General features: G+C 73.0%; 59 protein-coding genes, 1 tRNA gene and 3 pseudogenes (2 of these 63 cut by a window edge). 24 read left to right on the top strand and 39 right to left on the bottom strand.

Going from position 1 to position 55,237, the window contains the following annotated elements:
- From trpE to P0R35_RS14705, 3 genes and pseudogenes are all read left to right on the top strand, one after another.
- Positions 1-338 (top strand): annotated as a pseudogene (trpE, locus tag P0R35_RS14715) (anthranilate synthase component I) (it extends 1,340 nt beyond the left edge of the window).
- Positions 335-928 (top strand): anthranilate synthase component II, encoded by a 594-nt coding sequence (gene trpG, locus P0R35_RS14710; RefSeq protein WP_284013162.1) that lies wholly within the window; start codon positions 335-337, stop codon positions 926-928. The pseudogene trpE and the gene trpG overlap by 4 nt, the downstream one beginning before the upstream one ends.
- Before the next feature lie 48 nt (positions 929-976).
- Positions 977-2,269 (top strand): hypothetical protein, encoded by a 1,293-nt coding sequence (locus P0R35_RS14705; protein WP_284013161.1) that lies wholly within the window; start codon positions 977-979, stop codon positions 2,267-2,269.
- Positions 2,270-2,308: 39 nt separating this feature from the next.
- On the opposite strand, the gene P0R35_RS14700 is transcribed toward P0R35_RS14705, so the two are convergent.
- A complete protein-coding gene (locus tag P0R35_RS14700; RefSeq protein WP_284013160.1) occupies positions 2,309-2,860 on the bottom strand; it encodes a peptidylprolyl isomerase in 552 nt (183 codons plus the stop codon).
- Between the two features lie 117 nt (positions 2,861-2,977).
- On the opposite strand from P0R35_RS14700, the gene P0R35_RS14695 reads away from it, so the two are divergent.
- Entirely contained in the window at positions 2,978-4,033 is a 1,056-nt protein-coding gene (locus P0R35_RS14695) for a succinylglutamate desuccinylase/aspartoacylase family protein (protein WP_284013159.1), read from the top strand.
- Between the two features lie 49 nt (positions 4,034-4,082).
- Entirely contained in the window at positions 4,083-4,340 is a 258-nt protein-coding gene (locus P0R35_RS14690) for a hypothetical protein (RefSeq protein ID WP_284013158.1), read from the top strand.
- A 357-nt stretch (positions 4,341-4,697) separates the two neighbouring features.
- Here the strand turns inward: P0R35_RS14690 and P0R35_RS14685 are convergent, their stop codons facing one another.
- The 3 genes from P0R35_RS14685 to P0R35_RS14675 form a co-directional block, all read right to left on the bottom strand.
- Complete coding sequence (locus tag P0R35_RS14685; RefSeq protein WP_284013157.1) at positions 4,698-5,792, bottom strand: anthranilate phosphoribosyltransferase; 1,095 nt, start codon at positions 5,790-5,792, stop codon at positions 4,698-4,700.
- Between the two features lie 109 nt (positions 5,793-5,901).
- Complete coding sequence (locus tag P0R35_RS14680) at positions 5,902-6,993, bottom strand: DUF4350 domain-containing protein (protein ID WP_284013156.1); 1,092 nt, start codon at positions 6,991-6,993, stop codon at positions 5,902-5,904.
- The gene (locus tag P0R35_RS14675; protein WP_284013155.1) at positions 6,980-8,032 is read right to left on the bottom strand and encodes a S49 family peptidase; all 1,053 of its coding nucleotides are present in this window, start codon (positions 8,030-8,032) and stop codon (positions 6,980-6,982) included. Before P0R35_RS14675 ends, P0R35_RS14680 begins: the two co-directional genes overlap by 14 nt.
- 128 nt (positions 8,033-8,160) lie before the next feature.
- On the opposite strand from P0R35_RS14675, the gene ahbB reads away from it, so the two are divergent.
- On the top strand, positions 8,161-9,279 hold the full coding sequence (gene ahbB / locus P0R35_RS14670) for a siroheme decarboxylase subunit beta (RefSeq protein WP_284013154.1): 1,119 nt from the start codon (positions 8,161-8,163) through the stop codon (positions 9,277-9,279).
- Between the two features lie 191 nt (positions 9,280-9,470).
- Here ahbB and P0R35_RS14665 read toward each other — a convergent pair whose 3' ends face one another.
- Both P0R35_RS14665 and P0R35_RS14660 read right to left on the bottom strand, forming a co-directional pair.
- Entirely contained in the window at positions 9,471-10,520 is a 1,050-nt protein-coding gene (locus tag P0R35_RS14665; protein ID WP_284013153.1) for a dipeptide epimerase, read from the bottom strand.
- Positions 10,520-11,542, bottom strand: coding sequence for an N-acetyltransferase DgcN family protein (locus P0R35_RS14660; protein WP_284013152.1), 1,023 nt, complete (start codon positions 11,540-11,542; stop codon positions 10,520-10,522). The genes P0R35_RS14665 and P0R35_RS14660 overlap by 1 nt, the downstream gene beginning before the upstream one ends.
- Positions 11,543-11,738: 196 nt before the next feature.
- Here P0R35_RS14660 and P0R35_RS14655 point away from each other — a divergent pair, with 196 nt between their 5' ends.
- Positions 11,739-13,091, top strand: coding sequence for an LLM class flavin-dependent oxidoreductase (locus tag P0R35_RS14655; RefSeq protein WP_284013151.1), 1,353 nt, complete (start codon positions 11,739-11,741; stop codon positions 13,089-13,091).
- Between the two features lie 345 nt (positions 13,092-13,436).
- On the opposite strand, the gene P0R35_RS14650 is transcribed toward P0R35_RS14655, so the two are convergent.
- From P0R35_RS14650 to P0R35_RS16860, 5 genes and pseudogenes are all read right to left on the bottom strand, one after another.
- Complete coding sequence (locus P0R35_RS14650) at positions 13,437-13,625, bottom strand: DUF8015 family protein (RefSeq protein WP_284013150.1); 189 nt, start codon at positions 13,623-13,625, stop codon at positions 13,437-13,439.
- 107 nt (positions 13,626-13,732) lie between these two features.
- Positions 13,733-13,817, bottom strand: a tRNA-Leu gene (locus P0R35_RS14645).
- Between the two features lie 44 nt (positions 13,818-13,861).
- Positions 13,862-14,203, bottom strand: a complete 342-nt coding sequence (locus P0R35_RS14640) for a ferredoxin (protein ID WP_284013149.1) — start codon at positions 14,201-14,203, stop codon at positions 13,862-13,864.
- Positions 14,204-14,258: 55 nt separating this feature from the next.
- Positions 14,259-14,933 carry a hypothetical protein gene (locus P0R35_RS14635; RefSeq protein WP_284013148.1) on the bottom strand — a complete coding sequence of 225 codons (675 nt, stop codon included), beginning with the start codon at positions 14,931-14,933 and terminating at the stop codon, positions 14,259-14,261.
- Between the two features lie 134 nt (positions 14,934-15,067).
- Positions 15,068-15,358 (bottom strand): annotated as a pseudogene (locus P0R35_RS16860) (glutamate-cysteine ligase family protein); the annotation flags it as partial.
- Positions 15,359-16,002: 644 nt separating this feature from the next.
- Between P0R35_RS16860 and P0R35_RS14630 the strand changes: the two are divergent.
- A complete protein-coding gene (locus P0R35_RS14630) occupies positions 16,003-17,007 on the top strand; it encodes a DUF7972 family membrane protein (protein WP_345782751.1) in 1,005 nt (334 codons plus the stop codon).
- A 102-nt stretch (positions 17,008-17,109) separates the two neighbouring features.
- Here the strand turns inward: P0R35_RS14630 and P0R35_RS14625 are convergent, their stop codons facing one another.
- Complete coding sequence (locus tag P0R35_RS14625) at positions 17,110-17,940, bottom strand: PspA/IM30 family protein (protein WP_284013147.1); 831 nt, start codon at positions 17,938-17,940, stop codon at positions 17,110-17,112.
- A gap of 91 nt (positions 17,941-18,031) precedes the next feature.
- Between P0R35_RS14625 and P0R35_RS14620 the strand changes: the two genes are divergently transcribed.
- Complete coding sequence (locus P0R35_RS14620) at positions 18,032-18,640, top strand: dienelactone hydrolase family protein (protein ID WP_284013146.1); 609 nt, start codon at positions 18,032-18,034, stop codon at positions 18,638-18,640.
- 3 nt (positions 18,641-18,643) lie between these two features.
- Here P0R35_RS14620 and P0R35_RS14615 read toward each other — a convergent pair whose 3' ends face one another.
- The 6 genes and pseudogenes from P0R35_RS14615 to P0R35_RS14590 form a co-directional block, all read right to left on the bottom strand.
- Positions 18,644-18,967, bottom strand: a complete 324-nt coding sequence (locus P0R35_RS14615; RefSeq protein WP_284013145.1) for a transcription factor S — start codon at positions 18,965-18,967, stop codon at positions 18,644-18,646.
- A gap of 33 nt (positions 18,968-19,000) precedes the next feature.
- Positions 19,001-19,774: a DUF8135 domain-containing protein gene (locus P0R35_RS14610; RefSeq protein ID WP_284013144.1), complete on the bottom strand. Its 774-nt coding sequence runs from the start codon at positions 19,772-19,774 to the stop codon at positions 19,001-19,003.
- Positions 19,775-20,608, bottom strand: coding sequence for a CopG family transcriptional regulator (locus P0R35_RS14605; RefSeq protein ID WP_284013143.1), 834 nt, complete (start codon positions 20,606-20,608; stop codon positions 19,775-19,777). It lies immediately after the preceding gene.
- 125 nt (positions 20,609-20,733) lie between these two features.
- Positions 20,734-21,573: pseudogene (locus tag P0R35_RS14600) on the bottom strand (RAD55 family ATPase).
- Positions 21,574-21,771: 198 nt separating this feature from the next.
- The gene (locus P0R35_RS14595; RefSeq protein ID WP_284013142.1) at positions 21,772-22,785 is read right to left on the bottom strand and encodes a beta-ribofuranosylaminobenzene 5'-phosphate synthase family protein; all 1,014 of its coding nucleotides are present in this window, start codon (positions 22,783-22,785) and stop codon (positions 21,772-21,774) included.
- 120 nt (positions 22,786-22,905) lie between these two features.
- Positions 22,906-23,949: an NAD(P)/FAD-dependent oxidoreductase gene (locus tag P0R35_RS14590; RefSeq protein ID WP_284013141.1), complete on the bottom strand. Its 1,044-nt coding sequence runs from the start codon at positions 23,947-23,949 to the stop codon at positions 22,906-22,908.
- 126 nt (positions 23,950-24,075) lie between these two features.
- Here P0R35_RS14590 and P0R35_RS14585 point away from each other — a divergent pair, with 126 nt between their 5' ends.
- From P0R35_RS14585 to P0R35_RS14560, 6 genes are all read left to right on the top strand, one after another.
- On the top strand, positions 24,076-24,729 hold the full coding sequence (locus P0R35_RS14585) for an HAD family hydrolase (RefSeq protein ID WP_284013140.1): 654 nt from the start codon (positions 24,076-24,078) through the stop codon (positions 24,727-24,729).
- Between the two features lie 92 nt (positions 24,730-24,821).
- Positions 24,822-25,469, top strand: a complete 648-nt coding sequence (locus P0R35_RS14580) for a helix-turn-helix domain-containing protein (RefSeq protein ID WP_284013139.1) — start codon at positions 24,822-24,824, stop codon at positions 25,467-25,469.
- A 336-nt stretch (positions 25,470-25,805) separates the two neighbouring features.
- Entirely contained in the window at positions 25,806-26,585 is a 780-nt protein-coding gene (locus tag P0R35_RS14575; protein WP_284013138.1) for an aldo/keto reductase, read from the top strand.
- An 83-nt stretch (positions 26,586-26,668) separates the two neighbouring features.
- On the top strand, positions 26,669-27,085 hold the full coding sequence (msrB, locus tag P0R35_RS14570) for a peptide-methionine (R)-S-oxide reductase MsrB (RefSeq protein ID WP_284013137.1): 417 nt from the start codon (positions 26,669-26,671) through the stop codon (positions 27,083-27,085).
- A gap of 51 nt (positions 27,086-27,136) precedes the next feature.
- Positions 27,137-27,775 carry an NAD(P)-dependent oxidoreductase gene (locus tag P0R35_RS14565; protein ID WP_284013136.1) on the top strand — a complete coding sequence of 213 codons (639 nt, stop codon included), beginning with the start codon at positions 27,137-27,139 and terminating at the stop codon, positions 27,773-27,775.
- Positions 27,733-28,110 carry an NAD(P)-dependent oxidoreductase gene (locus P0R35_RS14560; protein WP_284013135.1) on the top strand — a complete coding sequence of 126 codons (378 nt, stop codon included), beginning with the start codon at positions 27,733-27,735 and terminating at the stop codon, positions 28,108-28,110. Before P0R35_RS14565 ends, P0R35_RS14560 begins: the two co-directional genes overlap by 43 nt.
- 37 nt (positions 28,111-28,147) lie before the next feature.
- Here P0R35_RS14560 and P0R35_RS14555 read toward each other — a convergent pair whose 3' ends face one another.
- A complete protein-coding gene (locus P0R35_RS14555) occupies positions 28,148-28,393 on the bottom strand; it encodes a DUF7385 family protein (protein ID WP_284013134.1) in 246 nt (81 codons plus the stop codon).
- A 116-nt stretch (positions 28,394-28,509) separates the two neighbouring features.
- Positions 28,510-29,124 (bottom strand): translation initiation factor IF-2 subunit beta, encoded by a 615-nt coding sequence (locus P0R35_RS14550; RefSeq protein ID WP_284013133.1) that lies wholly within the window; start codon positions 29,122-29,124, stop codon positions 28,510-28,512.
- Between the two features lie 376 nt (positions 29,125-29,500).
- Between P0R35_RS14550 and P0R35_RS14545 the strand changes: the two genes are divergently transcribed.
- The 6 genes from P0R35_RS14545 (at position 29,501) to P0R35_RS14520 (ending at position 37,528) form a co-directional block, all read left to right on the top strand.
- On the top strand, positions 29,501-30,511 hold the full coding sequence (locus tag P0R35_RS14545; protein WP_284013132.1) for a hypothetical protein: 1,011 nt from the start codon (positions 29,501-29,503) through the stop codon (positions 30,509-30,511).
- A 166-nt stretch (positions 30,512-30,677) separates the two neighbouring features.
- Positions 30,678-33,164 (top strand): bacterio-opsin activator domain-containing protein, encoded by a 2,487-nt coding sequence (locus tag P0R35_RS14540; RefSeq protein ID WP_284013131.1) that lies wholly within the window; start codon positions 30,678-30,680, stop codon positions 33,162-33,164.
- 74 nt (positions 33,165-33,238) lie between these two features.
- Entirely contained in the window at positions 33,239-33,517 is a 279-nt protein-coding gene (locus P0R35_RS14535; protein ID WP_284013130.1) for a HalOD1 output domain-containing protein, read from the top strand.
- Between the two features lie 127 nt (positions 33,518-33,644).
- Positions 33,645-34,844 carry a redox-regulated ATPase YchF gene (locus P0R35_RS14530; RefSeq protein ID WP_284013129.1) on the top strand — a complete coding sequence of 400 codons (1,200 nt, stop codon included), beginning with the start codon at positions 33,645-33,647 and terminating at the stop codon, positions 34,842-34,844.
- A gap of 343 nt (positions 34,845-35,187) precedes the next feature.
- Positions 35,188-36,210, top strand: a complete 1,023-nt coding sequence (locus P0R35_RS14525) for a DUF4397 domain-containing protein (protein WP_284013128.1) — start codon at positions 35,188-35,190, stop codon at positions 36,208-36,210.
- A 244-nt stretch (positions 36,211-36,454) separates the two neighbouring features.
- Positions 36,455-37,528, top strand: coding sequence for a DUF4397 domain-containing protein (locus P0R35_RS14520; RefSeq protein ID WP_284013127.1), 1,074 nt, complete (start codon positions 36,455-36,457; stop codon positions 37,526-37,528).
- Positions 37,529-37,653: 125 nt separating this feature from the next.
- Here the strand turns inward: P0R35_RS14520 and P0R35_RS14515 are convergent, their stop codons facing one another.
- From P0R35_RS14515 to P0R35_RS14495, 5 genes are all read right to left on the bottom strand, one after another.
- Positions 37,654-37,848 carry a cold-shock protein gene (locus tag P0R35_RS14515; protein WP_284013126.1) on the bottom strand — a complete coding sequence of 65 codons (195 nt, stop codon included), beginning with the start codon at positions 37,846-37,848 and terminating at the stop codon, positions 37,654-37,656.
- 245 nt (positions 37,849-38,093) lie between these two features.
- The gene (locus P0R35_RS14510; protein ID WP_284013125.1) at positions 38,094-38,942 is read right to left on the bottom strand and encodes a potassium channel family protein; all 849 of its coding nucleotides are present in this window, start codon (positions 38,940-38,942) and stop codon (positions 38,094-38,096) included.
- Between the two features lie 57 nt (positions 38,943-38,999).
- Positions 39,000-39,665 carry an AI-2E family transporter gene (locus P0R35_RS14505; protein WP_284013124.1) on the bottom strand — a complete coding sequence of 222 codons (666 nt, stop codon included), beginning with the start codon at positions 39,663-39,665 and terminating at the stop codon, positions 39,000-39,002.
- Entirely contained in the window at positions 39,584-40,006 is a 423-nt protein-coding gene (locus P0R35_RS14500; RefSeq protein ID WP_284013123.1) for a hypothetical protein, read from the bottom strand. Before P0R35_RS14500 ends, P0R35_RS14505 begins: the two co-directional genes overlap by 82 nt.
- 58 nt (positions 40,007-40,064) lie before the next feature.
- Positions 40,065-40,544 carry a hypothetical protein gene (locus tag P0R35_RS14495; protein WP_284013122.1) on the bottom strand — a complete coding sequence of 160 codons (480 nt, stop codon included), beginning with the start codon at positions 40,542-40,544 and terminating at the stop codon, positions 40,065-40,067.
- A gap of 183 nt (positions 40,545-40,727) precedes the next feature.
- Between P0R35_RS14495 and P0R35_RS14490 the strand changes: the two genes are divergently transcribed.
- The 3 genes from P0R35_RS14490 to P0R35_RS14480 all read left to right on the top strand — a co-directional run bounded on the left by P0R35_RS14490 (position 40,728) and on the right by P0R35_RS14480 (position 44,980).
- Positions 40,728-41,651 (top strand): CPBP family intramembrane glutamic endopeptidase, encoded by a 924-nt coding sequence (locus P0R35_RS14490; protein WP_284013121.1) that lies wholly within the window; start codon positions 40,728-40,730, stop codon positions 41,649-41,651.
- Between the two features lie 306 nt (positions 41,652-41,957).
- Entirely contained in the window at positions 41,958-43,565 is a 1,608-nt protein-coding gene (locus P0R35_RS14485) for a spermidine synthase (protein ID WP_284013120.1), read from the top strand.
- A 161-nt stretch (positions 43,566-43,726) separates the two neighbouring features.
- Complete coding sequence (locus P0R35_RS14480; protein ID WP_284013119.1) at positions 43,727-44,980, top strand: carboxylate--amine ligase; 1,254 nt, start codon at positions 43,727-43,729, stop codon at positions 44,978-44,980.
- A gap of 232 nt (positions 44,981-45,212) precedes the next feature.
- Here P0R35_RS14480 and P0R35_RS14475 read toward each other — a convergent pair whose 3' ends face one another.
- The 14 genes from P0R35_RS14475 to P0R35_RS14410 form a co-directional block, all read right to left on the bottom strand.
- A complete protein-coding gene (locus P0R35_RS14475) occupies positions 45,213-46,289 on the bottom strand; it encodes a deoxyhypusine synthase (protein ID WP_284013118.1) in 1,077 nt (358 codons plus the stop codon).
- 77 nt (positions 46,290-46,366) lie between these two features.
- Positions 46,367-47,092: a bacteriorhodopsin gene (locus P0R35_RS14470; RefSeq protein ID WP_284013117.1), complete on the bottom strand. Its 726-nt coding sequence runs from the start codon at positions 47,090-47,092 to the stop codon at positions 46,367-46,369.
- Positions 47,092-49,353, bottom strand: coding sequence for a methyl-accepting chemotaxis protein (locus P0R35_RS14465; RefSeq protein ID WP_284013116.1), 2,262 nt, complete (start codon positions 49,351-49,353; stop codon positions 47,092-47,094). The genes P0R35_RS14470 and P0R35_RS14465 overlap by 1 nt, the downstream gene beginning before the upstream one ends.
- An 81-nt stretch (positions 49,354-49,434) precedes the next feature.
- Positions 49,435-50,202 (bottom strand): Nif3-like dinuclear metal center hexameric protein, encoded by a 768-nt coding sequence (locus P0R35_RS14460; RefSeq protein WP_284013115.1) that lies wholly within the window; start codon positions 50,200-50,202, stop codon positions 49,435-49,437.
- Positions 50,203-50,282: 80 nt separating this feature from the next.
- A complete protein-coding gene (locus P0R35_RS14455) occupies positions 50,283-51,140 on the bottom strand; it encodes an arginase family protein (RefSeq protein ID WP_284013114.1) in 858 nt (285 codons plus the stop codon).
- 4 nt (positions 51,141-51,144) lie between these two features.
- Positions 51,145-51,522, bottom strand: coding sequence for a translation initiation factor IF-5A (locus P0R35_RS14450; RefSeq protein ID WP_284013113.1), 378 nt, complete (start codon positions 51,520-51,522; stop codon positions 51,145-51,147).
- A gap of 93 nt (positions 51,523-51,615) precedes the next feature.
- The gene (locus P0R35_RS14445; protein WP_284013112.1) at positions 51,616-52,008 is read right to left on the bottom strand and encodes a hypothetical protein; all 393 of its coding nucleotides are present in this window, start codon (positions 52,006-52,008) and stop codon (positions 51,616-51,618) included.
- Positions 52,009-52,066: 58 nt separating this feature from the next.
- A complete protein-coding gene (gene ddfA, locus P0R35_RS14440) occupies positions 52,067-52,372 on the bottom strand; it encodes a DdfA family disk-determining factor (RefSeq protein ID WP_284013111.1) in 306 nt (101 codons plus the stop codon).
- A 4-nt stretch (positions 52,373-52,376) separates the two neighbouring features.
- Positions 52,377-52,721 carry a DUF7344 domain-containing protein gene (locus P0R35_RS14435; protein WP_284013110.1) on the bottom strand — a complete coding sequence of 115 codons (345 nt, stop codon included), beginning with the start codon at positions 52,719-52,721 and terminating at the stop codon, positions 52,377-52,379.
- 55 nt (positions 52,722-52,776) lie between these two features.
- Positions 52,777-53,463: a helix-turn-helix domain-containing protein gene (locus P0R35_RS14430; protein ID WP_284013109.1), complete on the bottom strand. Its 687-nt coding sequence runs from the start codon at positions 53,461-53,463 to the stop codon at positions 52,777-52,779.
- Between the two features lie 67 nt (positions 53,464-53,530).
- Positions 53,531-53,887 carry a DUF7344 domain-containing protein gene (locus P0R35_RS14425; RefSeq protein ID WP_284013108.1) on the bottom strand — a complete coding sequence of 119 codons (357 nt, stop codon included), beginning with the start codon at positions 53,885-53,887 and terminating at the stop codon, positions 53,531-53,533.
- A gap of 127 nt (positions 53,888-54,014) precedes the next feature.
- Positions 54,015-54,734, bottom strand: a complete 720-nt coding sequence (locus tag P0R35_RS14420) for an SDR family NAD(P)-dependent oxidoreductase (RefSeq protein ID WP_284013107.1) — start codon at positions 54,732-54,734, stop codon at positions 54,015-54,017.
- Between the two features lie 23 nt (positions 54,735-54,757).
- Positions 54,758-55,219, bottom strand: a complete 462-nt coding sequence (locus tag P0R35_RS14415) for a desampylase (protein ID WP_284013106.1) — start codon at positions 55,217-55,219, stop codon at positions 54,758-54,760.
- 6 nt (positions 55,220-55,225) lie between these two features.
- On the bottom strand, positions 55,226-55,237 hold the 3' portion of the coding sequence (locus tag P0R35_RS14410; RefSeq protein WP_284013105.1) for an NUDIX hydrolase. It continues 576 nt past the right edge of the window; the window shows 12 of its 588 coding nt (coding positions 577-588); its start codon lies off the right edge, out of view; the stop codon is at positions 55,226-55,228.

The raw sequence follows: 55,237 nt of genomic DNA, 5'->3' as shown, positions 1-55,237 counted from the left end.
CGGGGACGCTGACGGGCGCGCCGAAGGTGCGCGCGATGGAGCTGATCGACGAGCTGGAGCTGGAGCCCCGCGGCGTGTACGGCGGCGGCGTCGGCTACTACTCGTGGACCGGCGACGCCGACTTCGCCATCGTGATCCGGACCGCGACCGTGGAGCACGGCGACGCGGACAGCCTGACCGTCCGCGCGGGCGCCGGCATCGTCGCCGACTCCGACCCCGCCAGCGAGTACGCCGAGACCGAACAGAAGATGGCGGGCGTGCTCGACGCCGTCGAGCGCATCCGCGAGGGCGACGGCGACGCCCCCGACCCGGTCGGGGCGCCGGAGGTGGGCGAATGAGGGTGACGGTCGTCGACAACTACGACTCGTTCACGTACAACCTCGTGGAGTACGTCTCGGACCTCCGGATCGACGGCGCGGCGCCCGAGATCACGGTGCTGAAGAACGCCGCGAGCCTCGCCGACGTGCGCGACACCGACCCGGACGCGATCGTCATCTCGCCGGGCCCGGGCCACCCGAAGAACGAGCGCGACGTGGGCGTCACGATGGCCGTCCTCCGCGAACTGTCGCCCGAGGTCCCGACGCTGGGCGTCTGTCTCGGCCTCGAGGCCGCCGTGTACGAGTACGGCGGCACCGTCGGCCACGCGCCGGAACCGATCCACGGGAAGGCGTTCCCCGTCGACCACGACGGCGAGGGCGTGTTCGCGGGGCTGGAGCAGGGGTTCCGGGCGGGTCGCTACCACTCGCTGGTCGCCACCGAGGTGCCCGACTGCTTCGTCGTCTCGGCGACGACCGACCACGACGGCGAGGAACTGGTGATGGGCGTGCGCCACCGCGAACACCCCATCGAGGCGGTGCAGTTCCACCCCGAGTCGGTGCTGACGGCGGCGGGCCACGACGTCATCGAGAACTTCCTCCGGGGCGTCTGAGGAGAAGGAGGAGAAGACCTATCAGCGACACGCGAGGATCGCTCGCGTATGGTCCCCGACCCGGATCCTCCCACCGTCGGCAGACGCGCGCTCCTCGCGGGCGCCGGCGCGGCGCTCGTCGCCGCGACGGGCGTCGTCGGCGCGGTACAGCCGACCGCCCTGCCCGACACGCTCACCGACCAGGCGTCGAAGTACCTCCCCGAGCCGACCGACCACCGCTGGCACCCGCCGGTGAGCGAGGCGCACGCTCGCGACACCGTCGGCGAACTGGCGAAGGAGGTGGAGCGCGGCCGCGAGTTGTGGGCGGAACTCGACACCGACGAGCGGTTCGGCGGCGCCGGCGGGTGGCTGGAGAGCGCCCGCGAGGAACTCCGCGCCGGCAACTACCACGAGGCGACGTTCTACGCGACCGGCGGGATGCAGTTCGCCGCCGAGGACGTCGGGATCGCGCTCGCTCGCCTCGGTCGTCCCGCGGCCGACCCGGACCGCCTCGCGGAGCGCGGGGAGGCGATCCGCGACCGCGCGGACGACCTCGTCGCGGACATCGGCGACTACCCCGTCGTCGACGCCGGGCGCGACCTCGGCTGGTACCACGACATCGAGCGGTGGGTGGTGATCGTTCGGCTGGACGCCCACGAGCGCGACCCCGACAGCGACCGCGAGTACGACGAGCCCGACGACGTCGGGGCGCTCCACGCAGGTAACCGCCAAGCGGAACTGCGCCTCGCGACCGCCGAGCACTACCGCGAGCAGCTACGCGACCGGATCGGCGACGGCGGCGAGCCGACGGTGGACCGGATCGCACGACTGAACGACCGCTTCCGCGACGGGATCGAGGAGTACCCCGACAGCGTCGAGATCCGCGAGCGGCTGGAAGCCGTCCGCGAGGAACACGGGGACGGCCCGTACACCCTCGCACGCCGGAAGCTCGCGACGTGGTGTTTCGACAACGACCACGTCGTCACCGACTGGAAGTCGGACCTCACGCTGGTACAGACCGTCGAGGCCGCACAGATGCTCACGAACCGGCGCGCCCACGACCGCGCGCTCGAGGCGCTCGTCGTCGACCCCGCGGACGACGGCTTCGACTCGGGTCACGTCGTCCGCGAGAAGCGGGCGGCGATGCGGGAGTTCCGCCGGGTCGTCGGGAACGACCCCGCGCCGCTGTTGTCGATCCTCACCGAACGTGCCGGCGAGGACATCGACGTCGCCGAGGTCGGCTTCGCGGGGAGCTACGAGCGGCCGCTGTGGCGCGACCGCGTCGAGGCGTACTGCTACGCGCTGATCGGTCGGACGAAACTGCAGGCGTACCCGCGGGTGTACGAGCGGGTCGTCGAGTAACACGGGGACGGTGCGGCGCGGAGCGGCGGCGGGTCCGGCTTACCGCTCGACGGTGACGCGCTCGATCTTCACGTCCTCGCGCGGCTGGTCGTTGCGGCCGGTCGGCACGGCGCCGATCTCCTCGACGACGTCCATCCCGGCGACGACCTTGCCGAAGACGGCGTGGCGCCCGTCGAGGTGCGGCTGGGGCGCCAGCGTGATGAAGAACTGCGAGCCGTTCGTGTTCGGGCCGGAGTTGGCCATCGACAGCACGCCCGCGTCGTCGTGCTTGAGGTCGTCGTGGAACTCGTCGTCGAACTCGTAGCCGGGGCCGCCGCGGCCGGTGCCGGTCGGGTCCCCGCCCTGGATCATGAACTCGTCGATGATCCGGTGGAACGTGATCCCCTGGTACAGCGAGTCGCCGCGGATCTCGCCGCTCTCGGGGTCCTCCCACGTCGTCGTCTCGACGCCGGGGTCCTCGCTGGCGGCGGGGTCGTGCTCCGCGAGGTTGAGGAAGTTCTCGACCGTCTTCGGGGCGCGGTCGGCGTACAGTTCGATCTCGATGTCGCCGTGGGTCGTGTGGAACGTGACGTGCGGCAGGTCGTCGCTCATACCCGCACACTGGCCGCCGAGGGGGATAGTCGTTCGGCTTCGGGGGCGGGACGGGTCCTCCCGTCGGCGCGGGGCGACGGGCCACAGCTACAAGCCGCCGCGCGGGGAGGGTGAACCATGGCCGACCACGAAGCCGAGCGCGTCACGCTCGCGCGGCTCCCCTCCGGCGTCGCGATCGAGACGACCGTCCACACGTACACGCCGGACGGCACCGACGCGGACGCCGCCGAGGGGCCGACCGTCTACGTCCAAGCGGCCCAACACGGCCGCGAGATCAACGGCGCGGCGGTGTGTCGGCGCCTCCACGACGACCTCCGCGAGGCGTCGTTCGCGGGGACGGCGCACGTCGTCCCGGTCGCCGACCCGCTCACCTTCGACACGGTGTCGTACACGACGCCGGAGGCGTACGACTCCGTCAACCCCAACATGAACCGCTGTTGGCCGGGCGACCCCGACGGCACCCTCCACGAGCGCATGGCCGCGACGCTGTGGGCGTACGCCGGGAGCGCGGACTACATCGTCGACCTCCACACCGGGAGCCGGGACATGCTCACCCACACCGTCTACCTCCGCGGTGACGACGAGTGTCGCGCGCTGGCGGAGGCGTTCGGCACGGCGCTCCTGCTGGCCGAGACGGCCGGCGAGGACGCCGACGACGAGTGGGCAGACCGCGGCTTCGGCGGGAAACTCCGCGTCGCCGCGACGATGGAGGGTATCCCGAGTATCACGCCCGAACTCGCGCACAACAAGGAACTCGTCGACGACGCCATCGAGGTCGGCGTCGCGGGGACGAAACGCGCGCTCCGCCACGCCGGCGTGGTCGAGGACGACGACCCCGTCGACGGGAGCAGCGACTCCTCGGACTCCGCGGACGTCGGGAGCGAGCCGACCGCGTGGGACGGCACCCGCGCGCGCAACCACCTCGGGCGCGTGACCGCCGAGGACTCGGGGCTGTTCCGCGCGGCCGCGGATCTGGCCATCGGCGACGAGGTGGTGGAGGGGAAGTACGTCGGCGAGGTGTACGACCCGACCACCTACGAGGTGGTGCAGGAGGCGACCGCCGACCGCTCGGGGATCGTCTACTCGGTCGCCCGCGAGGCGACGGTGACGGCGGGCCAGACGCTCGTCGGCATCGCGATCCGGCTCGACGACGACGAGAACGAGATCGAGTAGCGTCCGGTCAGCCGCCGGCGGCGACGGGCCCTCCGCGCCGTCGCCGCGTTTGAGCAACACGAGCGTGAAGCCGCCGGCGGCGACGCCGAGGACGGTCGTGTACGCGAGGAAGCCGACGTACCACTCGACGCCGAACAGCCCGGGGGCCCAGCCGATGAGCCTCGGCAGCGACGCGCCGGCGGCCTGTGTGACGAGGGCGACGACGAGCGCGGCCATCCACCCGCCCAGCAACAGCCGGCACACCTCCCGCCACGGCGCCGACGACACGCCCTTCGCGACGAGGCCGCCGACGCCGACGGGGACGTAGAGGAACGCGAACCCGAGCGCGAGCGGCAGCGCCGCCGCCGACGGCGGCAGTCCGAACCCCGCGCCGGTGCCGGTGAACACGCCGACGAGCGCGAGCATCGTCCCGAGCGCGCGGTCGTGCCCGATCAGCCGGCCGAGGACGTACGTGGAGAGGGCCAGCAGGACGACGACGGCGCTGGCCGCGAGGAAGAACAGTTGGTACAGGCTCCCCGGTCCCACGACCATGCGTGCCCGGCCGTCCCGACCGCTGATAAACCTCCGCCGCCGCGTCTCAACGGTGAGAACCGTGGACGAGCCGGACGGCTCACTGGTCGCTCCGCTCCCCGTTCGCGTCAGGAGCCGCCCCGCTCGCGCTCGCTCAGAACGCGCGCAGGTCCTCGAGGACGGCGGCCGCGGCGCCGTCGTCGATGGCCGCGCGCGCCTGCTCGAGCCCCTCGTCGAGGCTGTCGGCGTCGTCGCGGGCGTAGATCCGGAAGGCGGCGTTGAGCGCGACCGCGTCGCGCCAGTGGTCGTCGCGCTCGCCCGAGACGACCGCCTCGGTGAGCGCCGCGGAGTCGACGGCCACGTCGTCCACCTCGAGGTCGGCCTCCTCGAAGTCCATCCCGTACTCGGGCGTCTCGATCTCGAAGTCGGTGAACGAGTCGCCCTCGCTGCCGCCGTCGCCGGCGGTCCACTCCGCGACTTTGGTGTAGCCGGGGCGGATGTCGTCGTACCCCTCCATCCCCTGGAACATGATGACGCGGTCGAGGTCGTGGAACTCGCTGGCGACGAACGTGTCGACGACCTTCTTGGCGAACGCGAGGTGGTAGAACGACCCGAGGTGGGTGGACGCCCCGGCGGGGTTCGCGAGCGTCTCGATGGTGTTGACGAACGTCCGCACGCCCATCATGTCGCGGCGCTCCCACAGGTCGTGGACCGCGGGGTTGAACGCCGGCTGGTAGTAGAAGCCGAAGCCCGTCTCGTCGACCATCGCCGCGGAGTCGCGCGGCGTCAACTCCGTCGCGATGCCCAACTCGTCGAGGACGTGCTTGTACGCGTCCTGCTGCTGGGTGGGGACGCGGTCGCCCGAGTGGACGACGACGGGGGTGCCGGCGCCGGCGGCGACGATGCCCGCGGCGGCGCCGAGGATGGCGGTCTCCCCTTTCCCGTCGTAGTTGGCGCCGCAGTCGACGGGGTCGCAGTCGGGCTCGGCGTACTCCACGCGACTGCACATCTCGTCGACGTACGCCGCCAGCTCGTCGGGGGTGTTGCGCTTCCAGCGGTTCGCCAGCCAGAAGGCGCCCAGCGTCGTCTCGTCGGGCTCGCCCGCGAAGATGCGGCGCATGGCCTCGGTCGCCTGCGCGGGGGTCATGTCGTCCGCGGACTTCGGCCCGGAGCCACACACCTCCGTCATGAGCCGCTTGAGCGGCCACTCGCCGAACTCGGACGTCTCCTCGGTGGTCGCCTTCGTCATGTGTGCGGCGTGGGGCGCTCGGCGCAAAAACGGCGCGGTTGCGGGGACGGTGCCCGGTCGCCGCGGGCGGGCGCCCCGACCGCGAGGGACGACGGACGCGGCCGCCGCCTCACGTCCCCGGCGTCCCGGGCCCGGGCGGGGTGCCCGTCGGCGGCGGCGTCCCCACGGGCGTCCCGCTCGGCGTCGGGGTGCCCGCGGGCGTCCCCGTCGGCGGGGCGGGACCGGTCGGGGTCGGCTCGTCCCCGCCGGCTCCCGCGCCGTCGTCCGTCTCCGGGCCCGGCGCCTCGCCCGCGATCATGAACGCCACGACGTAGCTGAGGAACCGCTCGTTGTCGGCGACGTTGTACCGGCCGGGCGTGGCGAACGTGAAGTCGCCCACCGCGAGGACGTTGTCCGCGCGGACGGCCACCGGGTACGGCCGGACGTCGTCGACGGCCGACAGGCGGGCGCCGCGGCGCGCCCGGAGGACGACCTCGCCGTCGCCCGTCGAGCGGACCGTCGCCGGGGTGTACAGCGCCACGTCCGTGCCGCTCCCGGCGGCGTCGCCGACGGGGTCGGCGAGCGGGTTCTTGTAGAAGCCGTCGTGTTCGGCCTGGTGGTACACGTACCCCGTCGAGAACTCCAGATCGAACTCCGCCGCGAGGTTCGCCAGCGCGCTCCGGCGCTCGGACGTGGTGACGCCCCCGAAGCCGCCGCCGACGACGATCCGGTTGGGCTCGCCCAACACGACCACTCGCCCGCCGGCGTCGGCGAACCCGCGGAGCGCGTCGGCGTCGGCCTCGTCGTACTCGAGTCCGGGGTCGACCACGAGGAACGCGCTGGCGTTCGCGAGCACCGGCCCGAGGTCGCCGCGGTCGTGGATCACGACCTCGTACCCCGCCCGCGAGAGCGCCTGGTACAGCGGGCGGATCTCCGTCCGGGTGAACCGGTTGGCGTGCGACCGGTCGATCACGACCGTCCCCTCGGCGTCGCCGCCGGGGACGGCGATCTCGCCGCTGGCGGGGATCTGCGAGGTGCTCAAGTCGTCGACGGCGTACTCCGAGGTGTTCACCGACGCCGGGGCGTCGCCGCCCGACAGCAGCCCCGGGATCCCGCCGAGGACGAACGCCACCGCGACGGCGACGGCGACGAGCACGATCACCCGCGGCGCCCACCCGTCCCCGCCGGCGCCGGGGTCCGGCTCGGGGTCACCGAGCGCCATCGCTCACCCCCGTCGCCCCCGCGGGGGCCGGGGAGAGGGCCGCCGGCGGGCCGTCGGCGCCGCCGCCGGTCGCGTTCCCCGTCGCGTTCCCGGCCGACGCGCTCCCCGTCGAGCCGTTCCCCGCCGCGGGACGCGACGGCGCGGCGACCTCCCGCGCCTCGACCGCCGCCGGCTCGACCGCCCCGGCGTACATCGGCGCCAGCGTCAGGAACACCGGCCCGCCGGTGCCGTCGCCGAGGAGGTACGAGGACGACACCAGCGCCCGGTCGGGGGCGGCGCTGGCGACGTAGTTCGCGCGGGAGACGAACCGCACCGTCCCGTTGTCCGGGCGCAACACCCGCACCTCGTAGGTGTCGAGGTTCGCCCGGCGGGCGGCCTCGCGGATCGCCGCCTCGCGACCGCCGATGTCGTCGGCGAGGCCGACCTCGACCGCCTGGCCGCCGGAGTAGACGCGTGCCTGCTCCAGCTCCGCCCGCGACAGCTGGAGGCGCTCGCCGCGCTGGGCGATCACCGCGCCGACGAACGCGCGGTGGAGCGACTCGAGCACGTAGAGGAACTCGCGCTCGTCGCCCCCCGAGAGCTTGTTCGGCCCGGTCGTCCCGACGACGTCGTTCGGTTCGAGCTCCTGGGGCAGCGTCGCGAGCACGCCGACGCTGCCGACGACGCTGGCGGGCTTGACGTAGACGGCGTCCGCCGGCGCGATGGTGTAGTACGCGCCCGAGGCGGCGGTGGCGTCGACGCTGGCGACGAGCGGCTTGGCCGCGGCGGTGCGTTTGGCCTGGAGGTACAGCTCCTCGCTGGCGGCCGCCCCGCCGCCGCCGCTGTTGGAGACGATCACGACCGCGTCGATGGAGGGGTTCTGCCGCGCCTCCGCGAGCATCGCGGAGACGCCCGCCGCCGACTGACCGTCGATCGCGCCCTCGAGCGGGACCACCGCGACCGTGCCGCCCGTCGCCGTCGCCGCGTCGTACGCGAACGGCGCCACGAGCGCGCCGAGGACGACCCCGAGCACGACGAACACGACGTACGATCTGCTCACCCGGTGGAGGATTCCCGAACGTGTAGGTCCCACGACTGGATCGACAATCGGGAACCGGTACCAAGAGACAGGGGTGGGATTCCAACGGGAGCGAAACCCGTAGGTACGCCGCGCCCGTGGATCCGGCAATGGGTAGCGCCGAGGGCGAGGGTGCCGACGAACGCGTCGACGGCGAGCGCGCCGACGCCGACCGCGACGCCGGCACCGACACCGACACGGACGACTGGCGGGCCGGGCTCGACGCGGTGGACGCACGGCTGATCGACGACTTCCAGAGCGGCTTCCCGACCGTCGAGCGCCCGTTCCGCGCGGTGGGCGAGGCGCTCGGCGTCGACGAGGCGGAGGCGCTCGAGCGGGTCGAACGGCTCCGCGAGCGCGGCGTGTTCCGCCGCTTCGGCGCCGTGTTGAACCCGCCGGTGATCGGCTCGTCGACGCTGGCGGCGGTGTCGGCCCCCGAGGACCGCTTCGACGAGGTCGCCGACGCGATCAACGGCTACCGGCAGGTGAACCACAACTACCGCCGCGACCACGAGTGGAACATGTGGTTCGTCGTCACCGCGGGCACCCGCGAGACGCGCGACCGCATCCTCGCCGAGATCGAGGAGCGCACCGGCTGCGAGGTGCTGACCCTCCCGATGCTCACCGACTACTACATCGATCTGGAGTTCCCCGTGTGGAACGACGACGCGTTCGCGCGGGAGTCGCTGGAGTCGACGGACGCGGGCGCGACGCGCATCTCCGAGGACGCCACGGGCGGCCTCTCGGCGCTCGAACGGGACCTGCTCGTCGAGATCCAGGAGGGCTTCCCGCTCACCGCGACGCCGTACCGCGACGTGGCCGACGCCATCGACGCCGACGTCGACGACGTCCTCGCGGCCGTCGAACGCCTGCTCGCCGACGGCTGCATCAAACGCGTCGGCTGCGTGGTGAACCACATCGTCACGGGCTTCCGCAACAACTGCATGGTCGTGTGGGACGTGCCCGACGACCGGCTGGACGAGTTGGGGGAGTCGGTGGGCGAACTCCCGTACGTCACGCTCTGTTACCACCGGCCGCGTCGACCCGAACAGGACTGGCAGTACAACCTGTTCACGATGGTCCACGGCCGCGAGGCGGACGCCGTCGACGCCAAGATCGACGAGTTGGCCGCCGACTACCTCCCGTTCGACCACGAGCGGCTGTACTCGACGAAGACGCTGAAGCAGACCGGCGCGCAGTACGAGGAACTGGTCGGCGACGAGGCGTAGCTCACCGCGCCGCCGCACGCCACAGCCGGGTCGCCGTCGTCTCCGCGGTCTCGCTACCGCTCGACCGCGTCCGTACGTGGACGGCTCGGCACGCCGACCTCGCCGTCGTCTCCGCGGTCTCGCTACCGCTCGACCGCGCCCGTACGTGGACGGCTCGGCACGCCGACCTCGCCGTCGTCTCCGCGGTCTCGCTACCGCTCGACCGCGCCCGTCCCGTTGCGGTCCGTCGCCCGAAGGTCGATCCGGCCCTCTGGCATCGGGACGCCCTCGAACGGGTCGGCGTCGTCGGCGAGGAGCAGGCTCCCGTCCAGATCCGTGTAGTCGACCAGCGGGGCCAACTGACACCCCCCGGCGATGGCCGCGTTCGACTCGACCATACAGCCGAGCATCACCTCCAGCCCGTGCGCCCGCGCCGCGTGGACCATCCGCTTCGCCTCCAGCAGGCCGCCGCACTTCATCAGCTTCAGGCTCGCGATGTCGCAGCGGTCGGCGATCCGCGGGACGTCCGCGAGCGTGACGCACGACTCGTCGGCGGCGATGGGGAGCACCGACCGCTCGTGGGCGTCCTTCAGCCCCGCGGGGTCGTCCGCCGGTAGGGGTTGTTCGATGAACTCCACGCCGAGTTCCGCCAGCCACGCGCTCTTGCGGGCCGTCTCGCGGGGGGTCCACGCCTCGTTCGCGTCGACGCGGAGGGTGGCGTCGGGCGCCTCGTCGCGCACCGCCTCGACCACCTCGCGGTCGCGGTCGGTGCCCAGTTTCAGCTTCAGCGTCGAGTAGCCCGCCTCGACCGCGGCGGCGGTCTTCTCGCGCATCACCTCGGTGTCGTCGATGCCGATGGTGAACGACGAGGCGGGCGCGTCTCCGGGGTCCAGCCCCCACAGCCGGTACAGGGGGACGCCGAGGCGTTCGGCCGCGAGGTCGTGGAGCGCGACGGAGACGGCACAGCGAGCGGCGGGGTTGTCCGCGACGACGCGCTCCATCCGCGCCTCGATCTCGGCGAGCGCGTGCGGGTCGCCGACCGCCTCGACCTCGGCGAGCAGGTCGGGGAGGACCGCCTCGACCGTGCCGGCCGTCTCGCCGTAGTGGCTCGACGGGGCGGCCGCACCGACGCCGACCATCCCCCCCTCGTCCTCGACGCGGACGATCACGTTCTCGGCGGCCGCGGTCGACCCCCGCGAGATGGTGAACTCGTGTTCCAGCGGGAGCGAGACGCGCTCGAACGAGGTCGCGAGCGACCCCATCAGCGGATCGCCTCCACGATCTCGTCGGCGCCGAAGCGGATGAGGTCCGTCGCGGGCGCGCCGATGGCGTCGGCGAACTCCTCGACCGCCTCCTCTGCGGCCGCATCGTCGTCGACGTCGACGGTGTTGAGCGCGCCGGCGACGACCTCGGCCTCGTGGACGGGTGCCGCGAGCGACTCGTAGAGGTCGACGTACTCCGGGATCGGCGGGAGAGCGGTGTCCTCGTAGCCGTGGACTGCCTCGCGCCCGGCGGCGTGGCACATGACGAGTTTGTCGGCCATCGCGCCGTGGAGGATGCCACAGGTGACGGCGGAGTAGGCGGGGTGGACGATGCTCCCCTGCCCCTCGACGACGAGGAGGTCGTGCTCGTCGCCCTTCTCGAGGATCATCTCCTCGACGGCGCCGGCGGTGAAGTCCGAGACGACGCGGTCGACGGGGTTGCCCCACCCCTCGATCATGATCCCGGTCTGCCCGGTGGGGACGGCGCAGGCGTCGACGCCCGCCTCGCGCGCGGCGGCGACGATCTCCATCGTCGCGGTCATCTTCCCGACCGAGCAGTCGGTGCCGACGGTGAGCACCACGTCGGCGTCGACGTCGGCCGAGCGCCCGCCCGCGACACCGAGGTCGTCGCGGGGCTTCCGGACGTCCCACAGGTCGACGCCGTGCTCGGCCGCGAGGTCCGCGAGCTCCGCGTCGTCGTTGAGGAAGTAGTGGAGCCCCGAGACGACGTCGCAGCCGGCCTCGATCGCCGCGCGCACGTCCGGGCGCCACGACTCGTCGAAGCCGCCGCCGATCGGCGCGATACCGATCACGAGCGCGTCCACGTCGCCCGGGACGTCGGCGAACGATTCGACGACGGGGGCGTCCGGGACGTCCGCGATGTGGTCGGCGACGCGCTCGCCCGCGCGGCCGCGGTCGAGGACGGCCGCGACCTCGTAGTCGGCGTAGCGGATGACGCCGTTGGCGGTCTTCGAGCGGTCGGGGAACTTCTCGTGGGCGAGGACGGCGACACGATCGTACATACGAGCAGGTCCGCGAGGGGGCGGCTTAAATCGGTTCCACGCGGCGGGGGCGGCCGCGTGTCGCGGGTGTCGCGTCGGGCGCGGTCCCGGTCGGGCCGTCGCCGCCCTCGGCCGCGGCGTCACCCGCGTCCCCGATACAGGCACGGTCGGCCGACTCCACCGCCTCTTACCACCCTCGGACCCCGAACACGATCCAATGAGCGACGGCATCCACCTCAACCTCTTCACGATGAACTCCGTGGAGCACGTCTCGCCCGGGTCGTGGACCCACCCGGCGGACCGCTCGGCCGACTACACCGACCGGGAGTACTGGACCGACGTCGCCCGCACCGCCGAGCGCGGCGGCTTCGCGGCGGTGTTCTTCGCCGACGTGCGCGGCGTCTACGACGTGTACGGCGGCGACCGCTCGACGGCCATCGAGAAGGCGGTCCAGACGCCCTCGAACGACCCGGGCTACCTCGTGCCCGTGATGGCCGAGGTGACCGACTCGCTGGGGTTCGCGGTGACGAAGTCGACCACCTACACCCACCCGTACCAACTCGCGCGGGAGTTCTCCACGCTCGACCACCTCACCGACGGCCGCGTCGCGTTCAACGTCGTCACCTCCTACCTCGACTCGGCGGCGCGGAACCTCGGCCTCGACGGGCGCATGGACAAGGGGACCAGGTACGACCGTGCCGACGAGTTCATGGACGTCTGCTACGCCCTGTGGGAGGACTCGTGGGACGACGACGCCGTCGTCCGCGACCGGGAGGCGGGCACCTTCACCGACCCCGCGGGCGTCCACGCCATCGACCACGAGGGGGAGTTCTTCGACGTCCCCGGCCCGCACGGCTGCGAGCCGTCGCCCCAGCGCTCGCCCGTGATCTTCCAGGCCGGCTCCTCGGACCGCGGGCGCGACTTCGCCGCGGCCAACGCCGAGGCGGTGTTCTGCTCGCAGCCCACCGAGACCGGCGTCCGCGAGTACATGGCCGACCTCCGCGAGCGCGCGGCCGCCCTCGGGCGCGACCCCGACGAGCTGGCGTTCTTCCCCGGCGTCGTCCCGGTCGTCGCCGAGACCGAGGCTGCCGCCGAGGCGAAGTACGAGCGCCTGCTGGAGACGGTCGACGTGGAGGCGACGCTCGCGCTGCTGTCGGGCTTCCTCGACATGGACCTGTCCGAGCTCGACCCCGACCAGAAGATCGAGCACATCGAGACCGACGCCATCCAGGGGACGATGAACGCGTTCACCACCTCCGACCCCGACCGCGAGTGGACCGTCCGCGAGGTCGCGCAGTTCTCCGGGCTGGGCACCACCTCGCCGGTCGTCGTCGGCACGCCCGCGCAGGTGGCCGACGAACTCCAGCGCTGGCACGAGGACGTCGGCGTCGACGGCTTCAACGTGAAGGAGGTGCTCCGCACCGGGAGCCTCGACGACGTCGTGGACCTGCTCGTCCCGGAGCTGCGCGCGCGAGGCCTCCTCGCCGAGCGCGACCCGGGGGAGACGCTCCGCGAACGGCTGCTCGGCGGGGGGCCGCGCCTGTCGGCGTCCCATCCCGCGCGGCAGTGAGGTAAAATGCGCCCCGCGCGGTCGACAAGAATCGTGAACCGCCGCGATGGGGCGCGAGTCGCGCACGACCGGACGTTTCGGTTGGGGCCGCAGGTGCCGCCGTCAACATCGTTAAGTACCCACACCCGTTTGTCGTAATCGACGCTTCGTCTGGAGGGCCGAAGCGTCAGCGGGGACCAATTCAGGTCCGCACGCGCGCCGCTCTTTTCACCGGCGCGCGTGGGGACCGACGTTTCACACCGACGAGCCGTGGCGTCGTCCCGCCCGACGAGTCGACCACACGACCGACAGCGGCGCGGCTGTCCGGTCGGCGATCCGTCGAGAACGCGCTGTCGACCGGCCTCGTCACTCGTCGGTCGGCGGGTTCCGGAACACGCCGTCGGCGATGGCGACGGTCCCCACGACGGAGCCGGCGGGCGCCGTCACGCGGAACGGCAGCCCCCACGCGAGGCTGGCGGCGGCGGCGCCGAGGAGACCGACCGCGATGAGCGCGAGCAACACGTCGGGCCGGGCCGGCGCGTCGACGGGGAGCACGGTAATTACATCTCATTACCGGCTTGTGTATCTTGTGTCCGTCCTCACGACGCCCGAATCGCGGGCCTCGGGCCGGTCGCGCCGCTCGTCGTCGTGGACGCGGCGACTGCGGGGGAAGGGATTTGAACCCTCGAACCCCTGAGGGAGCGGATCTTAAGTCCGCCGCCTTTGGCCAGGCTCAGCCACCCCCGCGCGGACTGACGTACCCCGGTCGCGCGGTTGGGGCTTTCGGTTCCCTACCAGTCGACGCTCAGGGTGCCGTCGCCGTGGGGGTCCGGCGCCAACTCCTCGTCGGTGCGGCGGTCGACGACGTGGATGCAGCCGACGTCCTTCTTCGCGGGGCACACCTCGGCGGCGCGGAGGTTCTCCGCGAGCTCGTCCTCGCCGATGTAGTACGACTTCGGCTTCGCCATGCCGCTGGCGATGTCCATCTCCCAGTTGTCGGCCACCTCGGCGCACTTGCCGGCGCCGAAGCAGGCGTTCGCCTCGAAGACGATCTTGTACGGCTTCTCCTCCACGGGCGGCCCGTCGCCGCCGTAGTCGCTCGCGGTCTGTACCTCCGCGTCGAGGTCGCTCATATCCGCTGTTCCGGCCGGGGGCGTCTTTCGTCTGTCGGTGGCGGCGTCGCGGCCGTCAGTCCCACGCCGCGAACGGCTCGTCGCTCGCCGCGCGGTCGAGGTACGCCCGCTGGGCGGCGACGACCGCCTCGTCGAGGGGCGCGCCGTCGTCGAGCGCCGCCCGGGCGCGCTCGCGCTTCCAGACGCTCGGCGCCGTGCGCGTCTCCGCGCGGGCCCGCACCGGCGCCAGCAGCTCCCGAGCCTCCCCGCGCGAGCAGCCGACCCGGACGAGGCCGTCGGTCGCCAGCGACACCACCGCCGGGAGCACCGTCGCCGGGTCGGCGACGCGCTCGCCGTCGGCGGTCACCCACGCGAGGTCGGCCGCCGGGCCGTCGTCGACGGCCGCGTAGAACGCGTCGCGGGCGGCGCGCCACGGTAGGGTCGCGAGCGGGTGGTCGGTCGCGACGAGCTCGCGCAACAGACCGGCGACCAGCGCCTGGAACGCGAGCGCGTCCGCGACCGACGGCTGGGTCGGGAGGGGGCGGTACTCCAGCCGGACGGAGGCGTCGTCGTTGCCGGCGGCCGGCGCGCCGTCGGGGCCGGTCGGGACGTCGCCGCCCAGCACGGCCCTGACCCACCGCCAGTGGCTCCCGCGGGCGTGGCGGTACTCCGGGAACCGATCCGGGTAGGCGTCGGCCCCGGGGGCGTCGTCGTCGACGGGCCGCGGCGCGTACGTCGGCCCGGCCGCCACGCGCCGGGGGACGCCCCCGCCGTGTCGAGGTCGCGCGGCACCCGCACCTTGCGCTCGGCGTCGTCGAGGCCGGCGTTGACCGCCTGCTCGAACACGTACACCCGGTGTTCGTGCGGGCCCGCCATGACCGTCTCGGCGTCCGCGAGCGCGCCCGTGTCGGGGTCGCGGTACAGGTCCGCCGGGAGGAACGGCGAGTTCGTCGCCAGCGCCAACACCGGGCCCAGCGTCCGGACGGCGTAGTCGTGGTACGCCGGGAGCGTCGACGCGTCGGGGATCTGGAGGTGCGGCTGGATCGACGTCGTGAGCGACTCCGGCAGGATGGTCGGGAACGTCCGGTCGACGCCGGGCACGGAGAGCCGGACGCGCCCGCCGGCCCGGCGTCTGGTCTCGGCGTCGAGCGCGACGTACCGCGGGTCGGGGTGCATGTTGTCGGCGACGACGACGCCGTCGCGCTCCTCGACGGCCGAGAGGTACGCCGCGCTCCCGCCCGCCGGGGGACGGTCCACATCGCGTCGAGCGCGAGCCGCCGGTCCCCGGGCAGCGCCTCGCGCACGGCCGCGACGGCCTCGCGGAGCCGGTCGGCCTGTCGCGCGAGGCCCGCCGGGTCCAGCGTGTCGGGCGCGGTGTGGAGTTCGAGGTCGTGCACGCCGAGTTCGCGGCCGGCGTCGGTCCGCTCGAACACGGCCTCCGGCACCGGAACGAGCCGCCCCGCCCGGTCGACGGTGTACGCCTCCAGTTCGAGGCCCACGGCGAAGTCGGCGTTGTCGAGCCGGCCCGCCTCGGCGGCCGCCGCCAGCGTGTCCGCCTGCTCGCGCACCCGCCGCTCGAACGCCGCGCGCACCGCGGGGTCGAACGACCGCCTGACCGACGACGGGAGATCCTCCATACGTACCCGCCACGTCGCCGCCGACCACAGTAAACCGTACGGCGTGCCGGCGCCACCGGGGCGACTGGGCGGCCGGCCCGGGACGGTGTCGGCGACGGCGGCGGGGTGCGCGCACTGCCGGGGTGGCCGGCCGCGCCCCGCCGGCCGTCGGGCTTTTCGCGCGGCCGCCGAGTACACCGGGTAGTGAGCGACGCCCCGGAGGACACGATGCGCGAGCGCGCCGGCACGAGCCGGGCGAAGCTGTGGCTCCTCGTCGACGCCGACCGCCGGCTCGTCGCCGCCGGGTTCCTCGCCGTCGTGTTCGTCCTCCCGTTCCTCGTGGGCGTGTTCGTGCCGGACGCGGCGGCGCTGCTGGCGGACGGCGACCCGATCGAGACGGCGTTCCAGCCGCTCATCGGGGGGATCGTCACCGGGGTGACGCTCGTGCTCACGCTGAACCAGCTCGTCCTCTCGCAGGAACTGGGCGCCGTCGGCGACCAGCGCGAGCGCATGGAGGGCGCCACGGGGTTCCGGCGCGACGTGGCCGACGCCCTCGGCCGCGACGTGATGCCGCCCGAACCGGCCGCGTTCCTGCGCGAACTCGTGATCGCCGCGGGCCAGCGCGCCGACGACGTCGAGGAGGCGCTCTCGGCCGACGAGAGCCTCGCGGACGACGCCGAACGGCTCGTCGACAGCGTCCGCGGCAACGCCGAGACGGTCGGCGACAGCCTCGACGACGCCCAGTTCGGCACCTTCGAGGTCGTCTCCGCGGCGCTGGACTTCAACTACTCGTGGAAGCTGTACGAGGCGCGCCGCCTCCGGGCCGAACACGACCTCACGGACGAACAGGACGACGCGCTGGCGGCGCTGGCGGACGTGCTCGAGCTGTTCGGCCCCGCCCGCGAACACTTCAAGACGCTGTACTTCCAGTGGGAGCTGGTCGACCTCTCGCGGGCGGTGCTGTGGGCGGCGGTGCCCTCGCTCGCCGTCGCCGTGGGGTCGGTGCTGTACCTCAGCGCGCTCGTCCCCGGCGCGCCCGCGACCGGGCTGTACCTCGCGGGACCGTTCGTCGTCAGCGCGGTGCTGGCGGTCGCGCTCCTGCCGTTCGCCGTCCTCCTGTCGTACGTCCTCCGCATCGCGACGGTCACGAAGCGGACGCTGTCGATCGGCGCGTTCACGCTGCGGAAGACGAACGCCGGCGAGGAGTGAGCGGGGACGGCGGCGCGGGGAGCGAGCGGGGACGGGCGGGCGCCGCGACGGGCCGCGAGGCCGGGGACGGACCGCGCGGTCGAGGGGTGGGGCCGGCGACGGCTACTTCGAGGCGTCCGCGTCCTCCTCCTGCTGGAGCTCCTCGAGTTCGGCCTCGACCTCCTCGTCGGCGACATCCGCGGCGTCGACGTCGACGTCCGCCTCGGCCTCGCCGTCGTCCGCCGACTCGGCGGGCGCCTTGCCGAGTTCGGCGCGCAGCGTCTCCAGTTCGGCGTCGACCTCGCGGTCCGTGCGGCCGGCCTTCAGTTCGCGGTCGATCGAGTCGTCGCCCGACAGCGCCTCGTCGAACGCGCCGGTGTCGGCCAACTCGTCCATCGCCATCGAGCGCGCCTCCATCTCCTCGGTGCGCGACTCGGCGTTCTCGATGGCGCGGCTCACGTCGGCCATCTCGTCGCCGACGCCCGACATCGCCTCCGACACCCGGGTGGACGCCTCGGCGGCCTCGTAGCGCGCCTTCATCGTCTCCTTCTTGGTCTTGAACTCCTCGATGCGGCCCTGGAGCTCGTCCTTCTTGTCGACCAGCCGGTCCTGCGTGTCCTGGAGCTCCGCGATCTGCGTCTCCAGGTCCTCGATCTGGTTCATCTTGGACTTCTTCTTCTCGAGGGCCCGGCGCGCGAGGTCGTCGCGGTCCTGCTGGACGGCCTCGCGGGCCTGCTCGTTGTGCTTCTCGACGTTCTCCTCCAGCCGGCGCTTCTGGATCTCCAGGCGCTTCTTCTGGGTGGTGAGGTCGGCGATCCCCTGTTTCACCTGTTGGAGTTCGTCCCGCATCTGCTCGTAGCTGTAGTCCAGCGTCTCCGTCGGGTCCTCCGCCCGGTTGAGGATCGCGTTGATCTTCGAGCGGATGACGTAGGAGGTGCGAGAGAGGATTCCCATGGCCCGGGGTAAGGTAACTGGCCGTATAAATCTCACCCGACCGAGGTGATGCGACGACGCCGTTTTCCTCGCGGCCCACGCACCCCGGAGCGTGACCGACGTACTCGTCCCCGGCGGCCGCGACGTGCGCGCCTCCCTCGACACCGCGACCGACGACGGCGACGGCGACGGCGACACCGACGCCTGCGTCGTCGCGTGCCCGCCCCACCCGCAGCACCGCGGCCACCGCGGCGACGAGCGCCTCCGCGCCGTATCCGACGTGCTTACCGCCGGCGGCGTCGACTGCCTCCGGTTCGACTACGGCGACTGGGACGCGGGGTACGGCGAGGTCGCCGACGCGCGCAACGCCGTCGCGTGGGCCCGCGACCGCTACGACCGCGTTGGCCTGTTCGGCTTCAGTTTCGGCGGCTGTGTCGCGCTGCTGGTGGCGGGCGAGGGCGACGTGGACGCCGTGTCGGCGCTCGCGCCGACCGCCCGGCTCGCGTCGGACTTGGACGCCGTGGCCGCGATGGCCGACATCGACTGTCCCGCGCAGGTGGTGTACGCGACGCGGGACGACACCGCCGACTGGGAGCCGGTGGTCGAGCGCGCCGAGGAGTTGGGGTTCGACGTGCGGGAGTTCTCGGCGGACCACTTCTTCGTCGGACAGGCGGGGAAGGTGGGCGACGCGGTCGGCGGGTGGTTGCTCGACGCGCTGTGAGGCTCAGTTGTACTCGCGCCAGCGGTAGCCGCACTCCTTGCACTTGAAGAAACGCGTCGGCGGTTCGTCGGCGGCGCCGGTCTGTTTGATCGTGTACCACGCGACGGTGTGGCCGCAGTCGTCGCAGACCACGTCCTCGGAGGTCGGCTTCCCCTCGAAGTTCGCGCCCTCCTCGGTCTCGATCACGTCGTCGTCGCTCTGTTCGTCCGTCGAGACGTACTGGGCGGCCAACTCCTCGTCGCGGTCGGCGGTCGCGCCGCAGGAGGAACACACCATCACGCCGTCGTCGGTGCGCATCATCGAGCCGCAGTCGTCACAGAACTGCATGGTCGGGTGGTAGCGCGCCGCGACCGGTATGGCTTACGCGTCGTCGTCGAGGAAGTCGTCGGGGTCGAGGTCGACGCCGGGGGCGACCTCGTCGCCGTCGTCCACGCCGGTGTGTGCGCCGGCGTCGCCGCCGACGCCGGGCGGGGCGTCGGTCTCGTCCCCGCCGGCCGGCGCGCCGCCGGCGACGGCCGCGAAGTTCGGGCTCCCCTCCTCGGTCACCATCGGACAGCCGCGGACGCGGAAGCGGTCGCCGTCGACCGCCTCGACGATGGTCGACCCCTCGTGGCCGCACGCGACCGCCGGCGGCGCCGACAGGAACGGACAGCGCTGGCAGTACGCGCGTTTGTCGACCACGTGTTCGGGGCGCCCGTTCGCCTCCCCGGCGGCCCCGTCGACCGACTCGGCGGCGTCGAGCGAGGCCGCCGACGCCGCGGCCGACTCCTCGCCGAGGGAGGCCCAGAGGTCGTCCTCGTCGACTTCCCCCACGTCCACCGTCTCGAAGGGGTCCGACTCCGGATCGGACTCGGACTCCGACTCCGACGGCCCGTGGCGACGCTCCTCCACCCGGCGGGCGAGGTCGCCGAACGGCGCGTCCCCGCGGGACGCACGGTCGTCGGCCGACGGCGCGGCGTCGGCGGCGTCGCCGTCGGGTGCGTCGTCGTCCGCGCCGGCGTCGACGACGGGGTCGTCGCCGAAGGGGTTCGCGACCGACGGCGCGTCGGCCTCCCCGTCGGCGCGGTCGTCGTCCGGCGCGGCCGCTCGCCGTCCCGCGTCCTCCTCGTCGGTGTCGGGTGTGTCGTCGACCATTCACTCCTCCTCGAACACGTCGGCCGGGTTCGTCTCGTCGACCGCGGCGACGTCGCCCGCCAGCGCGGGGCGGGTGCCGACGACGAGCGTCGCGGAGCCGAAGAAGCCCGACGCGGACTCGACGGTCTCGAACGGCTCGCCGCAGTGGGGACACTCGGGCGTCGACAGGAGGCCGAGGCGGACCTTCGAGGCGCACGCGCCGCAGGCCGCCGCCGCGACGCCGAGGCGGTTGGCCTCGGCTTTGATCTCGGCGGCGGCGCGGCGGCGCGCCTCGTGTGCGTCCGCCCGCGAGGCGCGGGTGCGTAGGTCCGCGAGCACCGTCGCCACCGTCGACAGCTTCGCGTCGTGGTCGTCGGCGGTGTCGGTGAGGTACTCCAGCACCTCCTCGTAGTTGGCGAAGCCCGCCTCGAACGTCTCCTCGAGGTCGGCGAGGTCGCTCCGGAGGGCGTCGACCTCGGCGGCGACGCCGTCCAGCGACTCGACCGCCGCACGCAGTTCCGGGTGGTCGTGGTCCGCCCCGGCCTTCGCGTCCGTCTCGCGTTTCACCTGGACGACGCGCGAGCGGACGTCGTCGATCTTCTCGTCCAACTCGGCGTCGAGGGCGGCGACCCGGTCGTCGAGGGCGGCCAGCCGCTCGTCGACGGCGCCCTCGCTCGCCGCGTCGCCCGCGAGCGCCCCCGGCTCCGGGAGGGCGTCGTCGTGGGCCTCGAGGAGGCGGGCCAGCGTCACCGCTCGCGCGATCACCTCGTCGGGCGACCGCCCCGTCTCGGCGGCGCGCGACTCCACCCACTCCCTGAGGGCCCCCGGCAACCCCTCGACCTGCTCACCGGCCATCTACCCCTTCGTAGCCAGCCCGCGGCTAAATACTACCGGCCCGGTTATCGGCGTCGGTAGCGCCCGTCTCGGCCGGGAGGACGAGCGGGGCCGCGGGCGGCGACGCGCGCGGCGGCGGGCGTCGCTCAGCGGATCTTCCGCACGTCGCTGATGTCGAGGCCGCCGTCGTGGATCTCCGTCTCGAAGCGGACGATGTTCTCCGCCTCCAGCTGCGAGAGGACGCCGCGGAACTCGCGGACCACCATCGTCCGGGCGCGCTTGGAGCCGCCGGACTCCCAGTTGAACTGGAGGGTGCCGCCGCTGCCGTCCATGAGCTGGCCGTACTGGCGGTCGTCGATGGTGTCGGTGTTGACCAGCGCGAGGAGCAGGCCGCCCCACGAGTGGACGGCCTTCGCGAGCCCGCGCACGAGCATCGCCACGTCGGCCCACTCGACGTCGCCGCCGGAGGCGCCCACGAGGTCGGTGACCGCGTCCATCACGACGAGGTTGCCGGCGGCGTTGTCGGTGAGGTACTCCCCGAGTTCCGAGAGCACGCCGTCGCGGTTGCCCGCGTTCCCGAGGTCCTTGATCGTGCTCGTGGTCCCCATGTACCACTCGCGGGGGATCGAGGACAGCTGGAAGTACTCCGGCGAGAGGTCGACCACCTCGATCCCGTCGAGCGCGGCGTCGACGATCTCGTCGGCCATCGTGTAGCGCAGCTCGCGTTCGATGTAGTCGCGACCGGTCGTGAACGAGAGGTAGTGCACCTCCGGCGGCACCCCGGGCCTCGTCGGCGGGGTCGCCGTAGTAGAGGTCGAACAGGTCGGCGTCGGTGCGGGCGAGGGCGTTCATCGCCGCGCTGGTGTAGGCGAACTCGCGGGCGCCCGCGCCGGACTCGCCGGCCACGAGCACGACGCTCCCCCCTCCGGCGCGCCGCCGCCGAGGACGGTGTCGAGTTGGGCGACCCCGAACGGGATCCGATCCATGCGCGTTCGTGCTCGTGGCCGTGCTTAGGTGTTCGGGGTCGGGCGAGTGGTCGTGGCTCTCGGTGTCGTGTCGGTCGAGATCTGTTCTGGTCGTGTCGGTCGAAGTCGCTCGGGACCCGTGCCGGGCGACCGGTTCGTCACGGGCACCGTCACCCGACAGCCTCGCCTTCCCCGGCCGACTCGGCGTTCGCCCGCGGGTCAGTCGTCGACCCGCCGGATCGTCGCGCCCCGGTTGCGCGGCCCGACCACCCGCACGTCGCCGCCGACGCCCGTCTCCGCGAGCGCGCGCTCGCCGGCCGCGCGGGCGGCGTCGGCGCGGGCGGCGTCGGTGACGCCGTACACGGTCGGCCCCCACGAGGACTGTCCGGCGCCGTACACCGCCGGGTCCTCGTCGAGCGCGGCGACGACGTCGCCGACCGGGGGCCGGTAGACGCCGCCCTGTTCGTCGGCGAACCACGCGCCGTTGAGCCGGCCGACCTCCGCGACCGCCTCGCCGAAGCGCTCGGCGGCCCCCTCGGCGACCGCCGGGAGCAGCCGACGTTGGACCACGCCGGCGACACGGTCGGCGACCGCCGGGTCCGCGTCCTCGACCGTCCGCCGGATCGACGTGTCCTCCTCGTCGCCCGACCGGCCCGGGCCGACGGCCGGCTCCACCAGCAGGAACCGCCAGTCGTCGGGCACCGCGTGCCGGGCGGCGACCGCGGGCACCCGCCAGTCGCCGTCGGCCGGGCGGTCGGTCGTGAACCGCCCCGTCGGGTGCCCCGCGTCGAGGACGAACCCGCCCGCCTCGAAGGCGGCGACGCCGACCCCCGAGCGCCCGCCCCGCCCGAGCGCCGGCGCGCGCTCGCGGACCGCGGGGTCGCGGCCGTACGCCCGGGCGACGCCCGCCAGCGTCGCCAGCGCGAGCTGCGTGCCGCTCCCCAGCCCCGTGTGGCGCGGGAGTTCCTCCTCGACGGTGACCCGCGCGCCGGGGACGTCAAGCAGGTCGCACGCGCGGGCGGCGTACCGTTCGACGGCGTCGTGCTCGCTCGCGACGGCGTCGGCGGGGGCGACCGTCAGCCGGACCCGCGGCTCGGCGAGCGTCACGCCGACCGCGCCGTACAGCCGCTCGTGGGCCAGCGAGAGGTTGCCGAACCCGAAGTGGAGCCGGGCGCCGGACTCGACCGTCACGGCGCGCGCGGGGGGGGCGGAGGCGTCGGCGTCGGCCGGCATCGTGTCTCGTCGGAGGGTGGGGCGAGTCGGGGGAGTCGGTTTCGACAGCGGACGATACTGACGGGGTCGGGCGCGGAGCCGGGCGGGCCGGCGGCGCGGCACGACCGCGGGCGACGACCGCTACAGTCGGTCGGCGATCCGGTCGCCGGCGTCGACACCGTTCCACAGCGCCTCGTGGGCGCGCGCGGCGCCGGCGACCCAGTCGCCCGCGAGGAACAGCCCCGCCTCGCGGGCGCTCGCCAGCGCCTCTGCGTCGGCGGCGAGCCCCTCGTCGGGCAGCGCGTAGCGCCACCCCTGATCGTCCACCCAGTCGGGGTCGGCGAGGCGGTCGTCGCCGACGAGGTCCGCGACGAGGTCGGCGCCCGCCTCGGCGGCGGACTCGAGCGGGTCGTCGTAGTGTTCGACGGACCACGCGGGGCTCATCTGGGCGATCAACAGCCCCTCCCCGTCGGGGACGTGTCCGTCCTTGCACTCCTCGCGCGCGAGCCAGCCGACCGCGTGTTCCTTGTCCGTGTTGACGACGGCGTACCACGGCACGTCGAGCGCGAAGTCGTAGTGGAACACCAGCGTCCGGATCGTCCGGAACTCCGTGTCCGCGACCGCGTCGTGGAGCGCCGCGAGCGCGCCGTCGGCCCCGGGCCAGTCGGTCGCCGCCAGCAGGTCCGCGGTCTGCGGCGCCGGCGGCGTGAGCAGGAGCGCGTCGAACGGGCCGTGCTCGTCGCCGTCGGTGTCCGTGACGGTCCACGCGCCGGCGTCGTCGCGGGCGACCGACTCGGCGCGGGTCGTCTTGCGCACCGCGGCGTCGGTCTCGGCGAGCAGGCGCTTGGCGAACTGGGTGATCCCGGCGGTCCACGTGAACTTGTGGGCCTCCTCGCGGTCGCTCGGCTCGATCGCGCCGTCGCGGTCGAACGTCCACACCGGTTCCTCGACGTCGACGAGGCCGTCATCGCCCAACTCGTGGAGCAGGTCGACCGTCCGGCCGTCGCCCTCTTTCACGTAGTTGGCGCCGTGGTCGTAGCGGCAGTCGTCCCTGCGCCGGGTCGCCGCCCGGCCGCCGACGCCGCGGGACTTCTCCAGCAGCGTCACGTCGTGGTCGGTGTCGCGCAGCGCGTACGCCGCGCCGGCGCCCGCGAGGCCGGCGCCGACGATGCCGATGTGTGCCATCGTCCGAGTCACGGGCGCGTCGGCCGTATCGCTTGCGGGCGCCCCCGGAGCCGTCGCGACGGCGGTCTCACCCCCGAGATCGTGTGTGAAACCCTTATGTCGGGTGAGGCGTCAGTACGAGCAACAATGTACGACGCGATCGTGTTCGACAACGACGGGGTCCTGGTGGGGCGCACCCACTACGACGTCCTCCACGAGGCCGCCTGGGACGCCTTCGAGGCGCTCTCGGTGGCCGACCCCGACCCCGAGCACGTCGAGTCGATGGTCGTCGGCGTCTCCCCCGGACAGGTCGAGGAGGTGTGCGCCGCCTACGACCTCACCCCGCGGGAGTTCTGGGCGATGCGGGACCGGACGGCGTTCGAGGCCCAGCGCCGCGAGGTGCGCGCGGGCAACAAGCGCCTGTACGACGACATCGACGTGTTGCGCGACCTCTCGGCGCCGCTCGGGATCGTCTCCTCGAACCAACACGAGACCGTGGAGTTCCTCCTCGACCACTTCGGCGTGGGCGAGCTGTTCGACACCGCCTACGGCCGCGAGCCGACCGTCGAGAGCCTCCGCCGCAAGAAGCCGAACAGCCACTACATCGACCGCGCGCTCGCGGACCTCGAGGCCGACACCGCGCTGTTCGTCGGCGACAACGAGTCCGACATCGAGGCGGCCGACAACGCCGGCATCGACTCGGCGTTCATCCGCCGCCCCCACCGCGAGGACTGGGAGCTGTCCGTCACGCCCACGTACGACATCGACGGCCTCGCCGACCTCCGGGCGATCTGTTACTGAGCCGGCGCGCCCCCACGCGGTCGCCGTCCGGCGGGTATCCGTCGCCACCCGACCCACAGAACTATCCGCGGCGAGCGTGTCGGTGACCCAACGTGCCGGTACTCGTGTCGTTCACGCTGCCGTCGGAGTCGTTCGCGTTCGCGGCCGCCGTCGACCGCGATCCGGAGCTCCGGGTGACCCTCGACCGGGTGGTCCCCATCGAGGACACCCCGCTCCCCTTCTTCTGGGTGGAGCCGACGCGGCCCGGGTTCGACGTCGCCGCCCGGGAGGACCCGGCGATCGCCTCGATCGAACGGCTGGAGTCGGTCGGCGACCGGCGGCTCTACCGCGCCGACTGGACGGACGACCGGTGTCTGCTGGCGACGATCATCGAGTCGCACGCGGCGCTGCTGGACGCGCGCCTCGAGGACGGCTCCTGGCGGTTCCGCCTCCGGTTCGACGGCCCGGGGGCGACGGCGCCGTTCCAGCGGCGGTGCCGCGAGCGGGACATCCCGATCGACGTGACGCGGGTCGTCTCCGTCGCCGAGGACGGCGTCCCCCTCGACGGCGACGACTACGGCCTCACCGCCGTCCAGCGCGAGACGCTCGCCACCGCCCACGACGCCGGCTACTTCAAGCGCCCGCGCGACGCCACCCTCTCGGACCTCAGCGCGCGCCTCGGCGTCTCCGAGCAGGCCGTCTCCCGGCGCATCGGGCGCGGGCTCGACGGCCTGGTCGGGGCGACGATCGCGAGCGAGTGACACGCCCGGATAAACGGGTTGTCAGTTCAACGCGAATTCCCACCCCGGAGCCGGGAGTGGGTGAGACAGACCGACGACAGGAGGGGGGACAGCGTCGTCGGTCGACCCGGCATCGCCGCACGCGGCGTCGGCACCAGCGACGCACGTGCGCCCGCCCCGGCACCGGCCGTCCGGACCCCGGCGGTCGACACGGGCGGCCGTCGTCGGCCGCCCGCGCGGGGCCCCATCCCAACACGACCCGTCACCCCCTCCGCTCGTCGTGTCGTCCACCGCCCCGAGCCGACGGTGCCGTCCGTCGATCGGCGACCATTTGACCGGGACCCTCGAACCCGGAGTATGACGCTTCCACTCCCCGCAGTCGGCCTCGGCACGATGGGCCTCGACGGCGACGACGGCGTCGACGCCGTCGAGACGGCGCTCGACCTCGGCTACCGCCACCTCGACACCGCACAGGTGTACCGCAACGAGGCGATCGTCGGCGCCGGCCTCGCGCGTGCCGACGCCGCCCGCGAGGACGTGACGGTCGCCACCAAGACGTGGACCGACCGGCTCGCCCCCGCCGACGTTCGCCCCTCGACGGAGGCGAGCCTCGAGGCGCTGGGCCTGCGGAGGCTCGACCTGTTGTACGTCCACCGGCCGACGGGCGGGTACGAGCCCGCCGGCACCCTCGCCGCGTACGACGACCTCGTCGACGACGGGCTCGTCGACCACGTCGGCGTCTCGAACTTCGAGGCGGCGGAGCTCGACGAGGCGATGGCCCTGCTCGACGCGCCGATCGCCGCCCACCAGACGGAGTTCCACCCCCTGTATCGGCGTCCCGAACTCCGCGAGCACGCCGTCGACCACGGCTACACGCTGGTCGCGTACTCGCCGCTGGCGGGCGGCCGCGTGCGCGACCTCGGGCCGGTGCGCGCCGTCGCCGAGAAGCACGACACCACCCCCGAGGCCGTGAGCATCGCGTGGGTCACCGGCAAGGAGGGCGTCGTGACGATCCCGAAGGCGTCGAGCGAGCGGCACCTCCGCGCGAACCTCGCGGCCGCGAGCCTCGAGCTCGACGACGAGGACGAGGCCCGCATCGACGCGATCGACCGCGAGCAGGAGCTGTTCCCGGAGTAGGTCGCCGCGCCGGTCGGGGCCTCGCGTCGGCCGGCCGCACACGACGGCCGAGGGTTCAAGCGCGTACGGCGCCCAGAGTAGGTATGAGCGACTCCGCGGAGCAGGGCCGCGAGGACCTGCCCGAGACCGAGGAGGAGTGGCGCGAGCGACTCGACCCCGAGGAGTACCGCATCCTCCGCGAACGGGGGACGGAGGCGCGCTTCTCCGGCGACCACGTCGACCGCAAGGACGACGGCGTGTACAAGTGCGCCGGCTGCGGCACCGTCGTCTTCGAGTCGGAGACGAAGTACGACTCCGGCTGCGGGTGGCCCAGTTTCTACGCGGCCGACGAGTCGAAGGTGCGGCTGCTGGACGACGACAGCCACGGGATGAGCCGCGTCGAGGTGCGGTGTTCCACCTGCGACGGCCACCTCGGCCACGTGTTCCAGGACGGCCCGGAGCCGACCGGGGAGCGGTTCTGCATCAACTCCGTCGCCATCGACTTCGACCCCGAGGCGTAGCGCCCCCGCCCCCGCCGTCGCCCTTTTCTCCGGGTCGGGAGAGACACCGGTATGCCCGACAGCGACGCCCCCGACCCGACGCTGCTGCTGTGCCACACCGTCGGCCCCGACCGCGGCGCCGACCTCCGCGAGCGCCTGCTCGACCGCGGGCTCCCCGCCGACCGCGTCGTCGCCGCCGCCACGCCCGCCGAGACGGACGCCCGTATCGCCGACGCCGACGGCCTCGTGCTCGGTCGGCTCCCCGACGGCCTCCTCGACCGCGCCGACGCGCTCCGGTGGGTGCAGACGCTCTCCTCGGGCACCGACTACCTCCCGCTCGACGACCTCCGCGACCGTGGGATCGCGCTCACGAACGCGGCGGGCGTCCACGCCGACCCGATCGGCGAGCAGGTGCTCGGCTACATGCTGAGCTTCGAGCGGGAGCTCCACACGCTCGCCCGCCAGCAGGCCGAGCGCCGGTGGGAGCGCCGCGAGGGCGGCGAGCTGCGCGGGAAGACCGTCGGGATCGTCGGCGTCGGCGCCATCGGCACCCGCGTCGCCGAACTCGCCGGCGCCTTCGGGATGGAGGTGTGGGGCGTGAAGCGCGACCTCGACACGATGCCCGCCGTCGTCGACGAGGCGCGCGCGCGCCCGCCGACCTCCACGAGGTGTGTCTCGCCGCCGACTACCTCGTGCTCGCGTGTCCGCTGACCGACGAGACCGAGGGGCTGATCGGCGGCGACGAACTCCGCCTGCTCGGGGGCGACGGCGTGCTCGTCAACGTCGCGCGCGGCGAGGTGTGCGACCAGAAGGCGCTCGTCGGCGCGCTCCGCTCGCACCTGATCCGCGGCGCCGCGCTCGACGTGTTCGAGACGGAGCCGCTCCCCGAGGACTCCCGGCTGTGGGGGCTGTCGAACGCGATCGTGACGCCCCACATGGCGGGGAGCACGCCGCACAAGCCCGAGCGGTGGGCCGCGGTCCTCGCGGCGAACTACCGGGCGCTCGCCGACGGCGACCGCGACGGGCTCCGCAACCGGGTGCTGTAGGGGCCGGCCGCGGCGACCGCGAGGGGCGAGGGCCGGGTCAGTGCGTCAACACGAGCAGCCGCTCGTCGGTGCGGGCGAGACAGATCGGCCCGTCGGGCGCCGCGTCGAACGTCACGGTCGCGTCGTCGCTGACGAACAGCCGGTCGAACGCCTCGCCGCAGGCGGGACAGCCCAGCCCCTCCCGGTTCCGCAACGACATCGAGCCGGCGTCCTGCCGGAGGAGCTTCAGCTTGCTGCGGTAGTCGTGGACGTCGAAGCCGTCGGCAACGTCGATGCGGGTCACACCGAAGGGCGGTCGCTGGCGGTGAAGTACGTTGTGCCCCGACCCGCAGCGCTGAGAACGCCGGCGGGCGGGCGTCGAGAGAACTGCCGTGGACGCGGTCGACCGCGCGGTCCGGCTTACGTCAGGCGGGCGAACGCGAGGTTGCCCGAGATGTTGTGGACGTACGCCTGGACGGTCTGGCCCTCCTGGGCGCCCGACACGAAGATGGTGAACTTCCCCTTCTCGGCGACGCCGTCGCCCTTGCGGCCGGTGCCGGTGATCTCCAGCTCGTACGTCTTGCCCTCCTCGACGGCCGGCCCCTGCGAGTGCTGGGCGGCGGCCGACGAGCGCTTCTGGACGGGGCGGAACGCACCACACGCCTGACAGCGGAGCATACGGACGCCGTCCTCTGTCTTGAGGACGGTGTCGGGGAGGCCACACTCCGAGCAGGTGACGAACTCGGCGACGTACTCGTCGATGGCGCCGTCGAAGTCGGCGATGGAGAACGACCCGTTGTAGCGGGCGACGCCGTCCTCGTACTGGCCGTTCGTCCCGAGCTGGCGCTGGATGGCGCTGTGGAGGTGCTCGGGGTCGCGCGAGAGCGCGTCGGCGATGTTCGAGAGGTTCGTCAGGCGGGTGAACGCCCCGTCGGTCTGTCCCTCCGGGTCCGGCACCTGCAGGCGGTCGCCGGCGTCGGCGGGCGTCTCGGGCAGCTCGTCGTAGGCTCGGTCGAGCGCGTCGGCGTAGTTCATAGGCGGTGGAGGGGAGTTCCACGTATAGGGCTTCCGAGAGAGTCGCTACCGTGGTCCGCCGGGGACCGCTCGACGCGACCGCCGTCGGGGCGCCGCGCCCGGCCCCCGGCGGCGGACGGCGGGGATCGACTCCCGGTACGACGGGCTTACCCCGGCGGTAGCAGCTCCGTACCGGCGGGTCGCCGCCCGTCGGGCGGCGTGTATCCAACGGGCGGTAAGGCGACACCGTACGGACGGCACGGTGGATCGAGCCCGACGAAACGGTATTACAGCGGCCGCCGGTCGACTCCAGTATGTCCGAACTACCGCGAGGGAGGCGCCGGCGCGGGCCGACCGTCGTCCACGGACCGCGTTCGCTGACGCGGGGTGAGCGGTGATGTCGGCCGAGCCCGAGCCCTCCGCACAGTCCGGAACCGCGTCGTACCGGGAACGCATCGACGCCGTGGTGCTGCCCGACCCCGTCCGCGAGGCCGTCGCGGCGTACGAGGCGGTCGGCGGCGAGCGCGACCGCTTCGTCTGGAAGTGGATCTACGACCTGTTCCCGGCGTTCACCCTCTCGTCGGTGCCCGAACGCCACACCGAGACCGCATTGGAGACCAAGACCCTGTTCACCGTGTTCATCACGCTGGTCGACGACGTGGCCGAGCGCGACGGCGACGCCCGGACGTTCGAGTGCATCCGGCGGGCCGTCCGGCGCGCCGCCGCCGGCGAGTCGCCGTCGCCGACCGACGCGGTCGGCGCCGACGACCCCGACGCCGACGCCGACGTCGTCGCGTTCGCGGTCGACCTGTGGACGACCGTCGAGCGTCGCCTCGCGGCGGCCCCCCGGTACGAGGAGTTCCGCGACGTGTTCGGGTACGACCTCCGGCAGGCGCTCAACGCGATGGAGTACTCGCGGGTGCTCAACGACCACCTCGCGATGGCGAACCTCGGCGGGGCGACCCACTACGACGCCCACAACATGGTGATGTTCCCGTACGCGGACGTCGACGTGATGTACTCGCCCGGGTTCGACGCGGGCGACCTCGGCGTCGTCCGGGAACTGATCTGGGACCTCCAGCGGATGGCCCGCATCGGCAACTGGCTCACGACGTGGGAGCGGGAGATCGGCGAGGGGGACTACACCGCCGGCGTCGTCGTGTACGCCCTCCGCAACGGGATCGTCACCCGCGAGCAGCTGGAGGCGGCGACGGCCGACGGCGACCCGACCGCCGTCGACCGGATCGAGGCCCACGGCGTGGAGGACGTGTTCCTCGCCGAGTGGCGCCACCTCCACCGGAAGGTGCGCGACCGCGACCTCACGGCCGACAGCGTCGACCTCGACGCCTTCGCCGAGGGGATGGAGACCGTCATGGACCACCACCTCGCGAGCGAGGGGTACAAGTGACCGCTGCGGGCGGGGCCGCCGCCGTCGACCGGTAGCCGGGCCCGACCGGTCCGTCGACCCCGGCGTCGGCTCCGGAGCCGGCGGGGTGGGGTGCGGACGCAGTCGGCACGCAATCGGTGTCCACCCCGGACGTACCCTTTTGCGCGCCCTGCGACAACCGTCGGCGATGCGAGGGAACGAGCCGACCGCACGCCCCGCGGTCGGCGGGGAGGCGGTCGGGGGGATCGACGCGGAGTTCTTCCGGACGGCCGCGGACGCGCTCGCGGAGGGCGTGCTCGCGGTCGACGCGTCCGGCACGGTCGTGTACGCGAACGCGGCGCTCGCGGACGGGCTCGGCCGGCCGATCGAGGCGATCGTCGACCGCCCGCTGGGCGCGACGTTCCCGCGGGGCCGCGGCCGCGGCCACGGCGACGACCCCGCCGCCCGACTCGCCGCGGGCGGCCCCGCGGCCCTCGACGGCGCCGTGTTCGACGTGGCCGCCGCGCCCGACGACGGGGAGCGACGGTGGCTGTCGGCGTCGTTCTCCGCGGTCGACCGCGACGGCACCGCCTACGCCGTCGGGATCGTCCGGGACGCCGCCGAGCGCGAGGCGGAGTTGGCCCGCTACAAACGGATCATCGAGACCGTCGACGACGGCATCTACGTGCTCGACGAGAACTTCGCGATCACGGAGGTCAACGAGGAGGTGGTCTCGATGACCGGCTACGGGCGCGAGGAGTTGGTCGGCGAGCACGCCTCGGTGCTCGCGGGCGAGGACCTGCTCGCGCAGGCGGCGGCCGCGAGCATCGAGATGCTCAACAGCGACCGGCCGGCCGCGACGATCGTCTCGGAGATCGTCCGCAAGGACGGTACGGCGATCCCGATCGAGACGCGGTTCTCGCTGTACCCGTTCGGCGACGGCAACTTCGGGCAGTTGGGCGTCGTCCGCGACATCTCCGACCGCGTCGAGTCCGAGCGCACGCTCCGGGCGATCCACGACTCCACCCGGGGGCTCCTCGCCGTCGACTCCCGGCCCGCCGTCACCCAGCTCATCGCGGACACGGCCGTCGACGTGCTCGACGTCGTCGGGGCGGCGATCTACCTCGTGGACCCCGCGGCGACGGCCCTGTGTCCCAGCGCCGTCGCCGGCGACGGCGGCGGCGTCGACGAGTCGCTCGCCCCGCTGGCGCCCGACGGGAGCCTCCCGTGGCGCGTGTTCGTCGAGAGCGAGCCCGCGGCCGTCGGCGGCGGCGCGGCGGCGACGGGGCTCCCGATCGACAACGGGCTGTGCGTCCCGCTGGGCGACCACGGCGTGTTCGCCGTCGCCGTCGAGGAACGGACGGCGATCGACGACGACACCGAGACGCTCGTGGGGCTGTTGGCCGCCAGCGCCGAGGAGGCGCTGGACCGCCTCGACCGCGAGCGCGAGGTCCGGCGGCGCGACGAGCGCCTCGAGCGACAGAACCGCCGGCTCCGGCGCCTCGACGAGGTCAACAGGATGATCCGCGAGATCGACAAGACGCTCGTGGAGGCGGGGTCGGTCGACGAGATCGGCGACGCCGTCTGCGACCGGATCGTCGCCTCCGATCGGTTCGCGTTCGCGTGGTTCGGCGCGCCCGACCCCGGCGACGGGCGGATCGAGCCGCGCTCGTGGTCGGGCGACGGGCCGCGCTACCTCGACGACGCCGCCCCCGCCGCGCCCGACGCGCCCGAGCCGGCGGCGGTCGCGGCGGCGACGGGCGAGCCGGTCGTCGTCGCGGACGCCGGCGCCGGCATCGACGGGGAGCCGTGGCGGCGGTCGGCGCTCGCGCGGGCGTTCCGGTCGGCGCTCGCGGTCCCGCTGGCGCACGACGACATCGTGTACGGCGTGCTCGCGGTGTACGCCCCCCGGCCGGACGCGTTCGCCGAGATGGCGACGGTGTTCGCGGAGCTGGGCGAGACGATCGCCAACGCGATGAACGCCGCCGAGACCAGACGGACCCTGCTGACGGACACCCGGACGGTGCTGGGCTTCGAGGTCGGCGCCGACGACGACGTGCTGGGGTGGTTCGCCCGGGCGGCCGGCGGCGACGTCGCCGTCGAGGGGGTCGTCCCGCAGGGCGAGGACGCCGTCCGGGTGTTCTTCGTCACGACCGACGCCGACCCCGCGGCGCTGTGCGAGGCGGCGCGGGAGTCGGTCGTCGTCGCCTCGGTCGACGCCGTCGCGCGCCGCGACGACAGCTGTCTGTTCGAGGCGGTCGTGCACGGGTCGACGGTGCTGACGGCCGCCGTCGACGGGGGCGCGGCGGTGGAGTCGGCGACTGCGACGGCGGAGTCGGTCCGGTTCGAGGTCGGTGTGCCCGACGGCGCCGACGTCCCGCGCTTCGCCGCCGCCGTCCGGTCGCGCTACCCCGGGGCCGAACTCGTCTCGAAGACCACCAGCGAGCGGCCGTCGCGGACCCCGACGGAGTTCCGCAACGAGTTCGAGCGTCGCCTGACCGAGCGCCAGCTGGAGGTGTTGCGGGTCGCGTACCTCCGGGGGTTCTACGAGTGGCCCCGGGAGAGCACCGGGCAGGAGGTCGCCGACGCGCTCGGCGTCTCCCAGCCGACGGTCAACCGCCACCTCCGGGCGAGCCAGCGCAAGCTCCTCGAGCTGCTGCTCGACGAGGACCGCGCCGGGGGGCTACACACGTAACCCCCGGTCGCGGGACCCGGTACACACGTAGCTAGTCGCTCCTTTGTGGGTGCCCCTGTACGGGGAAGTGAACCATGTCAGTGGAGCACGTGAGTCAGGATGCGACCGTTGTTCGGACCGCCGGCGACGACGTCTGCCGCGCCGTGATCGACGCCGTGGCCGCGGCGCGGGGCGTGCGGCCGATCGACCTCGACACCCCGCTGTACGAGGCGGTCGACCCCGACGCGCTCCGGGCGCTGTTCCCGGCCGACGGGCGGCCGTCGGCGACCACCGTGGAGTTCGCGTGGACCGACTGTCTCGTCACCGTCGCGGACGGCGGCCGCGTCACCGTCACGCGGACCGGGTCGCGGTAACGCCCGTCAGAGGGGTCGCGAGCGCGCCCGGGTCGCCGCGAGCCGACCGACCGGATCCCATGTGAACGGACGACACAGGCGTCGAGAGGTAGAAACGCGTTTCACTCGGGGCGGCCGAGCGGGCGTAATGAGCTACAAGATCGGCCTCGTCGGCAAGCCGTCCGTCGGGAAGTCGAGCTTCTTCAACGCGGCGACGATGAACGACGTGCCCGAGGGCGCGTACCCGTTCACGACCATCGACCCCAGCGTCGGCGAGGCGTACGTCGGCGTCGACTGCCCCGCCCCCGAGTTCGAGGAGACGTGCGAGCCGAACCACGGCTTCTGCCGCGACGACACCCGCTTCGTCCCGGTGAAGCTCGTCGACGTCGCCGGGCTCATCCCCGGCGCCCACGAGGGGAAGGGGCTCGGCAACCAGTTCCTCTCGGACCTCAACGAGGCCGACGTGCTGGTCCACGTCGTCGACTTCTCGGGGACGACCGACATCGAGGGGGAGCCGACCGAGGGCCACGACCCCCGCGAGGACATCGACTTCCTCGAGAACGAACTCGACCAGTGGTACCTCGACGTCCTCGAGAAGGGGATCGAGAAGTTCGAGTCGATGTACCAGGGCCCCAACCCCGGGGACGAGATCGGCGTCGAGGAGGTGCTCGCCGAGCAGCTGTCCGCGTTCCGCACGAACAAAGACGAGATCAAACAGACGGTGCTCGCGCTGGATCTGGAACTGGAGCCGGCGACGTGGGACGACGACGACCGCTTCGACCTCGCGCGCGAGATCCGCAAGCGCACGAAGCCGATGGTGATCGCGGCCAACAAGATGGACACGCCGGCCGCGCGCGACAACTACGAGGCGGTCACGAGCGACCCCGAGTACGAACACCTCACCGTCGTCCCCGCCAGCGCCCACGCCGAGGGGTCGCTGAAGAAGGCCGACGAGGCGGGCGTCGTCGAGTACACGCAGGGCGACGACGACTTCGCCATCGTCGGCGACGTGAGCGACGAGCAGCAGCAGGGGCTGGAGGTCATCCGGGAGTTCGTGACCGAGTACGGCGGAACGGGCGTGCAGGCGGTGATCGAGGCGGCGCTGTTCGAGGAACTCGACGCGAAGGCCGTCTTCCCCGGCAGCGCCAACGGCTCGTGGAGCAAGGGCCCGTTCCGCGACTGCTTCGTCCTCCCGGGGTACGCGACCGCCGAGGACTTCGCGTACACGCTCCACTCCGACATCGGCGACGGCTTCCTCCACGGGATCGACTGCCGGAGCGGCCGGCAGGTCGGCGCCGACACCGTGTTGGACCACCGCGACGTCGTCGAGATCGTCACGACGGGCTGAGGGCGGCGCCCCCGCCGGGCGCGGGCGGCCGCGACGGAGCGCCGCGTCCCGGTGGAACGATCGTGTCGAAATCCCGACTTACTCCCGCGTGCCGTCGCCGCGACCCGCGGCGGGGTCGGGCCGTCGATCGCGGGGGCGTCGTACGAGCGACCTACCCCACACGCGCCCGGGTCCGTCGAGCGTACCCGCACACGGCGCCGCCGTGGCGCCGACCGCCCGGCTCGGCGCGTCCCGGCCGGTCCCCGCGTCCGCCGCGCGCGTAACCCGACCGTGTGGACACGCCGGCTCACCCATAACAAAGCGTCAGCCACCGGACTGGTCCGACCGCATGACTCGACGAAACGTGTCACGGCGACAGTTCGCGGCGGCGCTGGGATCGGCGGTCGGCGTCGGCCTCGCGGGGTGCGCCGGTGGTGCGAACAACAGCTCGAACGTCTCGAACCAGACGGTCGGGACCGTAGAGGACGTGACGGAAGGCGACGAGACCGACGCGGGCGGAACCGAGGAGGAGACAGAGGCGCCGGAGCCGCCGGAGACGACCGACGACCCCGCGGCGGCCGTGGGCGAGGGGAGCGCGGTCGCCCGGATCGCACACCTCTCGCCGGACGCGCCGAACGTGGACGTGTCCGTCGGCGGGGCGACGATCCTCGAGGACGTCTCGTTCGGGACGGTGAGCGACTACTACGTGCTGGAGCCGAGCACGTACACGGTCGCGGTGACGCCGACCGGCGAGGAGGAGGCGGTGTTCGAACAGGAGGTGGAGTTCGCCAACGGGGCGTTCACCGTCGCCGCCTTCGGCGAGGTGTCCGGCACGAACCAGGAGTTCGCGGTGGAGCCGCTGGAGGACCGCGTGGAGGCGCCCGGCGCCGACACCGCGGCCGTCCGGGTCGTCCACGCGTCGCCGGACGCGCCGCCGGTGAGCGTCGGCGTGGCCGGCGGCGACACGCTCGTCGAGAGCGTCGCGTTCGGCGAGGCCAGCGAGTACGCGGAGGTGCCGGCGGGCGACTACTCGCTGGAGATCAGCGCCGCCGAGGGCATGGGCGGGATGGACGGGAACGAGACGACCGGCACCGACACCGGCACCGAGGAGGCGACCGGCACCGCGTCCGACGGCGGGCCGGTCGCGACCGTCGACGTGTCGCTGGCGGGCGGCACCGTCGACTCCGCGTTCGCGGCGGGGTACCTCACGCCCGAGGGCGAGGCGGCCGACGCCCCGTTCGAGGTGATCCTCACCGTCGACTCCGGCGGCGGATCGATGGGGACGGAGACCGGCACCGAGACCGGCACCGAGACCGGGACCGACGCCGGCACCGAGGAGCCGGCCGGGACCGAGGCCGGGACGGAGACCGGCACCGAGAGCGCGTAGTCGGCGCCGCGACCGGCCCCGACGCGACCCGCCGACGGCGGCCCCGGGTCGCGCCGTAATCGCGGACTGTTTTCGCACACACCCGCATTACCGACAGCCGCGACCGGCACCCGGCCGGACGTGGCGGGGGACGAACCAGTCGGCGTACGTACGGATTACGGATCGCCCGATATCGACGGGAGCGGGCTTTCTGGAGCCGTTCGGTGCATAACAATCACCTGCGGACACATGTCGGCGAAGTGCGATGGCAGACCCACCAACAGGAAGACTCGCGGCAGCGCTGGTAGCGATTCTCGTCGGAAGCGTCGTCGTCAGCGGGGCGGCGTTCGCCAGCCCGGAGCTGGCGCCGACGACGCTCCAGCAAGTGCAACAGGAGGACGACGGCCCGACCACGCAGGAGACCGCCTATCTGCGCGTCCTGCACGCGTCGCCGGACGCGCCCGCCGTCGACGTCGCCCTCGACAACGAGACCGTCGTCGAGGACCTCGCGTTCGGCGAGGCGACGGGGTATCTCACCGTCGGCGCGGGCGAGTACAACCTCACCGTCTCGACCGCCGAGGGCGGCGACGTGGTGTACGAGGAGTCCGTCACCGTCGGGCCCCGGACCGTGACGACGGTCGCGGCGAGCGGACAGGTGAGCGAGAACGCGAGCGAGCCGTTCGCGCCGCTGTTCATCAGCGACGACGCGTACGAGCCGGAGGAGGGTGAGGCCGCCGTCGCGGTCGCCCACCTCTCGCCGGACGCGCCCGCCGTCGACGTCACCGTCGAGGACAGCGACGTGGTCGTCGCCGAGAACGTCTCCTACGGCGTCGTCACCGACTACGCGACCGTCCCCGAGGGCGAGTACACCCTCGAGATCCGCGAGGCCACCGCGGACAACAACGGGAGCGTCGTCGCCACCGTCGACGTCGAACTCGACGAGGAGTCGGCGTACACCGCCTACGCGATCGGGACGCTCGCCGGCGAGAACGACAGCGAGCCGTTCCAGCTGGCGCTGACGCCCGACGCGACGACCGAGGTGAACCTCCCCGACGAGGACGCCGAGACGGTCGAGCCGGAGGCGCCTGACGACGACGAGGCGGACGGCGAGGGGCCGCCGGACGACGCCGGCCCGCCCGAGGACCCCGGCGAGGGTGAGGGCGAGGGCCCGCCGGACGACGCCGGCCCGCCCGCTGACGACGCCGACGAGACGGACGCCAACGAGACGGACACCGAGACGGAGACGCCGGCCCCCGAGGGCACGGCCAACGAGACCGAGACGGAGACGCCGACCCCCGAGGGGACGGAGAACGCGACCGAGACCCCCGAGGAAGCGTAACGCCGCCGCTCGGAGCGGTCGTGAATCGAACACCCGCCTCGACGGGCGGCACGCGCCGCTCGTCGGTCGGCGGGTCTCGAAGAAACGGAATCACAGTGTGTCGCCGTGAGGCGACGGTGTGAAACTTAGTTGCGAACGACGTTCGTCGCGCGCGGGCCCTTGGGAGCCTGCTCGATATCGAACTCGATTTCCTGACCCTCGGTCAGGTCCTCGCCGCCAACATCCTCCATGTGGAAGAACACGTCGTCGTCGGAGTCGTCAGTCGTAATGAAACCGTAGCCGCCAGTGTCGTTGAAGAAGTCAACCTTACCGTTTGCCATTGCAATTCAACGAATGGCCGTCAAGTTGATAAGGGTTGTGCATTCGTCTTCCCAAACGAATATTTTCTAAACGAGTATCACGCTACAATCGGTTCGACTGTGTATTCGCCCACGTACAGTCGGTTCTCCGCGGGATCGCTGTCGGATCCGTCACAACCAGCGGGAGCTTTCGCCGATCCGGCGATCTCGGGGGCGAGTCACCCCGTGGCGGGCGATCCGTGTGAACGCGCCCCGCGGTCGCGGCGTCACTCGTCGGACTCGTACTCCTGGTAGATGACGTGGCCGCAGGCCTTGCAGTGGGACGCGTCGAGGTCGTGCCCGGTGAGCCCGCAGTCGGGGCAGGTGACGTCGCGAACCGAGTCGGTGGTCCACGCGCGGACGACCTTCCGCGCCTGGTACGGCACGAGGACGATGGCGGCGAACACGCCCGCGACGGTCACCCACCGGCCCGCCCGCGTCCGCGGGACGATGTCGCCGAAGCCGACCGTCGACAGCGCGATCACCATGTAGTAGAACGCGTCGCCGAAGTTCGCGATGCCGGGGTTCGTCGACACCTCGGCGCTGTAGAACAGCCCCGCGCCGACGAAGAAGATGACCTGCACCGTGAGCAGGAGCTTGACCCCGCGGAGCGTGTTCACCTCGACGGTGCCGAAGAAGAACTCCTCGTCGCGCGTGAAGCGGTAGAAGCGCAACACGCGGACGACCCGCACCGCCCGGAGGAAGCCGACGTTCGCGGCGACGGCCGGCCCGAGCGCCAGCGCCGCCGTCAGCGTCGGCACCACCGACACGAGGTCGACGACGGTGTACGGGTCGGTCGCCTCGGCGAGGCGGTCGGCCGCGCCGTACAGCCGGAGGACGTACTCGACGGCGAACACGCCCGCGATGGCGACCTCCGTGTACCACAGCGCCGTCCGCGTCGCCGGCGACAGCGGGTACGTCTGCGCGACGAACACCCCGACGAACAGGAGGTTCAACGCGAGGAGCGCGATGTCGATGGCGCGGCCGACGGGCGTCCGGTGGTCCAGCAGGTAGAAGCGGACCCGTTCGCGGGTGCCCCGCGGCGCCTCCCCCCCGTGCTCGACCGTCCATACCACCGCTTCCGGCGGGGAGGGACTAAAGCCCCCCTCGCGTCGGTCCGGCGGCGGAGGGCGTCACTCGGCGGGGCCGGCCGCGCCGGCCGCCCGCTCGTCGACGACCGCCTCGACGAGCACCTTCGCGAACGCGAGCGCGATCGGCCCCACGAACAGGCCGACGAAGCCGAAGGCGAGCACGCCGCCGAAGATGCCCAGCACCATCAGCCCCGGGCTGACGTGCGCCTCGTGGCCGGTGACGACCGGCCGGAGGTAGTTGTCCGAGAGGCTGATCACGGTCGCGCCGAAGACGGCGACGACCACGGCGTCGACGGGGCGCCCCGAGAGGAACAGGAACGCCGCCATCGGGATCCACACCACCGACGCGCCGATGAGCGGGAGCAGCGACAGCAGCGTCGTGACGACGATCCAGAACACGACGTTCGAGACGCCGACGACCGCGAACACCCCTCCGGTGAGGACCCCCTGCACGACCGCGATCGCGACGTTGCCGACGACGACCCCCCAGGTGATCCGGTCGAGCTCCGACCACAGGCGGGCGCTCGTCTCGGCGTCGACCGGCGCCGTCCGGTCGATCCACGCCACGAGCGCGTCGCCGTCGACCAGCAGGTAGTAGACGACGAACAGGAGGACGGTGACCCCGATCAGCGCGTCGGAGACGCCGCCGAACAGGTCGAGCAGCGTCCCGGGACCGGAGTCGAGGGCGCGACGCGGGAGCGCCGCCACCTCCCCCGGAGGTCCACCCCGCCGGCGGCGGCCAGCGCCTCGAGCGCGGCCACGTCGAACCCGTCGGCGACGACCGCCTCCCGGACTCGGTCGAGCTCCCGGAACGCGACGGCGAGCACGACCGCCACGGGGACGACGACCGCGCTGACGGACACGAGCAGCAGCGTCAGCGCCGCGACCCGGTCGCCGACGCGGGGGGCGAGCCGCCGCTGGAGCGGGACGAGGACGTACGCGAGCAGCACCGCCAGCAGGACGTACTGTGCCAGCGGCGCGACGACCGCCAGCGCGAGGAGACCGGTGACCGCGGCGAGTCCGAGGAGGAACCGGCGCTGTGGGGTCACCCTCGACGGTACGCGCCGAGCTGTCATCAAGCCGATCGGAACGGGGTCGCCGACGCGGTCAGGAACTGCGTCGGCCGGGGCGACGGACGCGGAGTCGCTCGGCGTCGACGGTGACGTCCACGCCGGGGAGCACCGTCTCGCCGCGCGCGATCCGGACCGCGGCGACGAAGCCGACGAACAGCGCCGCGGTGAACAGCGGGTTGATCGCCACGTCGAGCATCACGGGGAAGCCGTTGGCGAGCCTGAACAGGACGCCCTCCACCAGGTTCGCGCCGTACAGGCCCACGACGCTCCACTTGACCACGTCGGCGGTCGTCCCGAGGGTGACGAGGGCGAGGACCGCCGCGACGAGGGCGACGGTGCCGAGGACGCCGACCACCTGGTCGACCACGATCTCCCCGATGCGGACCGGGGCACCGACCGCGAGCGCTCTGACCGCCGAGAGCACGACGCCGAGGAGCGCGACGGCGACGGCGACGACGGCGGCGGGTCTCAGGAGCGGCTCGACGACGGACGACGGCGAAGGGTTCGAAGACACGGGATCCGTACGGCCCGTGGGGATATAGACAGGGTGTGCGTGCCGCCCCCGTCGGAACGGCCGACCGGGGTCCGGCCGTGCGACTCGGGCGACCGCCGAGCGGGTCCGTGGACCGGCGCGCGCCCCCGCGACGTACGGGGGTCCGGGGGTACGTTTATCAGCCGAGCCGTCCACCGGCGCAAAGTGAACGGGTACACTCGGGTTCGGCGCGCGGTCGCCGACCGACCGCTGGGGGCGTTCTTCGTTTTGACATACGCGTTCACCTGGGCGCTGTGGATCCCGCTCGTCGGGCCGCTCCAAGGCCTGTTGACGTTCGACGTCCCCCTGTGGGCGCTCGCCGGCCTCCTGTTGGGAGCGTTCGGCCCGACGGTGGCCGCCGTCGCCGTCCTGTGGCTCTCGGACGGCCGGGGCGCGGTCCGCGACCTGCTCGCCCGGTTCGGCAAGTGGCGGGTCGGGTGGCGGTGGTACGCCGTCGCGGTGCTCGTCTGGCCGGCCGTGTTCGGGGCGACGTACGCGGGCTACACCCTCATCAGGAGCGTCCCGGTGTCGGTGACGCCCGCGTTGCTGGCGACGCTCCCGCTCGTCTACGTCGTCCGGTTCGCGCTCGCCGTCCCGACGGGGCCGCTCGCGGAGGAGGCGGGGTGGCGCGGGTTCGCGCTCCCCGAACTCCAGGCGCGACACGGGCCGCTCGTCGCGAGTCTCGTCGTCGGGCTGGCGTGGGCCCTCTGGCACCTGCCGATGTTCTTCGTGCCGGGCGTGGCCCTCCCCGCGACCGGCACCGGCGACCCCGTCGCGATCCTCCTGTACGTGGTTCGGACCGTCGGCATCTCGATCGTGTTCACGTGGGCGTACAACGGCACCGGGGGGAGCCTCCTCCTCGACGTCCTGTTCCACGCCGGCATCAACGCCGGGACCAACGCGTTCGTCACCGTCTTCTTCGCGGACGTGACGGCACAGACCGTCACGGAGTTCGTCGTCGTCGAGACCGCCGTCGTCTGGCTGGTCGCGTTCGGGCTCGTCGCCACCGGCCGCCTGACGGACCGGTCCGACTCCCTCGTGCTCCCGGCGGCCGACGCCGAGTCGCCGGGCGGGCCGGACACCGGGTGAGGTGCGGTCGGACACCGTCGCCGGGGAGCGCCAACGACCGAGTCGCGTCGCGAGCGTACCCACCCCGTTCGGCCCTCGCGGGTGGCGGGACGGTACGGCGAACCCGACGGGAACGACGACCGCGCCGTGCCGACAGTCGGTGGAGAAGGCTGGCCTCGGCACTCATAGGGCTCGTCACGGCGCCGGTGCCACCCGGGCTCGGAGCGGTGGCCTCGTCATCGGCCACGCCGACCTACCCCGCGGCGACGCAAGTGCGTTTCTCCTCTCCGTCGAACAGTTATCCCCCTCCGCCCCGTGGCACCGACAATGACCGAGACGCGGGCGCTGGAGTCCCTCCGTTTGAGCAAGCCGGAGACGGCGGTGTTCGTCTCCGGCGTCGCGAGCATGGGCCTCGAGATCCTCGCCGGCCGCATGATCGCCCCCCAGTTCGGCAGCAGCATCTACACGTGGGGCACCATCATCGGCGTGTTCCTCGCGGCCCTGAGCTACGGCTACCACCGCGGCGGCAAGCAGGCGGCCGAGCGCGCGACGAACGGGCGGATGGCGCGGGTGTTCCTCCTCACCGCCGCGTACGTCGCCGGCCTGATCCTCGTCGGCGACCTGATGCTCCGGGCGACCTCCGGGTTCCCCCTCCCCAGTCGCGTCGCGTCGCTCCCGGCGGTCGTGATCCTGTTCGGGCCCCCCACCTACCTCCTCGGGTACGTCAGCCCGTACGCGGCGGAGCTGTCCGCGAAGGAGGGGCTGGGCGAGGCGTCCGGCCACGTGTACATGCTCGGCACCGTCGGCAGCATCGTCGGCGCGTTCGCGACCACCTACTTCCTCATCCCGTCGCTCGGGATCGACCAGATCGCGCTGGTGTTCGGCGCCATCTCGGTCGTGACGGCGCTGGCGATCAGCCGGCCGATCGGCCGCGAGCGCGCCACCGTGACGGGGTTCGTCGCGGTCCTGCTCGTCGTCTCGGCGGCGACCGGCGCCGCGGGCTACACCGTCGAGGGACGCGTCGTGTACGAGACGCAGACGCCGTACCAGGAGCTCCAAGTGGTCGATCTGGGCGACACCCGGACGCTGTACCTCGACGGCCAGCGCCACAGCGCGATGGACCTGAACGAGCCGAACCGCCACGTGTTCACCTACACCCGCTACTTCCACCTCCCGATGCTGTTCGCGGACGACCCCGACGAGATCGACCGGGTGCTGTTCGTCGGCGGCGGCGGCTTCACCGGGCCGAAGCGGTTCGTGAACGACTACGACGTCACCGTCGACGTGGTCGAGATCGACCCCGAGGTCATCGCGGCCGCGAAGGAGTACTTCCGCGTCGAGGAGTCCGACCGCCTCCGGGTCCACAACGCCGGCGGGCGGGAGTTCCTCCGGGAGACGAACGAGACGTACGACCTGATCGTGATGGACGCCTACCAGAAGGACAAGGTGCCGTTCGAGCTGACGACGCGGGAGTTCATGCAGTTGGCGAGCAGCCGGCTCGACGACGACGGCATCCTGTTCGCGAACGTCATCTCGGCCGCCAGCGGCCCGGCCTCGCAGTTCTACCGCGCGGAGTACCGCACGATGGAGGCGGTGTTCCCGCAGGTGTACGCGTTCCCGACCGTCGGCGGCGGCGTCGTCCAGAACATCGAGGTGGTGGCGACGAAGAACGGCACCCGGCTCACCGAGGCGCAGCTGCTCGCGCGCAACGACCGGCGCGACGTCGGCATCGACCTGTCGGCGGAGGTCCGCGACTACGCGGCCGCGCCCCCGACCGACGACGTCCCCCTGTTGCGCGACGACCGCGCGCCCGTCGACAGCCTGCTCGACCCGATGGTCGGCCAGCGGTACGTGGTCCAGGAGGCCGACGGGAGCGACCCCGCCGCGAACGGCACCGCGCGCCCCGCGGTTCGTGTGAGCTTACCGGCGACGTAGCCGGTCGACGCGGGCGAATCGGGGGCGATCCGGGCGGCGCCGTGCGGGCGGCCCGTCGGCGGTCGCCCGCGACCCCGCGTGCGGCCGAGGATCGGTTACGATCGCCGTACGCGGACCTTGGCTCCGCATACTAATCGACCGCGGGGACGAACTCGCGGTCGATGAGTTCCACGCGCCGGACGACGGACCGGGCGCTGATCCCTACGGGCCACGACGCCTCCAGCTACACGTGCCTCCGCTCGCTCGCGCGCCGGGGGATCGGCTCGGTCGTCGCCTCCGAGAAGCCGGGGGTTCCGGCGGCCGCCTCGCGCTACTGCGACGAGTCGGTCGCGCTCCCGGACCCCAGAGCGGATCTGCTGGCCTACCGCGACGCCCTCCTCGCGATCTGTGAACGCGACGACGTCCGGACGGTGATCCCCGTGCGCCCGGAGGACTGTTACGTCCTCTCGCGCTACGAGGCCGAGTTCTCCGAGCACGTCTCGTTGGTCGTCCCGACGATGCCGCAGTTGGAGCGCGTCCACGACCGGCTCCTGCTCGCGGCGGCCGCCGAGGCGGCCGGCGTCCCCGTGCCGGAGACCCGGCGGCTCGCCGACGTCGACGACTGGAGCGACAAACTCCTGATCAAGTCGCGGTACAACGTCCTCACGGACGCGTACCTCGAGGAACTCGGGCCGTCGGACATGGACGTAGTCAAGAACATCTGCCACGTCGGCAACGGCGTGACCCCGGACGTCGAGGGGATCCGCACGACGATGCGCCACGACCCGATCGTGCAGGAGTTCGTCGAGACCGACGGGGAGTTCATGTTCACCGGGCTGTACGACCGTGGCGAGCCGCTGGCGACGTTCCAACACCGCCAGATCCGCGGCAACTCCTACACCGGCGGCGGCGGCGTCTACCGGCGCTCCATCTCCGACCCGGAGCTGGAGTCGGTCGGCCGGAAACTGCTCGCGGAACTCGACTGGCACGGCCTCGCGTGCATCGAGTACATGCGCGACGCCGACACCGGGGAGTACGTCCTCACCGAGATCAACCCCCGGATGTGGCAGTCGCTCCCCTCGACGGTCGCCGCCGGCGCGGACTACCCGTGGTACTACTGGCTCGCCGCGACCGGGCGGGCCGACGAGATCGACCCCGACTACGACCTGGGCGTCGGCACCCACATGCTCCACGGGGAGTTGGGCTACCTGATCAGCGTGCTGACCGAGGACTCCCCGCACGTCCCCCGGCCGTCGGTCGCGCGAACGCTGTGGGAGATCGGCTCGTCGATCGCCGCGGAGCCGCGGTTCGACTACCTCACGCTCGACGACCCGTGGCCGTTCCTCGCCGGCGTCCGCAACGTCCTCCCCGACCTCCCGTTCGACCGGCTCCCCCTGCCCGACCGGCTCCGCCGCGGCCGCCCGGACGGCTCGTGAGGCCGCGGCGCCCCGGCGACCGCTCCTGTCAGCGCTCACTCGCGACTCGGTAAACGTTGTCGCGAGTCACCGGGTTCAAGACGCTTGGGTGCGTGTGCTACTGACACACATGAGTCTCACCGGCTCCGACCGCGTCTTCTGCCACGACTGTGGCAGGGGCTTCGACAGCGAAGAGGACCTCGAACGACACGTACGGGAGGAAGGCCTCGTCGACTAGACGGCTACCAGTCGTCTACTCGGCTTCGACACGTTCGCGCGCCGCCGCCACCAACAGCGGGAGGAACACCGTCGCGTCGCCGTACACGGACGCGTTCCGCGCGTCCTTCTCCAACTTCCCCCACGAGCGCGCCTCCTCCAGCGTCGCTCCCGAGAGCCCGCCCGTCGCCTCGGGGTCCATCGTCACCTGCACCGCGTAGTCGTACGCCCGCGGCGTCACGAGCATCGTCTGGAGCGTGAAGTTCTTCGGCACGCCGCCGCCGACAAGCAGACAGCCCGCGGTGTCGGCGTCGAACGCCTGGTCCGTCAGCGGCGTCATGTCCGCCAGCGCGTCCAGCGTCAGGTCCGACGTCTGCGCGTACATCCACGCCTGCAGGCCGAGCACGGAGTCCTGCACGGCGGGACAGTAGACGGGCACGTCGTGTTCGTACGCCGCGGCGGCGACGCCGGGGCCCTCGGCGACGTTCTCGCGGTCGTTCACCTCGGCGTTCGCCCGGCCGAGCTCCGCGCACAGTTCGGCGATGGAGACGGCCCCGTCCTGCTCGGCAAGCGGCGGGAACACCTCGTCGCGGAGGTGCGCCTCGAACTCGGCGAAGTGCTCCTGCGGGAGGTAGACGTTGTAGATGCGGTCGACCTCCTCGTCGCGCAGCTGCTCGTCGTGTTCGCGCAGCGTCTTCCCCGCCTGCCGCTCCTCCCCGTGGTGGTGTTTCCCGCCGATCGCCTCGATGGCGTCGTGGGTGAGGTTCGCCCCGGTGGTGATCAGGGCGTCGACGTAGCCGTCGCGGATCAGGTCCGCGACGATGCGGCGCATCCCGGTGGGGACCATCGCGCCCGCCAGCGAGACGAACACGGTGCAGTCGTCGTCGGCCCACATCGTCGACAGCACGTCGGCCGCCTCGTGGACGGACTCGGCGCCGATGCCCGCGTGGCCGTACTGCTCGACCAGCTCGCCGACGGTCATCCCGCCGGCGACCCGGCTGTGGCCCAGCGGGTCGTGGTCGAACGCCTCGCGGCGGGGCGTCTCGTAGCCGGTCGCCGACTCGTCGTCCCCGTCGTGGCCGTGGCCGTGGTCGCCGTCGCCCTCGTCGCTCATTGTCGGGGGTGCGACCGCGGGGCGCTTGAACCGCGTGGTTCGTCCGTCGCGCGGTGGCGGCGCCGCGACCGCGCGGCTCAGTCGGCGGTCGAAGCGGGGGCCTCGTCGGCGGCCGGGGCGCCCTCGCCGACGCTCCCGGCGGCCGCGAGCCCGTTCACCGCGAGGACGACGAACCCGGCCTTGGCGACGACGTCGAGGTAGACGAACACGAGCACCTCCGTCGCGGGCAGCAGCACGCCGACGCCGGCGGGTCCGAGCAGCCAGACGACGGGGTACAGCGCCCACAGCACGACCGTCACGTTGCGGAGCTTCTCGAACGTCGCCGCCGCGACCGGCCCGGCGAACGCCGCCCGCCGGGGGACCGTGACGACCAGCTCGCGCGCGAGCCCGAGGAACGCCAGCCCGCCGAGCGCGAACGCGACGAACCGGACCGGGTCGGGGAGGACGACCGCCGCCGTCCCCAGCAGGATCACCGCGGCGTCGAGCACGAGCAGGCGGGCGAGCGCCCGGCGCCCGGCACCCGCCACGAGCCAGAGGTAGCCGACGAGCAGCAGGGTCGTCACGAGCCAGTCGGCGTACCGGAGCGTGTACAGCGGGCGCCCGTCGACCGCGACCGTCCCGACGCCCAGCGCCATCCCGCCGTACGCGACGGCGGCGACGCCGGTGATGCCCGCGAGGGCGAGGTAGTGCCCTCGCCGCTCGGGCGCGCGGTCGGCGACGAGTTGCCACAGGGGCGGCACCGTCCCGAGCGCCATCCCGGCGAAGCCGAGCCACAACCACGTCGTCGTCGTGGTCTCGACCATCAGTCGTCCGCCTCCACGTGGCCGCCGACGGCGCCGTCCACGGTCGCGCCGGCCGCGACGCCGAACTCGGTCAACAGGCCCCGGAGGCGACGCGCGCGGGTCGCGAGGTCCGTCGCCGCGTCGTCGACGTCCGCCAGCGACTGCGTCTGGACGGCGGTCTCGGTGGCCGCGTCGCCGGCGGCCGCGGTCGTCTCGTCGCCGATGGCGGCGACGTCCTCCGTCATGCCGACGACCGACTCGACGGCCTCGGCCTGGTCGTCGGTCGCGCGCTCGATCTCCGAGAGGTCGTCGTCGATCCCCTCGACGTGGTCGGCGACCGTCGACAGCGAGTCGATGGCGCCAGCGACCGTCTCGGCGCCCGCGCGGACGCGCTCGTCGGTGTCGCGCATCCCGGCGACCGTCTCGGCGGTGGTGGCCTGCACGCGTTCGATCCGCTGTTCGACCTCGGCGGCCGACTCCTTCGTCTCCTCGGCGAGCCCCTTCACCTCGTCGGCGACGACGGCGAAGCCGTCGCCCTCGGCGCCCGTGCGGGCGGCCTCGATGGAGGCGTTCAGCGCCAGCAGGTTCGTCTGCTCGGCGATGTCGGCGATCACCTCGGCGACCTCGCCGATGGCCGCCACCTCGTCGTCGAGCGCCTCCAACTCGGCCATCGTCTCGTCGGTCCGCTCGCGGACGGCGTCCATCTCGTCGAGCGCCTCCTCGGCCGTCTCGCGGCCCGTCGCGCCGGCGTCGGCCGCGCGGCTCGCCGTCTCGGACACGGAGACGACCGTCGCGGCGACCTCCTCGGCCGAGGCCGACAGCTGTCCGATCTCCCCCTCGACCTCGTGGAGGTGGGCGGCCTGCTCGTCGGCGCCCGCGGCGATCTCCCCGACGGCGTCGCTGACCGCCTCGCCCGCCGCCCGGGCGTCCTCCGTGCGGTCGTCGGCGGTCTCGGCGGCGTCGACGACGTGCCCGGAGAAGCGCTTCACGTCGGCCATCGTCGACTCCACCGACGAGAGCATCCCGTTGAACGCCTCGCCGACCGCCCGCATCGCGTCGCTGCCGACGTCGGCGTCGACGCGCCGGGTGAGGTCGCCGTCCGCGACGGCGCGCATCACCGCGCCGTAGTCGGCGGCGGTCGCCTCGAGCCGGTCGGCGTCGTCGCGGGCGCCCGCTCGGGCGGCCTCCGCCTCGGCGCGCGCCGCCTCGGCGTCGGCGACGGTCGACCGGAGCGACCGCCGCATCGACTCGAAGGAGTCGACGACGGTGCCGAGTTCGTCCTCGCGGCGGGTGTGCATCGGCTCGTCCAACTCGCCGGCGGCCATCGCGTCCGCGCGGTCGGCGATCCGGCGCAGCGAGATGACCGTGCTCGACCCGATGGTGACGCCCACGACGGCGAGGCCCACGACCGTGAGCAGGATCAGGCCGACGATGCTGGAGGCGACGCTGTCGCCCAGCGCGAACGCCTGCGACGCCGGCGTCCGGGTGACGACCGTCCAGTCGGTCGCCGACAGCGACGCCGTCGCCATCACCTGCCCGTCGCGCTCGATGAGCCCGCGGGCGTCACCGAGCGCCGCCGCCGCGGCGAACTCGGTGGCGATCCGGTCGCCGTCGGGGTGGGCGACGAGGCGGTCGTTCCCGGCGACGACGAGCGTCTCGGTGTCCGAGTCGCCCGTGAGCGCCGCCGCCTGCGCCTGGATGTCGACCATGTAGACGACGGCGCGGTCCTCGACGCCCGGCACCGGCGAGACGACGGCGACGACCGGGTGGTCGACGACGGACACCTCGAACGGCCGCGTCACGTGGACGTCGTCCGGCCCGGAGAACTCGGGCGGGTCCTCGGCGAACGGCGCGCCCTGTTCGGCGGGGCTGACGCCGACCATCGCGTCGCTGGTCGAGGTGACGATGCGCTCGTCCGCGGTGTCGTAGTAGTGGACCGCCGCGACGCCCGACGGGAGTACGCCCGACGCCTGCAGGCTGTCGAGGTAGTCCTTCACCGGTTCGGGGTCGCCCGCGACGACCGCCGGGTGGCGCGAGGTCAGCTCGGTCTGGCTCTCGACGCCGCCGAGCCACGTGTCGAGGGTCGTCGCCCGTTCGGCCGCCGTCGTCGTCAGGTCGTCGCGGACGTCCTCGCGCAGTTGCGCGTCGGTCTGTGCCTGGACGACCGCACCGAAGCCGACGGTGAGGACCACGACGACCAGCAGGGCGACGGTGAGCTTCGCCGCGTACCGGCGTCGCAGCCACCCCGGGGCGAGCGCTCCCCACGCTCTCGTGAACTCCATTGGGCGCACCACCCCGGTGACCGGTATAAGCGCGGTCGTCCGGCTATCAGCGTCGATTCCCCGGCGCCCGCGGCCGGTCGGTCACAGCCCGGTCGGGTGGTCCACGTACGTCGTCTCCAGCCCCCACTCGGCCGCGAGGTCGCGGAGCGCCCGGACACCGAACGTCTCCGTCGCGTAGTGTCCCGCGAGGACGACCGACACGCCCGCCTCGCGCGCCTCGTGGTACAGTTTCCCCTTCGCCTCGCCGGTGACGAGCGCGTCGAGGCCGAGGTCCGCGGCCTCGCGCAGCCAGTCGCTCCCGCTTCCGGTGACGATCCCGACCGACTCGACCGTCTCCGGGCCGGTGTCGAGCACCTGCACGCCCGCGCCGCCGTGGTCGACGGCCGCCTCCAGCGTCGCCGCGAGGTCGTCGAGGGCCGTCGCCTCGGGGAGGACGCCGCGCTGGCCGATGTGTTCGGGGCCGAGTTCGCCGAACGGCTCGCGGTCGACGAGGCCGAGCACGTCGGCGACGCCGGCGGCGTTGCCGAGCGACTGGTGCCCGTCGAGCGGGAGGTGCGACACGTACAGCGCCACGTCGTTGGCGACGAGCGGTTCGATCCGGTCGTACTCGCGGCCGGTCACGCGGTCGAGGCCGCCCCAGACGACGCCGTGGTGGGCGACGAGCGCGTCGGCGCCGCGCTCGACGGCGGCCGCGGCGGTCGCCCCGACCGCGTCGACGGCGAACGCGACGGTGTCGACCTCGCCGGCCCGCGACCCGACCTGCAGGCCGTTCGGGGAGGCGTCGAGGTCGGCGTACGCGTCGGTGTCCAGTGCCTCGTCGAGTCGGTCGACGAACTCGGATCGGTCCATACGGGGGCGTTGACGCTCCGGGGATATGTAGCCGACGCGACGGCGACGGCGGCCGGGACGGACGGCGGCGACGGACCGGCTCAGTCCGCGTCGTCGCGGGCGGCGGCGTGGGAATACACCGCCTCGCGCAGCAGCTTCCCCGCCAGCGCCGCGGCCTGTCCGTCGTCGCGGTCGTTCACCTCCACCGCGTCGACGCCGACGCAGTGGGGGGCGACCGTGCGGACGGCGTCGCGCATCTCGCGGGGGGCGAGGCCGAACGGCTCCATCGTCCCCGTCCCGGGCGCGAATCCGGGGTCGGCGCCGTCGACGTCGACCGAGAGGTACGCGTCGCGGCCGTCGACGCCGTCGAAGTCGGCCGTCCAGTCGGCCACGTCCGCGGGCGGGACGACCGTCACGTCGGGCGCGTCGGCGCGCTCCCACTCCTCGGGCGAGCCGGTGCGCGCGCCGAGGACGACCACCTCGTCGACGGTGGGGTACTCGGCGTCGTCACCGGCGTGGCCGTCGAGGCAGCGCCGGACGACACACGCGTGGTTCAGCGGGTTGCCGTCGTACGCGTTCCGGAGGTCGAGGTGGGCGTCGAGCGTCACGAGCACGTCGGGGTCGGTCGCGCGCACGCCCGCCCACGTGACGGTGTGCTCGCCCCCGAGCAGGATCGGGACGGCGTCGTCGATGACGGCCGCGCGGAGTTCGGCGGTCAGGTGGTCGAGGTAGTCGTCGACGGCGTCCCACGCGGGCACGTCGCCCGCGTCGTGGACGCGGAGATCGGAGAAGAACGAATCCGTGTGTCGGTCGTAGTCGTCGTAGGTGGCCGCGAAGCGGCGAACCCGCTCGGGGCCGAAGCGTGCGCCCGGCTGGAACGTCGTCGTCGCGTCGAGCGGCGCGCCCGTCAGGACGTACGCCGCGTCCTCGCGGTCGGCGACGGCACCGGGGAACGGCACGACCTTACCCGACGACCTTCCGCTGGCCCTCGTACTCGAGGTACTCGATGTTCTGGTCCGGCGTGAAGTCCTCGTCCTCGGGGACGCGCATCGTGAACGTCTCGTAGGTGTCGAGGTCCATCACCTGCGCGTCGTCGCCGGAGACGGAGACGACCTGCCCCTGCTTGCGTCGGATGATCGGCACCCACACCTTCGCGTCGACCGGCTGGGAGAGCGACCGCTTCTTCCCGTCGAAGACGCCTTTGCCCTCGATGCGGGCCTTCGCGCTGCCGTGCTTGCCGGGCTTGGCGGTGCTGTAGGCGTTGATCTTGCAGGGGGAGTCCTCCATCATCACGTAGCTCCCCTCCTGGAGTTCGCGGACCTGCTTCTGCTCTCTCGGCATACCCCGCGGTTCCCGTCGCCGCGGTATAAACGGTTTGATAGCGTTCAGCGACGCCACGAGCCCGATCCCCACGCCCCCGGGTCGCCCGCCGGCTCAGTTCCCCGCCCGCTCGACACCACGGTGCCGCTCCTCGGCGAACGCCGGTCCCCGCCGGTCGTCGACGTCGAACACCTCGTCGACCGCCCCGGCGGGGGCGTCCTCGGCGAGGACCGTGGGGGCCGCCGCAGCGCGCCCGTGGCCGGCCCACCGGAACGCGACGTACAGCAGGCTCGCGGCGGCGACGCCGAGGAGGAGGTTGCCGGCGACCGCGACGGCGTACGCGAGGACGCCGCCGACCGCGAGCCACACGGCGAGGCGACGGGCGCCGCCCGACCGACCGGCCCCCGACTCGGCGTCGACCACGATCCGGCCGTCGCCGGCGGGGACGACGACGACCCGTCCGTCGGGGTAGCGGAGCACGTCGACGGCGTCCCGGCTCTGTGACACGTTCGGCGGACGCTCCGACGGGCCGAAATTCGTTTCGGTCGCGGCGACGACCGACCCGTCAGTCGTCGACCCGCGGGGCCGTCACGGCGATCACGTCGCCGTCGCCGCTCACCTCGACGACCGACCCGGCGAAGCGGAAGCCGACCCGACAGCCGCCCGGCCCGTCCGGGGGGAACAGCGCGTCGAGCGCGTCCGGGTCGACGACTTCGTACAGGGGGTCGAGGTCGGTGGCGTCGAGACCGGTCGCCTCGGCCACGCACTCGACGACGCGGACACTCACGGGCTCCGGCTCGACCGGGTCGGCCGGGACGCGCCACCCCGTGTCGGTCGGGACGTCGTCCGTCCGGTCGTCGTGGGACGGCATCGGCTCAGTCGTCCGCGCGTCCGGCGGTCTCGAACGCCGCGCCGAGCACGGTCGCGGGCCGGTACAACGCGGCGGGGAGTTCGCGCACGAACGGCGTCGCCACGACGGCGCCGTCGCCGCGTTCCCACCGTATCAGCCCCGCGTCGGCCAGTTTCGGGAGGTGGAGGTGGCGCAGTTCCACCTCCGGCTCCCCGTCGACCCCCGGCCCGTCGGCGACCGCCTCGGCCAGCGACTCGGTCGACACCGGTGCCGGCCCCTCCCCGGCGAGGCGCCGGACAACGCCCCGCCGCACGTCGTGGGAGAGTGCGTCGTACACCGCCGACCAATCGCGCCGCGGGTCTTCCGCCATGCTAGAAGGTAGCGTACTTGTCGCACCTACCGGTGTCGCTTGCTATATCAAGCGCTTAACGATCGGCGTCGACGTCGTCGGGCAACGACGGCGGGTCGATCCCGGAGGCGACCGTCCGCTGGAGGACGTTGTTGACCCCGCGGCGAACCGTCTCCGACAGCGACTGTTCGCTGACGCCGAGCTCGCCCGCCAACTCGCGCAGCGTCGTCCGGCGCGGCACCTCGAAGTACCCCCGGTCGATCGCCAACGCCAGCGACCGGCGCTGGGTGTCGGTCAGTCCGAACGGGTCCTCGGCGTCCTCGTCGCCGACCAGGGTGTACAGCCGCGTCATCGCGATGTCGATGCCGCGTGTCCGGAGGAAGTCGTTGAACTCCGCCACCCGCGAGCGGTCCTCGAACCGGATCCGGAAGAACCACCGGCCGGCGCTGTGCGCCTCGAGGATGGTCGCGTCGAACTCCGCCATCGCGAAGATGAGGCTCCGCACCTCCTCGCTCCACTCGACCCGGTAGAGGCCGCGCCCGTCGAGGACGTCCAACGGAACCACATCCTCGACGTACTCGCTGGACTGGATGTCCGACTCGAAGGCGTCGAGGTCGGGGCTCCGGACCCAGATGTACGGCATCACGCGTCGGGAGCTCGGCACGACGCGCTCCATCTCGACTTCGATGTCGGACGCGCGGGCCAGCACCCGCCCGAGCACGAACTGCTCGGGCTCGACGGTGAACTCCGCGATGACTGCCATGGGGGCCGTACACCGCTGGCGGTATTGAGTACTCGCGTCCCGGCCCCCTCGGCGACAGCCGCCGGCCTCAGTCGTCGTCCGTGTCGGCGACGCCGCCGGCGCGCTCCGTCGGCGCCGCCGGGGACGGCGCGCCGTGTTCCTCCGGGGCCAGCAGCGGGTCCGGGAGCGCCTCCGCGACGGGGGTCGTCGTGACGGTCCCGCCGTCGTCGTCCGCGACGATCAGTCCGGCGTCGACGAGCTTCGGGAGGTGGACGTGGTCGAACTCCAGGGTCGACGCCGCGGGGTCCGCCGCGTCCGCGGCGAGGTCGGCGACCGAGAGCGACCCGTGCGCCGTCGCACGAAGCCGACGCAGCACGGCCCGTCGCCGCGAGGACGCGAGCGCGGCGAACACCGCCGACCAGTCGACTTCGGGGTGGGTGGTCACGGGGGAGAGTACCACTCGTTCCGGCGAGTAGGTTCCGCTTGATAGCTCAGTCAAGTTATAAGGGGTCCCTTCGGCGAGTGCCTGCCCGGCCGCGAGGGGCGGCGGACGCGGACGGGGTGGCCGCCGCCTACCAGTCGATCCGTTCGCGGTCGCGCCAGAACCGGCCGCCCGGCCCGTCGCGGAACCGCGCGAGCCACGTCGGGGTGTCGGCCCCCTCCGCGGGCGCGCGCGGCGCCTCCTCGCCGCCCATCTCGGTGTGGACCCACCCCGGGCACGCGGAGTTGGCGATCAGCCCCTCGTCGGCGTACTCGCCGTGGAGGTACGTCGTGAGGCCGTTGAGCGCCGTCTTCGTCACGCGGTAGGACGGCGAGCCGCCGGACTGGGCCTCCCCGAGCGCGCCCATCCCCGAGGAGACGTTCACGATCCGCGGCGTCTCCGTCCGCAGCATCGGCGGGAGCGCGTACTTACACAACAGCATCGGCCCCCGGAGGTTCACCGAGATGGAGTGGTCGACGTGGTGGGTCTGCTCCTCGTGGAGCGCGTTCCCGAAGTGGCCGACGCCGGCGTTGTTGACGAGGACGTCGAGGCCGTCCTCGGACTCGCCGATCGTGTTCAGCGCGTCCTGGATGTCGCCCTCCTGACTCACGTCGAGGACGACGCGCTCGTACTCGTCGGGCAGGTCGTACGTGACGCTGCGGACGCCCGCGTACACCGTCGCGCCCAGGTCCGCGAGGTTAGCGGCGATCTCGGCGCCGATGCCGCGGTTCGCGCCCGTCACGAGCGCGGCCTGTCCTGTCAGGTCGTCGTACAGATCCGGCTCCGGCGGGCCGGCGTCGCTGTCGGTCATACCCGCCGTTGGGGGTCGGGGGACTACGGCGTTTCGACCCGGAGCGGCCGGAACGTCTCCCCCGTCCACCGGTAGGCGACGAGGTCGTCGGGCGCGACGACGCAGTAGACGTACCCCGACCACGTCGCGCGCTCGCGGTCCGTCGCGGACGGGTCGGCCGGGCCGCGCGGGTGCGAGTGGTAGAAGCCGACGACGTCGAGCCCGCGGTCCGCACCGGCCTCGATGGCGGCGACGGTCTCGGCGGGGTCCAGTTCGTAGAATCGTTCGGGGTCGGCGGCGACGTTGTCGACGGCGACCGCCTCGACGACGCGGTCGACGGGGTCGGGGGCCTCGCCGTCGCGGCCGTCGCCGTGGCCGGCGTCCCCGTCGTCGGCCGCCCGCCGGCCCAGCAACACGCCACACACCTCCGCCGGCGCGCCCGCCGCCCGACGCTCGTGGAGGCTGTCACGCACCGCGGCCGGGAGCAGCAGGCGGTCGGCGGACACGACGCCCTACTCGAAGTC

It is taken from the genome of Halobaculum litoreum (genome assembly GCF_030127125.1).
Taxonomy (GTDB): Archaea; Halobacteriota; Halobacteria; order Halobacteriales; family Haloferacaceae; genus Halobaculum; species Halobaculum litoreum.
Note: the sequence above shows the minus strand (reverse complement) of the source record. Positions and strands in the feature narration are given on the sequence as shown.

Excerpts from the sequence above, each read along its gene's own strand:
- P0R35_RS14475 (WP_284013118.1), bottom strand. The coding sequence starts at position 46,289 with ATGAGCGACGAGGGCGACGGCGACCACGGCCACGGCCACGACGGGGAC.
- P0R35_RS14540 (WP_284013131.1), top strand. The coding sequence starts at position 30,678 with ATGCGAGGGAACGAGCCGACCGCACGCCCCGCGGTCGGCGGGGAGGCG.
- P0R35_RS14520 (WP_284013127.1), top strand. The coding sequence starts at position 36,455 with ATGGCAGACCCACCAACAGGAAGACTCGCGGCAGCGCTGGTAGCGATT.
- P0R35_RS14625 (WP_284013147.1), bottom strand. The coding sequence starts at position 17,940 with ATGGGAATCCTCTCTCGCACCTCCTACGTCATCCGCTCGAAGATCAAC.
- P0R35_RS14575 (WP_284013138.1), top strand. The coding sequence starts at position 25,806 with ATGACGCTTCCACTCCCCGCAGTCGGCCTCGGCACGATGGGCCTCGAC.
- P0R35_RS14610 (WP_284013144.1), bottom strand. The coding sequence starts at position 19,774 with ATGGTCGACGACACACCCGACACCGACGAGGAGGACGCGGGACGGCGA.
- P0R35_RS14660 (WP_284013152.1), bottom strand. The coding sequence starts at position 11,542 with ATGTACGATCGTGTCGCCGTCCTCGCCCACGAGAAGTTCCCCGACCGC.
- P0R35_RS14515 (WP_284013126.1), bottom strand. The coding sequence starts at position 37,848 with ATGGCAAACGGTAAGGTTGACTTCTTCAACGACACTGGCGGCTACGGT.
- P0R35_RS14705 (WP_284013161.1), top strand. The coding sequence starts at position 977 with ATGGTCCCCGACCCGGATCCTCCCACCGTCGGCAGACGCGCGCTCCTC.
- P0R35_RS14530 (WP_284013129.1), top strand. The coding sequence starts at position 33,645 with ATGAGCTACAAGATCGGCCTCGTCGGCAAGCCGTCCGTCGGGAAGTCG.
- trpG (WP_284013162.1), top strand. The coding sequence starts at position 335 with ATGAGGGTGACGGTCGTCGACAACTACGACTCGTTCACGTACAACCTC.
- P0R35_RS14695 (WP_284013159.1), top strand. The coding sequence starts at position 2,978 with ATGGCCGACCACGAAGCCGAGCGCGTCACGCTCGCGCGGCTCCCCTCC.
- P0R35_RS14595 (WP_284013142.1), bottom strand. The coding sequence starts at position 22,785 with ATGCCGGCCGACGCCGACGCCTCCGCCCCCCCCGCGCGCGCCGTGACG.
- P0R35_RS14450 (WP_284013113.1), bottom strand. The coding sequence starts at position 51,522 with ATGCCGAGAGAGCAGAAGCAGGTCCGCGAACTCCAGGAGGGGAGCTAC.
- P0R35_RS14535 (WP_284013130.1), top strand. The coding sequence starts at position 33,239 with ATGTCAGTGGAGCACGTGAGTCAGGATGCGACCGTTGTTCGGACCGCC.
- P0R35_RS14435 (WP_284013110.1), bottom strand. The coding sequence starts at position 52,721 with ATGGCGGAAGACCCGCGGCGCGATTGGTCGGCGGTGTACGACGCACTC.
- ddfA (WP_284013111.1), bottom strand. The coding sequence starts at position 52,372 with ATGCCGTCCCACGACGACCGGACGGACGACGTCCCGACCGACACGGGG.
- P0R35_RS14590 (WP_284013141.1), bottom strand. The coding sequence starts at position 23,949 with ATGGCACACATCGGCATCGTCGGCGCCGGCCTCGCGGGCGCCGGCGCG.
- P0R35_RS14550 (WP_284013133.1), bottom strand. The coding sequence starts at position 29,124 with ATGAACTACGCCGACGCGCTCGACCGAGCCTACGACGAGCTGCCCGAG.
- P0R35_RS14420 (WP_284013107.1), bottom strand. The coding sequence starts at position 54,734 with ATGACCGACAGCGACGCCGGCCCGCCGGAGCCGGATCTGTACGACGAC.
- P0R35_RS14665 (WP_284013153.1), bottom strand. The coding sequence starts at position 10,520 with ATGGGGTCGCTCGCGACCTCGTTCGAGCGCGTCTCGCTCCCGCTGGAA.
- P0R35_RS14640 (WP_284013149.1), bottom strand. The coding sequence starts at position 14,203 with ATGAGCGACCTCGACGCGGAGGTACAGACCGCGAGCGACTACGGCGGC.
- ahbB (WP_284013154.1), top strand. The coding sequence starts at position 8,161 with ATGGGTAGCGCCGAGGGCGAGGGTGCCGACGAACGCGTCGACGGCGAG.
- P0R35_RS14430 (WP_284013109.1), bottom strand. The coding sequence starts at position 53,463 with ATGGCAGTCATCGCGGAGTTCACCGTCGAGCCCGAGCAGTTCGTGCTC.
- P0R35_RS14470 (WP_284013117.1), bottom strand. The coding sequence starts at position 47,092 with ATGGTCGAGACCACGACGACGACGTGGTTGTGGCTCGGCTTCGCCGGG.
- P0R35_RS14655 (WP_284013151.1), top strand. The coding sequence starts at position 11,739 with ATGAGCGACGGCATCCACCTCAACCTCTTCACGATGAACTCCGTGGAG.
- P0R35_RS14685 (WP_284013157.1), bottom strand. The coding sequence starts at position 5,792 with ATGACGAAGGCGACCACCGAGGAGACGTCCGAGTTCGGCGAGTGGCCG.
- P0R35_RS14545 (WP_284013132.1), top strand. The coding sequence starts at position 29,501 with ATGTCGGCCGAGCCCGAGCCCTCCGCACAGTCCGGAACCGCGTCGTAC.
- P0R35_RS14700 (WP_284013160.1), bottom strand. The coding sequence starts at position 2,860 with ATGAGCGACGACCTGCCGCACGTCACGTTCCACACGACCCACGGCGAC.
- msrB (WP_284013137.1), top strand. The coding sequence starts at position 26,669 with ATGAGCGACTCCGCGGAGCAGGGCCGCGAGGACCTGCCCGAGACCGAG.
- P0R35_RS14465 (WP_284013116.1), bottom strand. The coding sequence starts at position 49,353 with ATGGAGTTCACGAGAGCGTGGGGAGCGCTCGCCCCGGGGTGGCTGCGA.
- P0R35_RS14585 (WP_284013140.1), top strand. The coding sequence starts at position 24,076 with ATGTACGACGCGATCGTGTTCGACAACGACGGGGTCCTGGTGGGGCGC.
- P0R35_RS14615 (WP_284013145.1), bottom strand. The coding sequence starts at position 18,967 with ATGCAGTTCTGTGACGACTGCGGCTCGATGATGCGCACCGACGACGGC.
- P0R35_RS14485 (WP_284013120.1), top strand. The coding sequence starts at position 41,958 with ATGACCGAGACGCGGGCGCTGGAGTCCCTCCGTTTGAGCAAGCCGGAG.
- P0R35_RS14680 (WP_284013156.1), bottom strand. The coding sequence starts at position 6,993 with ATGGCGCTCGGTGACCCCGAGCCGGACCCCGGCGCCGGCGGGGACGGG.
- P0R35_RS14480 (WP_284013119.1), top strand. The coding sequence starts at position 43,727 with ATGAGTTCCACGCGCCGGACGACGGACCGGGCGCTGATCCCTACGGGC.
- P0R35_RS14565 (WP_284013136.1), top strand. The coding sequence starts at position 27,137 with ATGCCCGACAGCGACGCCCCCGACCCGACGCTGCTGCTGTGCCACACC.
- P0R35_RS14605 (WP_284013143.1), bottom strand. The coding sequence starts at position 20,608 with ATGGCCGGTGAGCAGGTCGAGGGGTTGCCGGGGGCCCTCAGGGAGTGG.
- P0R35_RS14460 (WP_284013115.1), bottom strand. The coding sequence starts at position 50,202 with ATGGACCGATCCGAGTTCGTCGACCGACTCGACGAGGCACTGGACACC.